Source organism: Paramesorhizobium salinisoli (assembly GCF_003335045.1).
In the GTDB taxonomy this organism is placed as follows: domain Bacteria; phylum Pseudomonadota; class Alphaproteobacteria; order Rhizobiales; family Rhizobiaceae; genus Paramesorhizobium; species Paramesorhizobium salinisoli.
Genome location: NZ_QOZG01000008.1, coordinates 56,070 through 111,369, shown reverse-complemented (window position 1 = coordinate 111,369; position 55,300 = coordinate 56,070). Strand labels below are relative to the sequence as shown.

Genomic DNA, 55,300 nt, shown 5'->3' with positions numbered 1-55,300 from the left:
GGCTCATGTCCTTCTCGGTGAACGCCTTGTAGAGGATCGGGAAGAGCGTCAGCGCATCCGCCTTGGCGTCGCCTTCAAGCTTCAGCGCATCGGCAAGTTTCAGCGAATCGGCTTCCGTCACGCCCGTCTCCGGGTCGATGGCAAGCGTCACGATCTTCTCAGGGGTTTCCTCGGCAACCGCCTCGATATCCATGCCGCCCTCGGTCGAAACGACGAAGGCCGGACGGCCGACGGTACGGTCGATCAGGATCGAGAGATAGAGCTCACGCTCGATATCCGCGCCGTCCTCGATATAGAGCCGGTTCACCTGCTTGCCGGCGGGGCCGGTCTGCTTGGTGACAAGCGTGTTGCCCAGCATCTCCTTGACGTTGGCGATCACCTCGTCAACGGATTTCGCCAGCCTTACGCCGCCCTTAGCATCCGGCCCGAGTTCTTTGAACTTACCCTTGCCGCGACCGCCGGCATGGATCTGGCTCTTGACCACGTAGAGCGGCCCGGGGAGCGTCTTCGTCCACTCTTCCGCTTGCTCGACGGAATAGACGGCAACGCCATTGGCAATCGGCACCCCGTAGGTGTGAAGCAGGCGTTTGCCCTGATATTCGTGAATATTCATGCGGATGTCCTTTTCGGATGTTCCAATCCGCTAGCAGCGGAACGTTTCCAAATGATGGAGAAAGACGACCGATCGCGACGCAACCCATCACGATCGCCATCACGATCGGTTGAAAATCCCTATTTGAGGTTCGGCGCGATGCCGATGCAGGCTTCGCAAAGCCCGGCGACGGAAGCCACCGACTTGTCGAATTCCTTCTGCTCGTTCTTGTCGAGGTCGATCTCGATGATGCGCTCCACGCCATTGGCGCCGATCACCACGGGAACGCCGACATACATGCCCTTGACGCCGTACTGGCCGGAAAGATGGGCTGCGACCGGAAGTACGCGCTTCTTGTCCTTGAGATAGGCTTCGGCCATCTGGATGGCCGAAGCAGCCGGCGCATAGAAGGCCGATCCGGTCTTCAGCAGGCCAACGATCTCCGCGCCGCCGTCACGGGTGCGCTGGATGATCTTGTCGAGCTTGTCTTGGCTGGTCCAGCCCATCTTGACGAGATCGGGGAGCGGAATGCCGGCAACCGTCGAATAACGCGGCAGCGGCACCATGGAATCGCCATGGCCGCCGAGCACAAAGGCCGTCACATCCTCGACCGACACGTCGAATTCCTCCGCGAGGAAATAGCGGAAACGCGCCGAATCGAGCACGCCGGCCATGCCGACCACCTTGTTTTCGGGAAGGCCGGAGAATTTCTGCAGCGCCCAGACCATTGCGTCGAGCGGATTGGTGATGCAAATGACGAATGCGTCGGCGGCATATTTCTTAATGCCCGCGCCCACCTGCTCCATGACTTTCAGATTGATGCCGAGCAGATCGTCGCGGCTCATGCCAGGCTTGCGCGGCACGCCGGCAGTGACGATGACGACATCGGCGCCTTCGATGGCGGCATAGTCATTCGCGCCGACGAACTTAGCGTCGAAACCGTCGACCGGAGACGACTCGGCGATATCCAGACCCTTGCCTTGCGGAGTACCTTCGGCGATATCGAAAAGAACGACGTCCCCGAGTTCCTTGAGACCGGCCAGATGGGCGAGCGTTCCGCCGATCATGCCAGCGCCGATGAGGGCAATCTTGTTGCGTGCCATGCTGGTTTTCTTCCCTGAACTTTGGTGCCAAGAAACGCGTAAAGCCATCCGGCGACACCCGGAAACGCCCCAGCGCTGCCAAGGTCGATAGGCCCGTTTGAAAAAGAACTCAACCGATTCTTTTCTGCCCAATCTTTTCAATCGTTTAGATTCATAAATTCTTACGTAAACGTCAATTGAATTTGGCAAAACGTTGGCTGCGTGAAAAGAACAGGGCCTTCACGCGCCTGAGATGCTTTAGCCTGGGACGCCTTGAATTGCCCGAGGATCGCCGCTCGCAACCGCTTCCAGATACTCGGTACTCTGCATCTCGAACAGTCGTGAAGCGGTCCGTTCAAACTCGAAGGCTTCCGTCCCTGACGATGCGAGATAGAGCTTGTCCGGCGTGGTCTCCGCCGAAACAACGAGCCTGGCATGATGGTCGTAGAGCGTGTCGATCAGCAGGATGAAGCGTTTGGCCTCGTTACGGCGCGCATAATCCAGTACCGGAACATCGTCGATGAAGATGACATGATAGCGCCGGACGATCGCCATGTAATTGGAAGCGCCCAAAGGTTTGGAGCAAAGGTCGCCGAAGGAGAAACGGGCGGCGGAGCCGGCCGCCCGAGGCACCGCAACCTTGTGCCCCTTGACGACGAGAATATCGGTTCGTTCCTCGGCCCCGTCCTTGGCGGCGTCCCAAGCGACGTCCATCTGCCGGCGCGCCGCGTCGCCGAGCGGCGTCACATAGACCGGTTGCCGGTTCAGCTTTTCCAGCCGGTAATCCGTGCGGGAATCGAGACAGATCACATCGACATGGCGTTTCAGAATATCGATGAAGGGCAGGAAAAGCTGGCGGTTGAGCCCGTCGCGGTAAAGATTGTCCGGCTGGACGTTCGACGTCGCCACCAGCACCACGCCACGCTCGAAAAGCGCGCTGAACAGCCTGGACAGGATCATCGCATCGGTGATGTCTGTGACCGTGAACTCATCGAAGCAGAGGACCCATGCCGCTTCCGCCAGCGCATCGGCGACTGGCGGGATGGGATCTTCCTGCTTCGTCTCGCCGCGTTTGAAAGCCTGGCGATGCGCGTGGATGCGCTCATGCACGTCGGCCATGAAATCGTTGAAATGCGCCCGACGTTTGCGCTTGACCGGCGCCAGCGCATAAAACAAGTCCATGAGCATGGTCTTGCCACGCCCGACCTCGCCATAGATGTAAAGGCCTTTCACCGGCTCCCGGTTCGCCGTCTTGCGCCCGAACAGCCACCCCAACGCGCTTCCCTTCTTGGAAAGCCGCTTTTGCCCCAGTTCCTCGATCAGCCGATCCAGCCGGTCGGCAAGCGCACGTTGGGCCGCATCGGGATCAACCTCACCGGCCGCCCCCATCGCGTCATAGCGTTCGCGCACGGAAGGAAATGCCTTCAGCTTCTGGTCAAAAGACATTTCCGTCCGATTCCACCGGTTTTGCCAGGTCCGCTTTGAAACTTAGCGTGAAAGGCTGACCGACTGTCCGGTCGAGGTCTGACCGTCGAAACGGCCCTGGCCGGATGAATAGAGCTGCGCCACAGTTCCGCCGGACGCATCATAGAACACCAACTGCTTGCCGTTGACGGCCCAGGAAGCAAGATTTGCCAGTTCGCCCGGGCAGCGCAGCGGGCCGGCGCGATAGCCCTGGCCGAATTTCGTCTGCGGTGTCGCGACCTTGCAGTTCTGGCCGGCTACGGAAGCCGTCCAAACGCCGGCAACACTGCCAGCCGTGACATCAGGCGCGGTGGCCGGCGGAACATTCGCCATCTGCGTGCCGGCGCCGATCTCGCCGGGACCGACACCATTCTGCGCGCCTGCGGGCGGAGCCGGGAATTGCGATGCATTGGGCGCAGGCAGGTTGCTCTGCTGCACATGGCCTGCAGGGGCAGCCCGCAGTGGAGGCGGCGCCGAAGGAGAAGGCGAAACCGTATCCAGATTGCCGAGTCGGGCGCTCTGGCACCCCGCGGCAAGGATAGCTACCATTGCCAGGCTCATCAGACCGGTTTTCGAAATTCCCATAACCATTCTCCATCTGCACAGGCCGGCCTCGTATTCCCGGCGCGGCTCCTGGTCAATATGCCCGTGATAAAATGGCGATGTGGGCAAAATTGCAACCGCGTACCCGATTTTTCGTCGCAATAGCCGGCCTCCGGCGACGATCTGGACAAAAAAGTCCGACCACTGGGACAAGGATGTCACACTTCTATGACGGATAGCCGACCACCCTTCCCGGATGGCCGCCGCGGAACCGGAAGACACACCACCCGTTAAAGCAAAACCAGCGAAAGTGCGGAGCGGTTTCCCCGCTGCATGAAATCCGCCACCGCTGGGAACCGGAACAATCACCCAAAGGCCAACCGGGAACAGCAACATGATCAAATGGATTTTCATTCTCCTCATCGTCGCGGCCATCGCCAGCCTCCTCGGCTTTCGCGGTGTCGCCGGCGTCGCCGCGACCGGCGCCAAGCTTTTGATCTTCGTCGTGCTGATCGTGCTGCTTCTCGCGCTGATTTTCGGCGGTATCGTCATAGCCTGAGGCGTCCGGGCGGCAGCTTCGTAGACGCGCAAACCCGGGCTTGAAACCAAACTCTGGCAATTCGCCGCCAATTCCGCCATATAAGCCCCTATCGTTGAACATCAGACCTAACGATTGTAGGGCCATGGGCGAGCAGACAGCTTTTGCCAAGATGAATGGGCTCGGCAACGAGATCATCGTTGCCGATATGCGTGGACGGAGCGATCGCGTCGCACCGGCGGCGGCGATTGCGCTTGCGCACGACCCGGCGACGAGGTTCGACCAACTCATGGCGATCCACGATCCGAAGACGCTGGATACCGACTATTATGTCGAGATCATCAATTGTGACGGCACGCAGGCTCAGGCCTGCGGCAATGGCATGCGCTGTGTCGTCCAGGCCCTGGCGGCCGAAACCGGCCGCAACAGTTTCACTTTCGAAACGCTGGCTGGCATCCTCACGGCGGAAGAACATGCCGGCGGGCTGATCTCCGTCGATATGGGCAAGCCACGCTTCGGCTGGCAGGAAATCCCGCTGGCGGAGGAATTTCACGATACGCGCCGTATTGAGCTTCAGGTAGGCCCTATCGACGATCCCGTGCTGCACTCGCCTTCGGCGGCCTCGATGGGCAATCCGCATGCGATCTTCTGGGTCGACCGCGATGTCTGGTCTTATGAGCTCGAAAAATTCGGCCCGCTTCTGGAAAATCATCCGATCTTTCCTGAGCGCGCCAATATTTCCATTGCCCAGATCACGGCAAGCGACGCATTGACCCTGCGCACGTGGGAGCGCAGCGCTGGATTGACGCTCGCCTGCGGGTCGGCGGCCTGCGCCGCCGCAGTCAGTGCTGCCCGCACGGACCGCACGGGCCGCAACGTCACTGTCACCGTTCCCGGCGGACCGCTCCTGATCGAGTGGCGCGAGGATGATCATGTCCTCATGACCGGGCCGGCGGAATGGGAATTCGCAGGCAGCTTCGATCCCGCCACGGGCGCATGGATGCGCGATGCCGATGCTGCGCCATTGAACGCGATAGGCAAGCGAGGCGTGGCATAATGGCGGTCGAGATCGTCACCTTCGGCTGCCGCCTGAACACCTATGAATCCGAAGTGATGAAGCGGGAAGCCGACGCCGCCGGTCTCGGCCAGATCGAAAGCGGCGCGATCATCTTCAATACCTGTGCCGTCACCACCGAAGCGGTCCGTCAGGCGCGTCAGGCGATCCGCAAGGCGCGCCGCGAAAACCCGGATGCCCGCATCATCGTCACCGGTTGCGCCGCTCAGACCGGCCCCGACGAATTCGCCGCCATGGACGAGGTCGACCTCGTGCTCGGCAATGAGGAGAAGCTGCGCTCCAACTCATATCGGATGCTGCCTGATTTCGGCGTCAACCAGTTCGAGAAGGTCCGCGTCAACGACATTATGGAAGTCCGCGAAACCGCCAACCACATGGTCGACGCCATAGAGGGCCGCGCCCGCGCCTTCGTGCAGGTGCAGAACGGCTGCGATCATCGCTGCACATTCTGCATCATCCCCTATGGCCGCGGTAATTCGCGTTCCGTACCCATGGGCGCGGTAGTCGAGCAGGTAAAGCGCCTCGTCGGCAATGGCTACGCGGAAGTGGTGCTGACCGGCGTCGATATGACCAGCTATGGCCCCGACCTGCCGGGCAGCCCGCGGCTCGGCAAGCTGGTGAAGACCATCCTGGCGCAAGTGCCTGATCTTCAGCGCCTGCGCCTTTCCTCGATCGATTCCATCGAGGCCGACGACGACCTTATGGAGGCTTTGGCTAGTGAAAAGCGCCTGATGCCGCATCTGCACCTGTCGCTGCAGTCGGGCGACAACATGATCCTGAAGCGCATGAAGCGTCGGCACCTGCGCGACGATTCGATCCATTTCTGTGAGACAGTCCGCCAGATCAGGCCGGATATCGTTTTTGGCGCCGACATTATCGCCGGCTTCCCCACCGAAACGGAAGAAATGTTCGCGAATTCGCTAAAAATCGTCGAGGAATGCGGGCTGACGCATCTCCATGTCTTCCCGTTCAGCCCACGCGCGGGTACGCCCGCCGCGCGAATGCCGCAGGTGGCGCGGCAGACGGTCAAGCAACGCGCCGCCCGGCTGCGGGCGGAAGGCGACCGCACCTATGCGGCGCATCTCGCGAAGCTCGACGGCACGATGCAGAAGCTTCTTGTCGAGCGCGAGGGCATTGGCCGCACCGAGGGCTTTACACTCGCAGCTCTTGATGGCGGCGAACCGGGCACGATCGTCGAACGGCTGATCGCAGGGCATGACGGCGACAAGCTGATCGCCGCCCCGGCCGACCGGCAAGCGGCTTAACAGGTTCGAAATAAATGGCTCTGGAATTCATCAAGAAGATTTTTACCTTCGGCAAGAAGGAGGTCGAGGAAGCGCCTGTTGACAGCGCGCCCGAGGACTGGGACGCGGCTGCGGCCCCTGCCCCCAAACCGGCAGAAGCAACGGTAGAATCAACGGCAGAAACAGCGCCCGAGGCAGCATCGGCGGAAGCGCCCGCGATCGAAGCCGAACCTCAGCCCTCCCATGCGGAACTGCGCATTGAACGCGGGGAAATAGCCGAGGAACCGATCGTCGAGCCGGAAAGCGAGCCGGAGATCAAGATTGGGGAACAGGCTGAAGAACCCGCGGTGACGGATCACCACCGGCCGGAACCTGTTGCCGAGGAAGCGCCGGCAATCGAAGAAGCCATTGCTGAACCAGAACCCGCGCCCGGATCATTGACGCACGAGCCGGAAAAAGCCCCGGTCGCGGAAGTCGAGATCACCATCGACGCTCCGCCTGCCGTCGAGCCCCCCGTCGTGGTCCGACCGGAAGCGGAAGCGGAACCGCAAGCGCCTGACAGCGTCGAACCGGCGCCCGCTCCGCAACCCGCACCACCAAAGCCGAAAAAGGTGGCGGTGGGAAAATCCGTCGAGGCACGCGAGGAGAAAGCCCCGTCCCCTGCCGAACCGGAAAAGAAGGCGACATGGTTTGAACGCCTGCGTCATGGCCTTTCGCGCTCCTCTCAGCAGCTTGGCGATTCCATCGGTGGCATCTTCACCAAGCGCAAGCTCGATGAAGGCACGCTTCAGGATCTCGAGGACGTGCTGATCCAGGCCGATCTCGGACTGGAAACGGCGACGCGCATTACCGACGCGCTGGCTTCCGGACGCTACGGCAAGGACATCGCCACCGACGAAGTGCGCGCTATCATGAGCTCGGAGATCGAAAAGGTGCTGGCGCCCGTGGCAAAGCCGCTGGAGCTCGACCTCTCGCATAAGCCGCACGTCATTCTCGTCGTGGGGGTCAATGGCACCGGCAAGACCACGACCATCGGCAAGCTCGCGGCAAAGCTCACTGCCGGGGGCCTCAAGGTAATGCTCGCAGCCGGCGACACCTTCCGCGCCGCCGCCATTGAGCAGTTGCACATCTGGGGTGAGCGTACCGGCGCGCCGGTCGTCTCGTCGAAGCTAGGCGCGGATGCGGCGGGGCTCGCCTATGACGCTTGGGAAAAAGCCAAGGAAGCGGGAAGCGATGTGCTCATCATCGATACCGCCGGTCGCCTGCAGAACAAGTCCGAATTGATGGACGAACTGGCGAAGATCGTTCGCGTCCTCGGCAAGAATGACCCGGAAGCGCCGCATACCGTTCTTCAGACCCTCGACGCGACCACCGGGCAAAATGCCCTGAACCAGGTCGAGATCTTCAGGAATATCGCGGGCGTCAACGGCCTCGTCATGACCAAGCTCGACGGCACGGCGCGCGGCGGCATCCTCGTCGCCATCTCCGCCAAGCACAAGCTGCCGGTCTATTTCATCGGCGTCGGTGAGCAGGTCGACGATCTCGAACCCTTCACCGCGAAGGATTTCGCCCGCGCAATCGCAGGAGTGGCATGAATGGAACACCCGATCTTCGAACGCGATCCTTCCGATCCGGCAACCCGGGCGGATCCGATCCGCAGGCAACTGCCGCCCCTCCTCAAGCTGGTATTGGAACTGGGGCCCCTGCTGGTCTTCTTTTTCGCCAATGCACGCGGCGAATGGCTGTTGGAGCGCGTTCCCGCATTGACCATCATCGGCGGGCCAATCTTCGTGGCGACCGCGCTTTTCATGGCCGCGACGGTCCTGGCGCTCAGTGTTTCATGGGCGATGACACGCACTCTCCCCATCATGCCGCTCGTCTCCGGCGTCGTCGTCCTCGCTTTCGGCACGCTGACGCTTTGGCTGCACAACGATACCTTCATCAAGATGAAGCCGACTATCGTCAATGCGCTGTTTGGCGGGGTGCTCCTCGGCGGGCTCGCCTTCGGTAAGTCGCTTCTGGGTTATGTCTTCGACCAGGCCTTTAAGCTCGATGCCGAGGGCTGGCGCAAGCTGACGCTGCGCTGGGGACTGTTCTTCCTTGTGCTCGCCATCCTCAATGAAGTGGTCTGGCGCAATTTCTCCACCGACACATGGGTCGCCTTCAAGGTCTGGGGCATCATGCCGATCACCGTCGCCTTCACCCTCTTTCAGATGCCACTGATCATGAAGCATTCGCTCGAAACGGCCGAGGAAAAAAGTAGCGATTCTCAGGAACCACAACCCTGAATTGTGCAGCCATTGCAGAATTCGTCCATAATCTTTCCATTATCGCAGCGAAGTGCTGCCGTTTTCACCTGCGATATCCCTGATTATCACGTGATTTTCGGGGAATCTGAGGGATATGAAAACAGCGCTTATCATCATGACGGTCATGGGCTGCGACTGCGATGCCAAGCAGTGCGAATATATCCGCACGGCGGATGCCGGCTGGACCAGCATGCGGGATTGTGAAAGGGACCTGTCGCGGGAAATCAAAAGCCGCAAGGATATGAGCTATCCGCTGATCACCGCCGCCTGCGGGCCGGCCGCCCGGTCGAACGGACATCTCCTGGCGTCGGTCAGCCCGAAGATCACGATTCCTGCGCATATTGGTGACAGGCCCATAGCTGCAGATATGGCAATCGGCGTCCCGGTCGAACCCAGGGTAATCCTGGCGAAACGTACCCGCTTCGGCTACCAGACCGTGACCGATACTGTCGACAGGGCCGTCATGGGCACCGTTTCGGTTGCCAGCCGCGCGGCGGACTGGGTCAGGCAATACGCCCTGCTTGGAGACTGAATGGGCCCCGATGGTCTCCTGTCGCAAAACTGTTTCTTGCAGAAGCAGTCTTCACGCGCTCTAAATAAAGCGGCGCGGCCATACCCAATTCCTTTGCAGAAGCCGGGCTACTGCGTAATTCCTTAAAACGAATTCGAAGTATGCAGCATAAAATGTTTGCGCTCTTGCGCGTCCAGGAGGATGCGCGGCGCTCCGGATGACTGGAACTTGGAATGGTACGATCAATGCCCCCGATGCCTCGCCTTGAAATTGAGCAGTTCCCCTGTCGCAGCGATAATTATGGCGTTCTGATCCATGATCCCGAGAGCGGGCTCACCGCGTCCATCGATGCGCCGGAAGAAGCGCCGATCCGGATGGCGTTGAAACGGCGCGGCTGGACGCTGGATTTCATCTTCACCACGCACCATCACCCCGATCATGTCGAAGCCAATCTCTCGGTCAAGCAGAAATTCGGCGTGACAATCATAGGGCCGGAAGCCGAAAAGGCGATGATCCCCGGCATCGACCGCACCGTTTCGGACGGAGATCGCTTCGATTTCGGCCGGTTCGAGGTCCAGGTGATCTCCACACCGGGCCATACGGCGGGCGAGATTTCCTATTATCTTCCGCAGGCTAAGGTGGCGTTCACCGGCGACACGCTGTTCGCGCTCGGCTGTGGCCGGTTGTTCGAGGGAACGCCGGCAACCATGTTCCGCTCCCTGTCGCGGCTCCTGGAACTGCCGGGTGATACGGCGGTCTATTGCGGCCATGAATATAGCGAAAGCAATGCCCGTTTCGCCCTGACGATCGATCCGGAAAACCCCGCGCTGAAAGAACGCGCCAAGGAAATCATCCGCCTGCGCGAGGCGGGCAGGCCGACGCTGCCGACCAGTATCGCGCTGGAAATGGCCACCAACCCCTTCCTGCGCTGGCACGACCCGCGCATCCGCGTGCGGTTGGGGATGCAAGGCGCCCGCGACGAAGAGGTCTTCGCCGAGATCCGCAAGCGCAAGGACCATTTCTGATGACGCTGACGCCCGAAACGATCCGCAAGGAACTGGCGATGCAGCCGCACCCTGAGGGCGGCTGGTATGTGGAAACATTCCGCGATAACGAGACTTCAAATGGCCGAAAGATAGGTGAAAGAGGCCATTCCACCGCGATCTATTTCCTGCTCGAGGCGGGAGAGGTCTCTGCCTGGCATCGCGTCAGGGACGCGGCCGAAGTCTGGCACTGGCATGGCGGCAGCCCTCTCGAACTGAAACTCTCCGACGGCAGCACCAGCCGCACCGTCCGCCTTGGCCTCGATCTCCAGAATGGCCAACGGCCACAGGGCGTGGTCCCCGCCGGCTGGTGGCAGACGGCCAAGAGCCTCGGCGCATGGACGCTCGTCGGCTGCACCGTCGCCCCGGGCTTCGATTTCGCACAATTCGAAATGGCCGAACCGGGCGCGTTGCCGGAATAAGTCCGGCCTTTATTTGCGGCGGGCTCTGCATTATGGGAATCGGATCAACCGGGAAAACGCAAATGCTCCGCCTGATTTTCAAAGCCGCCCTGATCTGCTGGCCCGCCTTCGCGCTGCTGACAGCCGCCCCCGCCGCCGCGCAGGCCATGCCCGAAACGCAGGCCGAAGTGAATGCCTATCCTCTTACCGACGATTTCCTCACCCGCATGGAAGCGATCCAGGCAGAGCTCCAGGCGCTCAACCTGTCCAGCCAGGACGATGAATCAGCTCCTGAAGGCGCGATAACACTGGATTCCCTGACCACCGGCGTTGAAGCCAAACCGGCTGTCATGGCCGTGTTGGCCAAGCACCAGGTGAAGCCGCGTGGCTATATCGTCGGCTATTTCGCACTGATGAGCAGCCTTGCCGCCGCCGAAGCCGAGAACGAACCGCAACTGATCGACGAGTTGGGAAACATCAACCCGGAGCACGTTGCTTTCGGCCGGGACAACAAGACACGAATCCAGCAATTGATCGGTGAATAAGCGCATGATCCCGAAAAGTGGCAGGCTTTTCGGGATCATGCCGCAAGAACAAATCCTATACCGGTTCCGGAACTCGGTCGCGCCGCTTCGAAAGGATCATGTCCTTGGCCGCCAGCACGGCTCCAAACGTGATCAAAAGGCACGCGGCGAAGATGCGAAAGCTCGGTTCCGCCGATCCCGCAAGGATCAGCACCAGCGTCGATAAAAGCGGAGCCGCATAGCTCGCCGCGCCCAGCACCTGGATATTGCCGCGTTTGACGCCGAAATCCCAGGCATAGAAGGCAGCGCCGACCGGGAGAAGCCCCAAGCCCAGCACCGCAAGCCATTGCATGGCTGTTTCCGGCCACACGGTCTCCTCAAGCGCCAGATGGCAGATGAGCGACAGAATGGCGGTAACGGCGCAAAACCCGGTGACCGCATCGGTCGGCACGGCGGCAAAGCGGCGCGACATCAGCGAGTAGGCCGACCACGTCAAGGCGCAGAGGCCGGCCATGGCATAGCCGAACAGATATTTCGCCTCGAAGCCGACACCGCCCCCCTTGGTGACGACTAGCGCGGTTCCGGCAAGGCCGAACAGCGTTCCGACGATGTGATACCAGGCAAGCCTTTCACCCGGCATCAGCGCCGAACCAACCACGATCAGAAGCGGCCAGAGATAGGCGATCAGGCTCGCTTCGACGGCCGGGGCATGGCGAAGCGCCGTGAAATACAGGAAATGATAACCGAACAGGCCGAGCGTGCCCAGAAGCCAGACGGCGGGCGCCTGCTTTAGATGGCGCGCAGCACCTGGCCGCCACAACCACGAAATAAGCCCGAGGCTCGTCCCGATCGCGAAAGTCATGGCGGTGAGCTGGAATGGCGGCACCTTGCCGGATGCCGCGGTGAACAGCGCCAGCAGCGCCCACATAACGACGGCGGAAAAGCCGATCAGCGTCGCCAGTCTCACCATCTCCGCGCCTCCCGGCGGGAGAAGCCCGCCCTTTTAGTTGACCTTCTCGAACCGTGTTGCGAAAATCGACACGGTGCCGATCTGCGTGCCTATACTGGCAGCGACCGGGGCATAGATACCGGAATTGCCGAGAGAAGCAAATGCGATACTGATCTTGCTTTTTTTCTTCAGGTATTCGATCGCTTTCTTGCCCTTTTGATAGCCTGAGATCGGCACGAACTTGACCGAACAGGTGACCGCCGCTCCCTTGAAGCCCTTGGTGGTGAAAGGCTTTGTGCCCGTATAGGACAATTGAAGATCGGCACGGGTCTGCCCATCGAAAATATGCAGCGTGCGCCCGCAGACCGACTGCGGGCCGGAAGCCTGGATCATCAGACCACTAAGAGGATCGGCCACAGATTTCAGGTCGTTCGGCCCTGCTTCCACCCAGGGAGCGCGTTTCTTGATCGGCGGCGTGTTCTCCACCGCCGAGACCGAGCCGCCGGAAAAGCTGATAGCGGTTCGCTTGTTCTTTTTGCCGTCCTTGTATTTCACCTCATAGGAGGTAGGCAGGGCGCCCGCGCTTGATGCGGAACCAGTCACATGGATCGTCCCGTCGGTCTGGTCGAAGATCCTTGCCAGTCCCGAACTCGCCAGCGTTCCTGAAAGATCGTAGTTTCCGCCGTCGACATTCGTCTGGAAGCCTGAATGCGCGATACTCAACCCGAAGACCGAAACGTCATATTCTGTCTTGTAGATATCAGCCGCGAAGGCCGATGCCGCGACAAAAGCCGAAGCCAGACCGCTCACAACAGCCGTCGCGCCCACACGGCGCAGAATACCCATCGACAACGCCATCTTTTCCTCGCTGCATGGCCCAACGGTATTGCTGCAAGACCATCTTCCAGGCCGCATGTTTGCCCCGGTTTGTTCACCAATAGAACAAAATAGGCAAAGTTATGTTATGGAAAGACAGATGGGAGCCGCTTCAGGGCTAGGAAAAGGCGAAATCGGCCCCATCAGGGCCTGCAACGCGAAAGCAGCCCGGATACAGCTTGACGCGGGCGGCTCATGTCACTATAGAAACGCGACTTTCCCATAAGGCCGCCGTCCGAAAAATGCGCGCCCGCAGCCCCGCATCGTTGTTATGCGTTCATGCGAGAGAGTTTATCGGACACCGGGCCGGGGCCTGATAACAGAATTTGAAGGTGAGACCAATGTCCCGCGCTTGTGAATTGACCGGCAAATCGGTCCAGTACGGCAACAATGTCAGCCACGCGAACAATAAGACGCGTCGCCGCTTCCTGCCCAATCTTTGCGATGTCACGCTGATGTCCGAAGCGCTGGGCCAGAGCTATCGTCTGCGTGTTTCCGCCAACGCCCTGCGTTCGGTCGAGCACCGTGGCGGCCTCGACGCCTTCCTCGTCAAGGCGGACGAGAAGGAATTGTCGCAGCGCGCCCGCCTGCTGAAGCGCCAGATCGCCAAGAAGCGCGCTGAAGCAGTCGTCGCCGCCTGATCGCGTGGAGCGCCACGCGTCCCATTGGACGTGCAAAGCGCTCCCACGCTTTGAAATAGCGACAGATCGAGCCGGGCCGGCTTTCGTCGGCCCTTTTTTGCTGGTTCCATTACCCAGGATAAAAAAATGAAGGCTTTGCGCCCTCTCCTTCCTGCTATCCTTGCCATGTGCGCGATCGTCGCCGCATCGAATGTGCTTGTGCAGCATCCATTCGACCATTTCGGCTTGAACGACATACTGACATGGGGCGCGTTCACCTATCCCATCGCCTTCCTAGTCAATGACCTGACCAACCGCCGCTTCGGCCCGGCCGCCGCACGCAAGGTGGTCTATGCTGGGTTCGTCCTCGGTGTCACCATGTCGATCTGGCTTGCGACACCGCGCATCGCCATTGCCTCGGGCAGTGCCTTCCTGATCGCCCAGCTGATGGACATAACGGTCTTCGACCGCCTACGCCGCCAGGAATGGTGGAAAGCGCCTTTCGCCGGCGCCATGTTTGGTTCGGTGCTCGATACGATGTTGTTCTTCTCCATCGCATTTGCCGCAAAGTTCGCGTGGATCGACGCGATGACCGGCATGCCGGATTCATCGCTCGCGCATCTGGTTCCATTTTTCGGCGTCGAAATTCCGCTTTGGGCGTCTCTCGCTTTCGGCGATTTCCTGGTCAAGACCTTCATGGGCACCATTATGCTGGTTCCCTACGGAATGGTCCTCGCCATCTTCGCGCCGGCGATCTATTCGGCTAGCCGGAATTCGAGATAGAGATTGCGCTGCCAGAGCGAATAATTATCGTCCGAAATAAGGGAAATGACTGAACGGCCTTCGCTGTCCGTCCACGCGTCAATCCCTTCCATATTGTCGATCTGGTAGCCCATATCTGCCCCAAGCATGACCGCGCCATCGACCGTCCCGCCAGGGCGGATCGTTTCGCTCGCTATGCGACGGATGCGCAATGCGACGCCGGACAGGAGCGCATAGTGCCGCTCCAGAATAAGCAGGTCACCGTCAGGCAGGAAAACCGCATCGCTGATATCGAAATCATCAGTCCTGCGGACATAAAAGATGCCCCGACGCGGCCCGGTCAGCACCGCCGCGAAAATATCGCCATTCCGGTTCAGGCTTCTTTCGGTGAGAACGACGCGCGTCTCGCCAAGGGGACCCGATGCGGGCGAAATCGCGACTGCTTCCAGACTGGCGTTCTTGCGCAATTCTTCTTTCGGGAGCGGCAGCGGCAGGGCTTCCGGCAACGACTTGAAATCCCGCGTGTCGAGCCGATATTCGAGCAACCGGTGCGCACGCTCAAACCCGACCGTCACCCGATCTCCGGAGATCGCCATACCCTCGGCATCCGCATCCCATTTGCGCTCGAAAGGCTTGCCCGAAGAATCGAGGAGCGGCGCCATGCGGAAATCCCCAAAGCCCACGGGCCGGCCATTTCCGTCCCGCTCGATACGCCCCGCATACCAGTAACCGGTATCGGTCACGCCGAGGAAATTCCGTCCGGCATCGAGAAAACGGATCGCCGACATCCCGCCGAATTCGCGATTCGCAGCCGTCAACTCAAGCCCGCCCACGAATTCCAGCGCACCGAAGCGCCGTTCCGACGAACCGATGTGAAACTGCGCGATGGGCCGCGCTATGACCTTGAAACGCTCGATGCGGTCTTCAGTGAGCCCAGGCGATGGCCAGGAGATTACTAGGACAAGGAACCACGCTTTCGCAATTCGGGGAAACCGCGAAAGGTCGGAGAACCCATTCAACGGCGCGCGGTGCGGCGCATGCCTTGCGCGCTCTTGAAAGCGGCCCGCCCATGCTCGTCGAAGAGGGAGGCAAGCTGTTCGGTCATGGCGCCGGCAAGCTCCTCCGCGTCCACGATCGTGACGGCGCGGCGATAATAGCGCGTCACGTCATGGCCGATGCCGATGGCGATCAGCTCGACCGGCGAACGCGTCTCGATCTCTTCGATCACCGCCCGCAGATGGCGCTCCAGGTAATTGCCGGGATTGACCGAAAGTGTCGAATCGTCCACCGGCGCTCCATCGGAGATCATCATCAGGATCTTGCGCTGTTCCGGCCGGCCAACCAGCCGCTGATGCGCCCAGATCAGCGCCTCGCCGTCGATATTTTCCTTCAGCAGGCCTTCCCGCATCATCAGGCCAAGATTGCGGCGCGCCCGCCGCCAGGGCGCATCGGCGCTCTTGTAGATGATGTGGCGCAAATCGTTGAGGCGGCCGGGATTGGCGGTCTTTCCGCGGTTAAGCCACGCCTCGCGCGCCTGCCCACCCTTCCACGCCCGCGTCGTGAAACCGAGAATCTCGACCTTGACGCCGCAGCGTTCCAGCGTACGGGCGAGAATATCCGCGCATGTCGCGGCGACCGTGATAGGCCGGCCCCGCATCGAGCCGGAATTATCGAGGAGAAGCGTCACCACCGTATCGCGGAAATCCGTGTCGCGCTCCTGCTTGTAGGAAAGCGGCTGCGTCGGATCGATGACGACGCGCACCAGCCGGGCCGGATCGAGATAACCCTCCTCCAGGTCAAAGTCCCAGGAGCGGTTCTGCTGCGCCATCAGCCGGCGCTGCAGCCGGTTGGCGAGACGTCCCACGACGCCTTGAAGATTGGCGAGCTGCTTGTCGAGGAAGGAGCGCAGGCGCTCGAGCTCCGCTTCATCGCAAAGCTCGGTAGCATCGACCGTCTCGTCGAACTCCTGAGTGAAGATCTTGTAGTCGATCTCATTGGCGAAATTGGCGAAGGGCTGGTTCGGACGGCGCGCCTCACCCGGCGTCTCCGCGTCGACATCATCGTCGCCGTCCATGTCGTCGGAAAACGTATCCGCCGCCTCCATGTCGCCCTGCTCGCCGTCTTCGCTCGAGCTGTCGGCATCGTCGCTATCCGCAGCGTCCGAGCCGTCCTGTTCTTCAGAGCCGCCTTCTTCGCTATCCTCGGGCTTGGGCGTCTCCTCGCTGTCTTCGTCCTGATCGGTCGGTTCCTGCTGTTGCGCCAGCTCCTCCGCCATCTCCATCGAAGCCAGCATGTCGCGTACGACCCGCGCAAAGGCCTGCTGGTCCTCCAGCTTGTCGCCCAAATTCGAAATATCGGCGCCAGCCTTGGCCTCGATCCACTCGCGCCAAAGCTCGACGACATTGCCGGCTTCCTCAGGCACGCGGCGCCCGGTGAGCTTTTCGCGCACCACCAGCGCCACAGCCTCCTCGATCGGGGCATCTTCTTTGGCGGTGATCGCGGGAAAATTGGCCCGGCTGTATTTATCGGCGAGCATCGAAGCGAGATTGTCGCCGACGCCGGCCATCGCACGCGCACCGATGGCCTCGACGCGAGCCTGCTCGACCGCATCGAAGATGGCACGGGCCTGTTTTCCCTCAGGCGCGAGCGTCGCATGGATGCGTGCATTGTGGCAGGCGCGGCGCAGGGCCATGGAATCACCTAAGCCACGCGTCACCGCCACGTCGTGAGCGGTCGGGCGTTTCGGTAGGTCAGGCAGGCGCGCGCGATTTCCCGTCAGCGCCGGGCGATCGTTGCTGAAGCCGACCTCAAGCTCGTTCGAGCCGGCGATCGCCCGCATGCAGGCAGTCACGGACCGCTTGAACGGTTCCGCGTCCACCGGCCCTTTTGGCCGTTCGCGTGTGTTGTCGCCCCGACCCGCCATGCCGCAAGCCCTATGCGAGAACCGTGTTGACCGCGGATTCCGGCAATTCCTTGCCGAACGCGCGCTGATAGAACTCCGCTACCGTCGAACGCTCCAACTCATCGCACTTGTTGAGGAAGGTCAGCCGGAAGGCGAAGCCGACATCCTTGAAGATCTCGGCATTTTCCGCCCAGGTGATCACCGTGCGCGGGCTCATGACGGTGGAGAGATCGCCATTGATGAAGGCCGAGCGCGTCATGTCGGCGATCCGGACCATCTTCGAGACGATCTCGCGTCCCTCAGGGTTCTGGTAGTGCTTGGCCTTGGCCAAAACGATGGCGACTTCATTGTCGTGCGGCAGGTAGTTGAGCGTGGTGACGATCGACCAGCGATCCATCTGCGCCTGGTTGATCTGCTGCGTGCCGTGATAGAGCCCGGTCGTATCGCCGAGACCGACCGTGTTGGCGGTCGCGAACAGACGGAAGGCCGGGTGCGGACGGATAACGCGGCTCTGGTCGAGCAGCGTCAGGCGGCCAGACGATTCCAGCACGCGCTGGATCACGAACATCACATCGGGACGACCGGCGTCATATTCGTCGAAGACCAGCGCGACATTGTGCTGGTACGCCCAGGGCAGGATGCCATCCCTGAATTCGGTGATCTGCATCCCATCCTTGACGACGATGGCGTCCTTGCCGACAAGATCGATCCGGCTGACATGGCTGTCGAGGTTGACGCGCACGCATGGCCAGTTGAGGCGAGCGGCGACCTGCTCGATATGGGTGGATTTGCCGGTACCGTGATAGCCCGAGACCATCACCCGCCGATTGAAGGCGAAGCCCGCGAGAATGGCCAGTGTCGTCGGCCTGTCGAAAATGTAATCCGGATCGATTTCCGGCACATAGGCATCGCCCCCGGCATAGGCCGGCGCAGTCATGTCGGAATCGATCCCGAAGACGTCACGCACCGATACCGTTTTATCCGGCAGATTGGCGATATCCCGTTCAACCTTGTTCATCATGCCTCCAAGCGGGGGGAGGAAGCCCGCCGCAGATTCCAATGCAATCCAGATTTAATCCGGGACGCCCGTGAACCGGGCTCCCAATTCTTCAGATTGGCTTTAGCAAAAACCAGCCTGCTTGAGCAATTGATAAGCCTGGATCACATCGCGGAACCGATCTTCGGAACCCCGGTCTCCACCATTCGCATCGGGATGATGGAGCTTTACCAGTTCCTTATAGCGCGCCTTTATCTGATCGCCAGTCGAATTTACAGCAAGACCGAGGGTTTCGAGCGCTTTGGCTTCGAGCGCCTTGGGCTTTCGCGCCCGCGGCGTAGCCGCTGCACGCGCCTTCGCCTCCCCGAACAAACTGAACGGGTCGCGCACCTTGTTCTGATAGGCGGCGCGGCCCGAGCGCATCTGGGAAAATTCGGGCGCCGTCTTTGCCGAGGCGTTGACGCCGGCTGACCAGGTGGGACGGTGCCCCGTCAGGGCTTCCTTCTGGAAACGAGCGACTTCGCCGTCCGAGAGTCCCGAGAAATAGTTGAAGCTCTTGTTATAGAGACGCACATGGTCGATGCAGAAGTGAAAATATTCGCCTTCCTTCATGCGCCCGACAGGCGCACGGTGCGTTCCCGGCTCATCGCAGCCGTCCCATTGGCATTGCGGCGCGCGCGTCTGCGCCGCCTCCTCTTTCTCCGGGCGGATCCGTATGCGGTCGAAATATTTTGAATTCAGTTTCATCGAATCAGGATTATGGGAAGTTCGGCCAGCTAAACAAGAATTGACATTTCCCCCACGATGACCGTAACGCCTGAATCGCCAAAATAATCGCAATCATGCGCGAATTTGACCCAAGGCTCACGGTCTCATAGGTGGGGGTGGAGGCCACTATATGGGGGTAGGAGAAGCAAATGTCCATTCACGTAACAAAACAGACGACCATTGAGGCAAAACTGAGAAGCGCCTTCGCACCCGAAATGCTCGAGGTGATCAATGAAAGCCATCTCCACGCCGGCCATCATCATCACGGAAGCGATCACCACGACGCATTCGACGGTTCCGGTGAAACGCATTTTCGCGTGCGCATCGTCTCGAGCACCTTCACCGGCATGGATCGCGTCGCGCGCCATCGCGCCATCAACGCAGTTCTGAAAGACGAACTCGAAAGCGGCGTGCACGCGCTTGCGCTCGAACCCTCCGCCCCCGGCGAAGCCACCCGGAGATAGGTGTCAGCTTACAGACAGATTCACCGGCTTTCCGCCAGCGTCGAGCGGCACGATGCGCAGTCGCAGGATACGGTTTTTCTGGCGCTTTAGCACCGTAAAGCGTTTGCCATGGAAGGTGAAAGCCTGCTTCTCGTCGGGGATCGACTGGGCCTCATGAATGACGAGGCCGGCGATCGTCGTCGCTTCCTCATCGGGAAGATGCCAGTCGAGCGCGCGGTTGAGATCGCGGATCGGCAATGAACCGTCGACGATCAGCGACCCGTCCGGCTGCTGGCGAAGGCCCTGCATCTCGATATCGTGCTCATCGGCAATATCGCCCACGATCTCCTCGAGGATATCTTCGAGCGTCACCAGCCCCTGCACATCGCCATATTCATCTACGACGATGGCGATATGCGCCTTGCGCCGCAGGAATGCATTGAGTTGGTCCTGAAGTGTCGTCGTATCGGGCACGAACCAGGGCTTGCTCGCAAGCTTCACGATATCGATGCGCGAGAAATCATTGTCGACGTCATGAAGCGCCCGCAGCAGGTCCTTGGCATGGACGACACCGACGATATTGTCGGTATCGTCGCGCCACACCGGCATGCGGGTATGCGGGCTCGACAGGATTTCACGCACGACGGAATCCGCCGGATCATCCGCGTTGATCGAGCTCATCGCGGTGCGATGGATCATCACGTCGGACACTTCCAGTTCACGCAGGTCGAGTAGCCCGCCAAGCTGGTCGCGATCGGCCTTGATAACGGAACCCTCGCGGTGCAGCACCTCGACCGCGCCGCGCAACTCCTCATGCCCGGTCAACATCGACTGGCCGGATGCCAGGTTGATCCCGAAGACGCCAAGCATGGTTCGCACGATCCAGTTCACGCCGCTCGACAGCGGCCCGATCACCGCCACGATCAGCGCCACGAAAGGCGAGACAGTGATGGCGAAACGGTCGGGATTGGAAATCGCCCATGATTTCGGCAGGACCTCCGAGAAGATCACGAGGATGACCGTCATCGCCAGCGTCGCGTAGGCGACGCCGGCGTCGCCGAACAGGGTCAGGAAGATGGTCGTGGTGATCGATGATGCCAGGATGTTGACGAGGTTGTTGCCGATCAGCAGCGCTCCGATCAGCCTGTCGCGGCGCAGGATCAGCCGCTGAACGAGGCCCGCGCGAGGTTCGCCATTCTTTTCCAGCGTCATCATCCGCCCGCGCGATGCCGCCGTGAGCGCCGTCTCCGACCCCGAAAAGAAGCCGGATAGAAGAACGCAGAGCAGGATGATGCCGGACATGATCCAGAGTTCGAGCGTCATGGCGGTTACTTTCCCTTGAGGAAACCCAATACGGCGGAATAGGGCACGTCCGTGGCGATGAAGGCCTGGCCGATGCCATGCGTCAGGATGAAAGTCAGCGCGCCGCGTGAGACTTTCTTGTCCTGCACGATAAAGTCCATGAGTTTTTCAGCGGGCGGCAGCGTGCCGGGAATCTCGGATATGGAGACCGGCAGGCCGACAGCCTTCAGATGTGCCTCGACCCGGGCAGCGGCATCGGGGCTTGCAAGGTTCATGTGTGCCGAGAACTGGTGCGCCAGCACCATGCCGATGGAGACACCCTCGCCGTGCACCAGGCGGCTCGAATCATAGCCAGTGGCGGTTTCAAGCGCATGGCCGAATGTATGGCCGAGATTAAGCAATGCCCTGTCGCCGGTTTCACGCTCGTCACGCGCCACCACGGCGGCCTTGGCGCGGCAGGAGGTTGCGATCGCCTCCGTCCGCTCCGGCCCGCCGGCAAAGACTTGTCGCCAGTTCATCTCCAGCCAATTGAAGAAATCCGGCTGGTCGATCAGCCCGTATTTCGCCACTTCCGCATAGCCGGCGCGAAATTCCCGCGGACTCAGCGTGTCGAGCGCATCCGTATCGGCAAGCACGAGTTGCGGCTGATGGAAGACGCCGACGAGGTTCTTGCCATGCGCGGTGTTGATGCCGGTCTTGCCGCCGACGGAGGAATCGACCTGCGCCAGGAGCGATGTCGGCATCTGGATGAAGCCCATGCCGCGCCGCACGATCCCGGCGACGAAACCCGAGAGATCGCCGATGACGCCACCGCCGAGCGCGATGACCGCATCGCCGCGCTCGAGCCTTGCCGCAAGCACGGCATTGGTGACGGTTTCGAGCGTGGCAAAGCCTTTCGACTTTTCGCCGGGCGCGACGATGATCGCCGTCGCCGCGATAGAGGCCGCTTCGAGGCTGCGCATCAATCTGTCCAGGTGAGAGCCCGCGACATTCTCGTCGGTGATAATGGCGACCCGCACGCCTTCGAGACGCTTGGCGATCTCCTCGCCGGCCCGAGAGATCAGCCCTGCGCCGATCAGGATATCATAGGAGCGATTGCCCAGCGACACCGGGACGGTGGTGAATTCAGGCAAGTCAGCGGCGATGGTCATGAAGGAATGTTTCCTGTTACGGCTTGCCCGGATGTGTCTGTTTCGCACAGGCCGAGATAGCCTGAAAGCGCATCGAGCACCTCCTGCGCGATGACTTCCTTTTTTTCGTCACGAGACGTGACCGCCAGATCGGCCAAGGCGTAAATAGGATAGCGCTCGGCCATCAGCTTTTTCATGACGTCGCGCGGATTGGCATTCCTCAGAAGCGGACGGTTCTGCCGCCGCGACACGCGCTCCATCAGGAGATCGAGATCGGCCTTGAGCCAGACCGAAACTCCCAATGCGGCAATCGCTTCACGCGTCTGCGCATTCATATAGGCGCCGCCGCCTGTCGCCAGCACCATAGGACCGTCTTCGAGCATGCGCTGGATGACCCGGCGCTCCAGATCGCGAAATTCTGTCTCGCCATAGGCCTCGAACAACTCTGGAATCGACATGCGCGAGACGGCTTCAATCTCATTGTCGGCATCGAAGAACGGCAGGCCGAGAAGGCTGGCGATTTTCTTGCCCACGGTCGATTTTCCTGCGCCCATCAGTCCGACGATCACAAGCGGGCGCGAGCCGAGCCGCTCCCGGATTTCGGCCGCCATGCCTGCTGCTTCGCCCTGTTGCTGTGCGTGATCGTCCATTGTGCTCATGGCCAGCGTTTCCACATGAAAACGTGCGGTTTGTAAAGAATGTCTATCACATATGGCGCGAATATCTTAACGGCCTCGACGCTGGCGACGTTTGCCGCTGCGATCCTTGCATTCACCTTATTGGGGCAGCATAAAAGAACAATGCCAACGCTGACGCGCCTTGTCTTATGTCTCGCGGCCATCGCCATGCTCGTCTATGGCGGGATGCTGGCGCTCGTCACGTTCGTTCATCCGGTCCCCGGCGAAATGACCATTCGCATTCCGCCGGAAAAACTTGATGCCGGGCTTCCGGCATCTCGGTCGCAAGCGGCCCTGCCCGTCGCGGGCGCCTCGACGACGGCTGCCGAATAATCATGCGGGCGGCAGCGATCATCGAGAATTTCCTCGAAATGATGAGCGCGGAGCGCGGAGCCGCGGAAAACACACTTTCCTCCTACCGCCGGGATCTGGAAGCCGCTGCGGAATTCATAGCCGCGCGGGGCTCCAACCTGCCGGATGCCGCATCGGAAGACATACGCGCCTATCTCGATGAAATGAACACGCTCGGCTTTGCCGCGACCTCCCAGGCGCGGCGGCTTTCCGCGCTGCGCCAGTTCTTCCGCTTCCTCTATGCGGAAGGAATGCGCCAAGACGATCCGACGGGAATTCTCGATGCGCCGAAGAAAGAGCGCTCCCTGCCGAAGATCATGAGCGAGCAGGCCGTCGGCCGCCTGCTCGACCGAGCGAAGCTGGAGGCGGAGGATTCGGCCATGGCCGGCACGGATCGGCTGCGGGCCATGCGCCTCCATGCCCTGCTCGAAACGCTCTATGCCACGGGCATGCGCGTCTCCGAGCTGGTTGGCCTTCCCGCCAGCGTCGCCCGCTCCGACCACCGTTTCCTTCTGGTGCGCGGCAAGGGCGCCAAGGACCGCATGGTCCCGCTATCGGCCAAGGCGCGCGAGGCGATGAGCCGTTATCTCGCCCTGCGCGACGCCCAACCGGAGAGCGATGACAATCCATGGCTGTTTCCGGCCTTTTCGGAAAGCGGCCATCTGGCGCGGCAGGTCTTTGCCCGCGAGTTGAAATCGCTCGCCGCCCGCGCCGGCATTTCCACGTCAGCCATCTCGCCGCATGTGCTGCGCCATGCCTTCGCCAGCCATCTCCTGCAAAATGGGGCCGATCTGCGGGCCGTCCAGCAATTGCTGGGCCATTCCGATATTTCCACCACGCAGATTTATACCCATGTGCTGGAGGAAAGGCTGCATCAACTCGTCAGCGAGCATCATCCGCTTGCCGATTGAGCGTCTGGCCGTTATGAGGAACGCGGCTTGCAGCAATGAAACGTTTTTTGACGCATTTGTTGTATAGCAACGCCGGCATAGAAGACCATGTAAGGGATAGCTGCCGAGGAATGTTCCTCATAAGACCCAGCACGTTTGGACTCCAGAGCGCACAAACAGTCAGGCCATATGTATAATTACCTCGATTTCGAAAAACCCGTCGCCGACCTCGAAGGTCAGATCCTCGAACTGAAGAAGCTGTCGCAGGAAAGCGGCGGCGTCGAGATGAGTGATGAGATCAGCCGTCTGGAAAGGCGCTCGGCCGACGCGTTGAAGGATCTCTATCGCAAGCTGACGCCCTGGCAGAAGGCCCAGATAGCCCGCCATCCCGACCGTCCGCATTGCCTTGATTACCTGAAAAGGCTTTTCACCGAATTTACTCCGCTCGCCGGCGACCGCAAATTTTCCGAGGATGAAGCCATTCAGGCTGGCTTTGCACGCTTCAAGGGCGAAGCCGTCGCCATTATTGGCCAGGAAAAGGGTGCCGACACCAAATCCCGCCTCAAGCACAATTTCGGCTCGGCGCGCCCCGAGGGCTATCGCAAGGCCGTCCGTATCATGGAACTGGCCGACCGCTTCGGACTGCCGGTGATCACCCTGGTCGATACGGCGGGTGCCTATCCCGGCGTCAGCGCCGAGGAGCGCGGACAGGCGGAGGCGATCGCCCGCTCGACTGCCGCTTCTCTCAACCTGCGCGTTCCCATGGTTTCCGTCATCATCGGCGAAGGCGGTTCCGGCGGCGCCATCGCGATCGCCACCGCCAACCGCGTCTATATGCTCGAGCACTCGATCTATTCGGTGATTTCGCCGGAGGGAGCCGCCTCGATCCTGTGGCGCGATTCCACCCGCGCCAGGGACGCCGCTACCGCGATGCGGATCACAGCGCAGGATCTCTATGAACTGAAGATCATCGACGGCATCATTCCCGAGCCGATGGGCGGCGCCCATCGCGGCAAGGAAGCGGCGATGGACGCCACCGGCGACACCATCGAGGCCGCGCTGAAGTCGATGGCCGGCATGGATGGGGATGCGCTGAAAAACGATCGGCGCAGCAAATATCTCGCCATAGGCCGCAATCTTTAAGCGCCGCGCGGCAGCCAGCTCCGGGCAGTCCTTGCTTTACCGGCCGTTAACCCTGTTTCGGACGGGGTGTCCTTATATTACTCATCTCGTGCTTCTGCCATAATAGGGCCGCTTCAGCAGGGGAGTTGACAAAAAACGGCGAGTGGTGACATCAGTGTTATCGCCCGCTGTCGCTGACGCAGTAAACATTTGTCAACGATACGGAAAGATTTTGCTGTTAGAGCAAATCCAGGAAAAGTGGGAACCGGTTTTCCCGGGATAAACAGAAGACCGCTCACAGGCTCGATTACGAATGAAGCTCAAGACCGCAATCCTTGCTTCTATCATGGCATCGGCTCTTCTGGCCGGGTGCCAGGGATCCTCCATCGACGATCTTTCGCCCAGGGCGGAAAAACAGCTGCCGCAGAAGATCGTCGCCAAGATGAAGGCGAAGGGGATGACCACCACCTCGCCGATCATGGTCCGCATCTTCAAAGAAGAAGGCGCTCTGGAAGTATGGAAGCGCAAGGACAACGGGCGCTACGATATGATCGCGTCCTATGGCATCTGCAAATGGTCGGGCAAGCTGGGTCCCAAATATATTGAGGGTGACCGTCAGGCGCCGGAAGGTTTCTATACCGTCCGCCCGGCTCAGATGAACCCGAAATCGAGCTACTATCTCTCGTTCAACATTGGTTTTCCCAACGCCTATGACCGCGTCAATGGCCGCACCGGCCAGCATCTGATGGTGCACGGCGCATGTTCCTCGTCCGGCTGCTATTCCATGACGGACGAGCAGGTGGCCGAGATTTATGCCTTCGCGCGCGATGCGTTCCGCGGCGGACAGACAGCGTTCCAGGTCCAGGCCTTCCCCTTCCGCATGACGGCAGCCAACATGGCGCGCTATCGCAACGACCCGAACTATCCCTTCTGGAAAATGCTGAAGGAGGGCTATGATCTGTTCGAGATCACCAAGGTTCCGCCAAAGGTCGATGTCTGCGAGAAGCGCTATGTCTTCAACAATACCGCCATAGGACCGGAGGGCATTGCTCCCAATGCCGCCTGCCCGGCCGTCGGCGAGCCCGACCCGTTGCGCATGTCCTATATGAGCTATCAGAAGACCTTCGAAACCGCTTTTTCGGCCGCTCAGAAAAAATCAAGCAAGCAGGCTCCCGCACCGTCGATCGCCGGACTGACCGAAGCCCAACTGGTATCGGCATGGAGCGCTGCGCGGGCCCGTGGCGAGAAGGTGTCGCGCGAACCGCCGTCCCTGACGCCTGCTTCGACCGAAAAGCCGAACGCGCTGGATATCGACCCGGTCATGACCGCCAAGACGGCAACACCGACTTCGTTTCAACCCGTCGCGCCAACCATGCAGGCCGCGCCGCAGCCGGCCACCGCTCCGGCCCCGCAAGAGGTTTCGACCGCATTGCCGGCAGCACCAGCTGCGACGCCGGTACCCCAACCCAATCCCGCATTGCAAGCCGCGAACGACGCTGTACCCAGCGGCGGCGATCCGGCCTCAGCCAATCCCGAGCCGGTAATGGCGCAGCCAGTTGAACCGGCGCCTGAAAAGAAAGCCTGGTGGAAAGTTCTCGGGCGGTAAGTAAGCCGCAGTTGAATCCATGCCTGAGAAACACCAATCCATCGAGATTTATGACCTGAAGGGGCTTAACTGCCCACTACCGGTCCTGAAAACGCGGCGAAAGCTGCAGGATGTGCCTCCCGGATCCTGCCTATGGGTCGAAACTAGCGATCCCCTGGCAGGGATAGACATACCGCATTTCTGCACGGAGAACGGCCACTCGCTGATCGAGATTGTCACCGTTGAAAACGGTCACCGCTTCCTGATCCGCAAAACCTGACAGTCATCTCACTCGAAAAACCGCAGTTTCTGGATCAGACACTGCCGGAACGGCCTGGAATCGCCAGCGGATTGTCGGTCAACGCCATGCGATCCGGCATGTCGATCTGGACATGGCCGAGAAACGCATCGAACAATTGCCTGACATAGTTTTCCGGCAAATCCTTCGTGATCATCACCAGCCGCGTCTCGCGCTTTCCCTCAGGCCAGGCGGGCAAACGCGCCGGCGGGTGAAATATCTGCTGGACGCCATGGATGACCAAAGGCCGGTCAGGATCCTCGGCGATCTCAATGATGCCCTTCACCCGCAATAGCTTTTCGCCATGGGTCGAGCGCAGGAGATCGATGAACATCTCGAAAGTCGAGAACGGAACGGGCTTGTCGTGCTTCAACGAAAAGGAACGGATCGAGGCATCGTGACGATTGACGTCGTGATGATGGTGATGATGATCCCCATGCCCGCCGTGATGATGATGGTGCCCTTCAGCTTCCCTCCGCTCGAAGGCTTCCGCATTGAGCCAGCGCTGGACATTCGTCGACTTCGTTTCCGGGTTGTAAACACCGCATTCGAACAGCGTCGCATAATCGGCGCGCCGATCGCCGACATCGATCACATCCGCCGCCGGATTGAGCCCTGAAAGCCGGAGCCTGAGATCACCGAGAGCGGCACGCGCTGCCGGCAGATCGGTTTTGGTGACGACGATCCGGTCGGCGACCGCCGCCTGCTTCACCGCTTCGATATGGGCATCGAGCGTCGCCATGCCGTTGACTGCGTCGATCGTCGTAATGACGCCGTCGACACGGAAGGCCTGCATCAGGACCGGGTGCCCCATGATCGCGTGCAGAACGGGAGCGGGATCGGCGAGCCCCGTCGTCTCGATTACGATCCGCTTCAGCCGCTTGATCTGTCCCGTTTGCAACCGGTCGACGAGACTGGCGAGCGTATCGACCAATTCGCCGCGCACGGTGCAGCACAGGCAGCCATCCGAAAGCTCGATGATGCCTTCGCTCGACTGCTCGACCAGCAGGTGATCGATGCCGACATCGCCGAACTCATTGATGATCACCGCCGTGTCGCTCAACGCCGGATCCTTCAGGAGCCGGTTCAAGAGCGTCGTCTTGCCAGAACCGAGAAAGCCGGTCAGCACCGAGACGGGAATGGGATGGGCAGGAAAATTCATCAGTTCACGGCAGTCAGCGTCGATGGAGAAGGACGATTGGGACGCGGCAGCGGAATCGGGATCTGCGAAACGGCCATCACCCCGGGCTTGCTGGCAGCTTTATTGCCGGCGATGACGGCAGGACCGGCAATGAGCCCGACCGGAACGGCCTTGGGCGCGTGCTGCATCGCATGGATATAGGGAGAATTGATCTTCAGCTTGCCCTCGACATCCCTGCCGTCCCAGCGGTCGGCCAGGGCCTGCTGGTTGCAGAGCGCCGCGCGCATATCGGTTGCCTGCGCCAGGTTGGCGCCATAGGGGGTCAGCGTTGCCAGGGTAGGCGCGGCGGCGGCATTCGTCCTGAAGCCGTCAGTGATGAGTTGTGCGGCCTTGACCGCCCGCGTCTCCTGGCGGGGTTCCCCAAGGACAACCGCCAGGATCGTGCGGCCATTGCGGGTGGCGGAGGCAGCCAGATTGAAACCGGAGGCACAGACGAAGCCGGTTTTCATGCCGTCGGCGCCGTCGAACCGGCCAAGCAGTATGTTGTAATTCGCCTGGATTTTCTTGCCTTTGCCGGGATCGATCGCCTCGGTCCCGAAATAATGGGCATATTGCGGGTATTCGCGGCGCAGTTGGGTCGCCAGCACCGCCAGATCCCGCGCGGTCGAATAATTGTTGGGATCATGCAGCCCGTTCGGGTTGGTGAAATGCGAGCCAAACATGCCAAGGCGCTGCGCCTCGGCATTCATCCGCTGGACAAAGTCCGCTTCTGTGCCGCCGATCGCTTCGCCGACGGCTACAGCCACATCATTGGCCGACTTGACCAGCATGATCTTGAGCGCCGAGTCCAGCGTCATCACAGAACCGGGCTTGTAACCCATCTTGCTCGGTGGCTCCTTGGACGCATTGAGCGTCATGCGTACCGGTGAATCCAGCGTCACCTGGCCGCTGGTCAGCGCCCGGAAGGTCACATAGGCAGTCATCATCTTGGTAAGCGACGCCGGATACCAGCGGGCGAAAGCATCTTCATGGGAGAGGACCTTGCCGGTTCCGACATCGACCGTGATGGATGGGGCGGCAAATGCAGGGGCGACCCCCGCCCCAGCAAACATTCCCCCGAACACCACGGTCATCATCCAGATTGTCAGAAGTCTCGACATTTCTCTCGCACTTTCGAAATTCAAAACCATTTGGCCGGTTCCCGCCTATTTTGGACGGGAACGGAGTGAATAAGCCTCAATCCGAGGGCTCCGGTTTACTCGCACCCGCCTTGCTTCGGATAAAGACACGAGGTGGACAGGGCTTCACGTCGAACAGCAATGGCCTTATCTATCCCATGTGGCATAGAAAAGGCAAAGTGCCATTGCCGCACTTCACCGAAACGTCATATCCTTGATACCTACATTTTCTCGATATCCATAACATGCCGGAGCCCGAAATGCCCTTGTTGAACCGTGCCGTCGAAATGCAGGAGGAGGTGTCGGGATGGCGCCGCCATCTCCATCAGAACCCGGAACTGCTTTACGACGTCCATGAGACCGCGCGTTTCGTCGCCGAGAAGCTGCGGGCATTCGGCTGCGACGTTGTGGAAACAGGCATAGGCCGCACCGGCGTGGTCGGCATCATCCACGGCAGATACGCTGACGGGACGACCATCGGCTTGCGGGCGGATATGGATGCCCTGCCGATCACCGAAACGTCCGACAAGCCATGGAAGTCACAGACCAGAGGCCGCGCCCATGCCTGCGGCCATGACGGCCATACCGCCATGCTGCTCGGCGCTGCGCAATATCTCTGCGAAACGCGCAATTTCGGCGGTTCGGTTGCAGTGATCTTCCAGCCGGCCGAGGAAGGTGGCGCCGGCGGCCTCGCCATGGTGAAGGACGGCATGATGGACCGCTTCAACATTTCCGAAGTCTACGGCATGCACAATATGCCGGGTATTCCGGTCGGCGCATTCGCCATTCGCAAGGGCCCGATCATGGCCGCGACCGACGAATTCACCATCCATATTAAGGGCAAGGGGGGACATGCGGCGCAGCCGCATCGCACAATCGATCCGATCGTCGCGGGCTCGCAACTGGTCACCTTCCTGCAAAGCATCGTTTCGCGCGGTGCCGATCCACTCGACGCGCTGGTCGTTTCCGTCACCAAGTTCCACGCCGGCGAAGCCTATAATGTCATCCCCGAAACGGCAGAACTGGCTGGCACGGTGCGTACGCTCAACGGCGAAATGCGCGATTTCGCCGAAAACCGGCTGCGCAGCCAGGCGGCAGCCATTGCCGCCGGTATGGGCGCGCAGATCGACGTGCACTATCATCGCAATTATCCCGTGACCTTCAACCATGACGGCGAGACCGACTTCGCCGCCGGCATCGCACGCAAAGTGGCGGGTGAAGCCAGGGTCGACACTTCGATCCCGCCGATGATGGGCGGTGAGGATTTCTCCTATATGCTGGAAGCCCGGCCCGGCGCCTTCATTTTCATGGGCAATGGCGACAGCGCCGGCCTGCATCACTCCGCCTATGATTTCAACGATGACGCCATCCCGCATGGCATCAGCTATTGGGTGACGCTGGCGGAAACAGCACTTGCCGCCTGACGTCTGTGCCGGGAAAACTCCCCATCCAGCGGCTTGCAGGCTTGGCTAACGCAGCGAAAAACAGTATGTGTCGCTCGTGTGGTCCCGTAGCTCAGTAGGATAGAGCATCAGATTCCTAATCTGAGGGTCACTGGTTCGAATCCAGTCGGGATCACCATTCGATCGCGGTCCGTCCCGGACACATCGGTTCCTCGTCCCAAACGGTCGACGAAGAAGCTGCGCCTCTGGTATTATTCGCAGCTTTGTATTATTTGCATGACAAAATCTCCTCGCTTGAAGATACTCCCAAAAATCGGGGGGAAGGATGAGCCGCAGCGTCCTTGATGACGCGTTGATTTCATTTACCCGCTTCAATAAGACGCTTTAGACGACGCTAAATAGGGAGATTTTCATGCGTTCGATTATACTGGCGCTTTTCGCCGCCACGGCTCTTGCAACACCGGCTGCAGCGCGCGACGTGACTGTAGCCGTAACGGCCATCGTCGAGCACCCCGCGCTCGATGCGACGCGTGACGGCGTCAAGGAAGCCTTGGCCGAAGCCGGTTTCAAGGAAGGCGAAAATCTCAAGTTCATCTATGAATCCGCGCAGGGCAATGCCGCCACCGCCGCGCAGATCGCCCGGCAGTTCATCGGCGACAATCCCGATGTGATCGTTCCAATCTCCACCCCCTCCGCCCAGGCCGTGGTCTCCGCAACGCGCGACATACCTGTCGTATTCACCGCCGTATCCGATCCGCTCGGCGCGCAGTTGGTGAAGGATTTGGAGAAGCCGGGCGGCAATGTCACCGGCCTTTCCGACATGTCGCCAGTGGCCGATCACGTCAAGCTGATCAAGGAAATCCTGCCCAATGCCAAGACCATCGGCTTTCTCTATAATTCCGGGGAAACCAATTCCGTCTCGCTTCTCGCCGCCTTGAAGGAAGCCGCCTCCGCAGCCGGCCTGTCGGTGGTTGAATCGACCGCCACCCGCTCCGCCGATGTACAGGGCGCTGCGCGTGCGCTCGTCGGACGCGCCGACATCATCTACGTTCCGACCGACAACACGATCGTTTCGGCACTGGAAGGCGCGGTTGCAGTCGCGGAGGAAAACAAGATCCCGCTTTTCACCGCTGACACCGATTCAGTCAATCGAGGCGCAATTGCCGCCCTCGGCTTCAACTATCATGATGTCGGCAAGCAGACCGGCGCCATTGTCGCCCGCGTTCTCAACGGAGAAAAGCCGGGCGACATCCCGGTCAAGATCGCAGCAGGTACCGATCTCGTCGTTAATCTCGTTGCCGCGAAGAAGATGGGCGTGGAACTGCCGCAGGCCCTCATCGATCGCGCCACCAAGGTTATCAAGTAAACGATACCTCTGGACATCTGCACGATAATTTTCCATTGAACACGGCGGCGGACTTCCGCCGCCGTGTTCATATCAGCGCCGTTCTCCATATCGGGACAACGCCCGTTGCACATGGTCTGCCCGCAGGCCGGTATTTGAAGGATCGTTCACAGTGAGCCAGATCGCCTTTTGGGGTGCGGTCGAGCTAGGTCTCGTCTTTTCCTTTGTCGCAATTGGCGTCTATCTCGCCTTTCGCGTGCTCGATTTTCCCGATCTCACCGTCGACGGGTCGTTCCCGCTCGGCGCGGCCGTCACCGCTGTTCTGATTATCGCAGGCATGAATGCCTGGCTGGCGGCAGGTATCGCCATGCTGGCCGGCGCCGCTGCCGGACTTGTCACGGCTACTTTGAACGTCCGCTTTCGCATCCTTAATCTCCTCGCATCGATCCTGACCATGATCGCGCTTTTCTCGGTCAATCTGCGGGTGATGGGCCGCCCGAACGTCGCCTTGATCAACCAGGACACCATGATCTCGCCCTTCTACGGGCATGGCCTTCCGGATTTTTACGTCCGCCCGCTGTTCGCGGCCGTCCTCGTCGCAGCCGCCGTCCTGCTGGTCTGGCGCTTTCTGGAGAGCGATATGGGCCTTGCCATGCGCGCGACCGGCGCCAATCCGCGCATGGCACGCGCCCAGGGCGTCAAGACAGACAGGCAAATATATCTCGGAATGGCACTTTCAAATGCCCTGGTTGCGTTGGGAGGATCGCTGTTCGCCCAGACCAACGGCTTTGCCGATGTCACCGCGGGCGTTGGCACCATCGTCGTCGGCCTGGCGGCGGTCATCATTGGCGAAACGCTGTTTCGCAGCCGCCTTTTGCTGGTCGCGCTGCTTGGCTGCGTCGGCGGATCAATCATTTACCGCATTGCCATCCAGTTTGCCCTGTCGAGCGATTTTCTCGGCCTCAAGGCGTCGGACCTCAATCTGGTTACAGCCGTCCTCGTCACCGTCGCGCTGATCTTGCCGCGCCTTCGCCGTGGAGGAGCCGCCGCATGATCGAGATATCGAACCTCGGCGTTATCTTCGGGCGCGGCACGCCGCTACAGAAACAAGCGCTGTCCGGCGTCAATTTGACCATCGATCAAGGAGCTTTCGTCACCGTCATCGGCTCGAACGGAGCCGGTAAATCGACGCTGCTTGGCGTTCTGGCCGGCGACATCTTGCCGACGGAAGGCAAGGTAATCATCAGCGGCAAGAATGTTACCCGCAAGCCGACGGCCGACCGGGCCGGACTTGTCGCGCGGGTATTCCAGGATCCGCTGACCGGCAGTTGCGGCGCGCTGACCATCGAAGAAAATCTGGCGCTCGCCGCAGCGCGCGGCAAGCGGCGCGGCCTGGCGCCGGCGCTGGGCAGCAACCGCCGCGCCTATTTTCATGAGCGCGTCGCCGCGCTCAATCTGGGGCTCGAAAATCGCATGCATGATCGCATGGATCTCCTCTCAGGCGGCCAGCGGCAGGCCCTCTCACTGGTCATGGCGACGCTTGCCGGCTCCGAGGTCCTGCTTCTCGACGAGCATACGGCGGCGCTCGACCCCGGAATGGCCGAATATGTCATGGAACTGACCCAGTCGCTGGTGAACGAAAACAAACTGACCACATTGATGGTGACCCATTCGATGCGCCAGGCGCTGGATTTCGGTACGCGCACTATCATGCTGCACGGTGGCAGCATCGTGCTCGACGTCACCGGCGATAACAGGAAGAACCTCGGCGTGGAGGATTTGATCGAGATGTTCCGCCGCGTCCGTGGCCAGAATTTGGACGATGATGCGCTTTTGATCGAGTGATCTGCAACGCCGGTCTTGTCCTGCAGATCGGGCGCTAAACGGTTCCATTCGGCCACGACTTGTTCTAAGCAAAGCCCATGGCGCAGAAGAAATCCCACGAAGTCGACGCTTTTCTCGGCGGGTCCGACAAATCATCGGTAATCGTGCTTGTCTATGGCCCCGACAAGGGGCTCGTCAGCGAACGCGCCGCCCGGTTCGCCAGATCGACAGGCCTGGCGCTTGACGATCCCTTTGCCGTCATCCGCCTTGAGGCGGACGCTATCGACTCCGATCCGGCGAGGCTCTCGGATGAAGCCCGGACCATTTCCATGTTCGGCGGCGAACGGTTGATATGGGTACGCAACGCCGCCGGCCAGAAGGGGCTGGCCGATGCCGTCAAGCTGTTGGTGGCAGAGCCGCCGACCGACACGCGGATTCTCATCGAAGCCGGTGACCTGAAGAAAGGCGCCGCATTGCGTACGATTGTCGAAGGCGGCTCCTTCGCCATGGCGCTGCCCTGCTATTCCGATGACTCGCGAGGAGTGGACGCGGTCATCGATGACGTTCTTTCACGCGAAAAGCTGCAGATCACGCTCGAGGCGCGGCAGATGCTGCGCGACAATCTCGGTGGTGACCGCCTAGCGACGCGTGGAGAACTGGAAAAGCTGTGCCTCTACGCCCATGGCCAGGAACGCATAACCGCCGATGACGTCCGCGAAGCCGTCGGCGATGTCAGCGCGCTCTCCTATGATGAGATCATCGATGCCATCCTGACCGGGGATATTGCGCGCTTTGGCACGGCCTTCGATCGCGTCGTCAAATCCGGTTCAGCGCCTTTTCTTATCCTGAATGCAGCCATGCGGCAGTTTCAACAGATACAGCTCCTGCGTCATGCCATCGAGCAGGAGCGCAAGCCGATAGCGGCGGCGGTTGCTTCGGCTAAGCCGCCGATCTTTTTCAGCCGTCGCAAACTCGTGGAAAACGCCCTCGGCCGCTGGACCGGCGAAAGCCTTGCCCGCGTCATGGAGCGCCTGCAAAAAACGATCCTGGAAAGCCGCCAGAATGCGGCGCTGGCAATTCCGATCATTCGGCAGACATTGCTTGCCTTCACTGTGGAAGCGGCTCGCGCAGGCCGAAACAGATAATCATCTGTTTCGGAATCAAATCTCCAGTAACTAATTGAATTTCATGACGAAATTAGCTTTGCAGTCGACGGCAGACTTCATCGAGCTGCTCCAGCGAAGCATAGCGGATGCGCACCTCGCCGCCCTTTTCGCGATGATTGATTTCCACCTTCATTCCGGTAACGTCGGATAGAAGCTTTTCAAGCGCCTTCGTATCGGCGTCCTTTTCGACAGATGGGGCCTTTTCCTTGCGATCAGCCCCGCCCTTCCCTTCGGACTGGGTCAACGCTTCCGCCTGCCGTACCGAAAGCCCTTCACGCACGATCCGCTCGGCGAGCACCGCGGGATTTTCCGCTGTCACCAGACAACGGGCATGGCCTGCGGATAGCGCGCCGTCGGTGATCATCTCCTGGACGTTGTCGGGTAGCTTCAGGAGCCGCAGCGTATTGGCGACATGGCTGCGGCTTTTACCGATGACCTGAGCCAGATCGGCCTGCGTATAGTCATGTTCCTCGATGAGTTGCTGATATCCTGCAGCCTCTTCGACTGGATTGAGATCGGCCCGCTGGACGTTCTCGATAATGGCCAGTTCCAACGCGACCCGGTCATCCACATCGCGCATGATGATAGGAAGAACCGTCAGGCCGGCGCGCTGGGCGGCGCGCCAGCGACGCTCGCCGGCAATCAGTTCGTAACGATCGGGAACTCCAGGCGCGGGGCGAACGACGACGGGCTGCACCACGCCATGCTCGCGAATCGATTGCGCCAAATCCTCAAGTTCAAGATCCTTGAAGGCTCGACGCGGATTGCGCGGATTGCGGCTGATGAATTCGATGGGAACATGACGTTCGAGCGGGATCGGCGCTTGTCTGCCTTCCGCCGGACGGTCCATCTCGCCAATCAAAGCCGCCAGTCCCCGGCCAAGGCGCTTTTTGGAAGGATCATCGTTCATCTGCAGCAACTTTCACTATTGTTTCGTATTCGAATCGAATTAGGCGGCGCGCAACCGTCGTTCACGCTGTATGACTTCCGAGGCAAGCTGAAGATAAGCCTGACTGCCGGCGCACTTTAGATCGTAGAGGATCGCTGGCTTTCCGTGCGACGGCGCCTCCGAAACTCGGACATTGCGGGGAATGACCGTCCGATAGACCTTTTCTCCCATAAAGGACCTCACATCATCGACCACCTGCGCCGCCAGATTGTTGCGGCTGTCAAACATGGTCAAGACGATGCCCTGAATCGACAGATCAGGGTTAAGCGAGTTTCTTACCTGCTCGACAGTCTCCAGAAGCTGGCTGAGCCCTTCCAGGGCGAAGAATTCACACTGCAACGGCACCAGCACGGAATCGGCGGCCGCCATCGCATTGAGCGTCAGGAGGTTGAGCGACGGCGGACAATCGACCAAAATATAAGTGTAGCGCTCTGAAACTTGCGAATCGAAACGCAACGCATTGCGCAGGCGGCGCGTTCGGTCCGGCGCCTGCGCTATTTCCATCTCTATCCCGAGAAGATCGAGGGTTGACGGGACGATATAGAGATTGGGCACATCCGTTGCCACGGCAGCTTCCTGTACGGACGCCGCCTGCGTAAGAACATCATAGGAGGAATGCGCACGGTTGCGCCGGTCGATACCGAGACCGGTGCTGGCGTTGCCCTGTGGATCCAGATCGACGATCAGCACCATCTCGCCGATCGCCGCCAGCGCTGTAGCCAGATTGATGGCGGTCGTCGTCTTGCCGACGCCGCCTTTCTGGTTGGCAATCGTTATGATACGAGTCTTGTTTGTCATCGCTGTCGCCTCGGCTCCTGCTTATGCCATCGGGATTTGGCGCGAAATGCGATCGCTCTGCCTGATATTCCTCAAATTGCTAATTTGAAGAATAACCGACTCTTCCCCGACAGCACTTGGATGTTCTACCAGATCGTATGTCCACTCGTCATGGCTTTCATCGATTTCACGGCGATAATCCCGCCCTTTTTGAAATAGCGCGGTGGCGCCTGATGTCAGCCAAGGTTCGGTCAGCGATAATAAAACGTTCAGAGGCGCCAATGCCCTGGCGGTAACGACATCAGGCGTCTTTATCTGCCCCCAAATCGTCTCGATCCGTTGCGCATGCACCCTGCCCGGGGCTTTAGCCTGGGCAATTGCTGTTCGCAAGAATGCTGCTTTTTTGCCGTTGCTTTCCACGAGGTCGATCGATGAGTCCGCCCGCTCCTTGAGAAGAATCGCCAGAACAACGCCCGGAAATCCGCCGCCGGAACCGAGATCGAGCCATTTACGGGCCTGGGGAGCCAGAGAAAACAGCTGTACACTATCAAGAATATGACGCTCCCACAGGCCTGGAAGAGTCGAGGGAGAAGCAAGATTGATGGCGGATGACCATTTCCGAAACAGAACTTCAAAGGTCTCAAGCGTTTCGACTGTTTCACGTGAAACAACCGGAACGAGATTCCGCAGTTGCAGATAACGTTTTTCGATCACGCGACATCCTGCCCGTGTGCTTCGCGTCCATGTCCCACAGTATCCTCTACGCCACGCCGCGTCCCATGACGCCGTATCTGTGTTATGATCAAGGCCAAAGCGGCCGGCGTCATGCCATCAATCCGCTGCGTTTCGGCGACAGATTTCGGCCGTCGCTGCGTAAGTTTCTGCTTCAGCTCATTGGATAATCCGGCAACTGACCCAAATTCAATATCGTCCGGTATCAGCAGACGTTCCTCTCGCTCCATGATAGCAATGTCCGATTGCTGCCGGTCAAGATATACCGAGTACTGCGCCTCGACCTCCAGCGCCTCCCGAGTAGCAGGATCGAAAGACTGCAACTCCGGCCAGATCGCAGCAAGTCTCTCGAGATCAATGCCGGGATAGGCCAGTAGATCGTAAGCTGATCGGCGGACGCCGTCCTTGTTCAGTTGAAACCCATATTTATCAGCCATGTTCGGCGAGATCGACAATTGCTGCACCTGGCGCCGCGCTGTGTCCAGCTTGCCCTCCCGTTCTGCATAGCGGGTTCTTCGCAAACCACCGAGAATCCCGAGCCTGTCGGCCAATGGCGTCAGCCTCTGGTCCGCATTGTCAGCCCGAAGTGAAAGCCGGAATTCCGCCCGCGACGTGAACATACGATATGGCTCACTGACGCCACGCGATGTCAGATCATCGACCATCACTCCGAGATAGGCTTCCGTTCGATGGAGTATAGTGAGTTCCGCTCCGCTTGCTCGACGCGCAGCATTCAATCCGGCTAACAACCCCTGCGCAGCCGCCTCTTCATAACCGGTCGTGCCGTTGATCTGCCCGGCAAAGAACAGACCACGAATCTTTCGGGTTTCCAGGCTGCGCTCCAGTTCGCGCGGATCGATAAAATCATACTCGATCGCATAGCCGGGTTGCAGCATCACCGCATGCTCCAATCCGGGAATGGTCGCTAGCAGCTTTAACTGAACATCTTCAGGCAACGAAGTCGAAATGCCGTTCGGATAAACTGTTTGGTCGTCGAGCCCTTCCGGTTCCAGGAAAATCTGGTGTCCGTCGCGGTCTCCGAATTTGACGATCTTATCTTCAACAGAAGGACAGTAGCGCGGTCCGATCCCTTCGATGGAACCGGAATACATCGCCGAACGGTGCAGATTCTCGCGTATGATCGCGTGGGTGACCGGCGTGGTTCGCGTAATGCCGCAATCGATCTGCGGTGTGGCAATGCGGTCGGTCATCAAGGAAAATGGCACCGGCACATCGTCCGGCTTCTGCATATCAAGGCCATTCCAATCGATTGTACGGCCATCAAGACGCGGCGGCGTACCCGTCTTGAGGCGACCGAGTGTGAAGCCTTGCGCCTTCAGCGTGTCCGATAGCCCAAGCGCTGGTTGCTCACCCATCCGTCCGGCGGGGATTTTCTTCTCGCCTATATGAATAAGCCCGCGCAGGAACGTGCCTGACGTTAAAACCACAGCGCCAGCGTTGAAAACCCGCCCATCTGTTAGTTTAACGCCGACGACCGATTGCTCCTCAATCACCAGATCATCGACGCCGCCTTCAATGATAACGAGATTCTCCTGCGCGCGTATCGCATCCTGCATCGCCAAGCGATAGAGTTTGCGGTCGGCTTGTGTCCGGGGGCCACGCACCGCCGGACCCTTGCGTCGATTGAGAAGACGGAATTGAATGCCCGCCGCATCAGCCACGCGCCCCATAAGGCCGTCAAGCGCATCAATCTCGCGGACCAGATGCCCCTTTCCCAACCCGCCGATCGCTGGATTGCACGACATGACACCGATGGTATCAAAACGATGCGTGACCAGCGCCGTGAGCGCGCCGAAGCGAGCTGACGCAGCGGCGGCTTCGCAACCGGCATGTCCACCACCGATAATGATGACATCGAATTTCTGTATCATATGCTCACTCTCTGGGAGAGCTCTGGTCATGCGCGCTTCGTGGAGTCAAGTCAAGTCCGGAGATTCCACAGATGTTTCACGTGAAACAAATACGTGGCTCAGTCAGTGCATGAAGCCGGATGTTTCACGTGAATCATTTCCCGATGCAGAATTGTGAAAAGATTACGTCGAGAATATCCTCCACATTGACATCGCCGGTGATTCGACCGAGAAACTGCGAAGCTCGACGCAGATTCTCCGCCCTAAGCTCCAGAGGCAGGTCCTCCTGTGTGAGGGCCTCGTTGATTTCACCCACGGTAGCCTCAAGCAAGTCCATATGCCTGCGACGTGTCGGAACGACATTGCCGATGCGGCCTGCCTTGTCCTCGGCGAATCGAGTGATCGCTGCAACCAGCTCATCCATGCCTTGGCCAGTGCGCGCTGAAATCAAATATCTCCATCCATCCTGATCGTGCGGTTCTGCCAGATCTTTCTTGTTTCCGACTCGCCACATCTCTCCATCAAAGTCCGGCAATGGAACGGATTCCGGCGAGCGCATATCCTCAAGAAGCAACACCAGGTCGGCGGAGTTGGCGCGAGCGCGAGCGCGCTCGATGCCCATCCGCTCCACAATTCCCTCCGCCTCCCGCAGTCCGGCCGTGTCGGCTAGAAAAACTGGAATCCCGCCGAGATCCAGCTTCACCTCTATCAGGTCGCGTGTCGTTCCGGCCTCTTCGGATATAATTGCGACATCGCGCCCGGCGAGCATGTTCAACAGGCTGGATTTCCCCGCATTGGGCGCCCCTATAATAGCTACATGCAACCCGTCGCGAAACACTGCCGCCCTTCTCCCGTCTGCCAGATGTCTGCTGATCTGGTCCGAAAGGAGCTTCATCGCCTCCCAGACCTTGGTGGAAACTGATCCGGGTACATCCGATTCATCAGCGAAATCCAGCTCTGCCTCGATCAAGGCCCGCCCCTGAATGAGCTCCCGACGCCAATCCATGTAGAGGTCGCGCTGTGCGCCGGATGCAACCTGCAATGCCAGCCGCCTCTGTCCCTCAGTCTCCGCCGAAACGAGATCAGCCAGGCCCTCAGCAATCGTCAAATCCATCTTGCCGTTGGCAAAGGCGCGGCGGGTAAACTCACCGGGTTCAGCCATCCGACAATGTTCGAAACTAGAAAGTTCGCGCAGAAACCGGTCAATGACGGCTATTCCGCCATGAAGATGAAATTCCGCGCAATCTTCGCCCGTAAAGCTGTGCGGTCCCGGAAAAAACAGGAGAAGCCCTTGGTCCAGCAGTTCGCCCTCCTGGGAGCGGAACTGGCGGTAGGCAGCCCGTCTCGGCTCCGGAAGCGTCGTGGAAATTGTTTCGACTACGAATCGAACTTGCGCTCCCGATAAACGAACGACAGCCACGCCCGAGGGCAGCCGTCCGCTCGACAAGGCAAAGATAGTATCCGGGAACCCTATTTGCGGTATCATCATTATCCTTCCAGGTGCAGATCGGAAGTTCAGATCCGACATGCGGGGTGATTACCCTCTCGCCATCGCGAAAGAAAGGCTGTTCACAAAATGCCCCTTCCTACCAAGAACCGGCTGGGCGACCAGTCCAGCGCCTATCTGCGTCAGCACGCCGATAACCCGGTCCTTTGGCGGCCATGGGGCCGTGACGCGCTTGACGAACCAAACGGGAGAGACGACCCATTCTCCTCTCTGTCGGCTATGCTGCTTGTCACTGGTGTCACGTCATGGCGCATGAATGCTTTGAGGATCAGGAGGTTGCCGAAGTCATGAACCGCCTTTTCGTCAATGTGAAGGTCGATCGTGAGGAAAGGCCCGATATAGACCAGATCTACATGGCGGCGCTGACCGCCATGGGCGAGCAGGGCGGTTGGCCGCTGACTATGTTTCTGACGCCCCAAGGACTGCCATTCTGGGGTGGAACATATTCTCCGAAGCACCCGCGATACGGGCGGCCTGGCTTTATCGATATTCTGCATTCCATCCACCGCGTCTGGGACCAGGATAAGGAACGTATTAACCATAACGTCGCAGCGATTTCGAATCATATAGAAGCCCGCCTTGCAGGCACAGCCGCCCCGTCCATGCTGGACATGTCAGCAGCCGACGCATTTGCCGATCAGGTCTATTCGATGATGGACAGGGTAAATGGAGGGCTGCGCGGCGCGCCAAAGTTTCCCAACGCCCCATTCATGGACGCATTGTGGCTATCCTGGCTGCGGGGGTGGTACCCCGGATCACCGGGATGCTTTCATCCTCAGCCTGGAGATCATGCTGCAGGGCCGGATCTATGATCATCTTGGCGGTGGTTTGGCCCGGTACAGCGTCGATGATCGCTGGTTGGTGCCGCATTTCGAGAAGATGCTTTACGATAATGCGCAGATGATCCGCCACGCCAGCTGGGCCTACGCCTCCAACGGCAATCCATTGTTCCATATCCGAATCGAAGAGACGGTAGATTGGCTGATGCGGGTAATGCGCCTGCCAAACGGCACCTTCGCCTCACGCCTTGATGCCGACAGCGAGGGAGAAGAAGGCAAGTTCTACGTCTGGTCCGCCAGTGAGATCGACAAACTTCTGCCTGACACATCGCTCTTTAACGCGCGATATGATGTGACACCGCAGGGAAATTGGGAGGGAAAGACGATCCTCAACCGGCTACGGTCACGTCAGTTTGCCGGCTCCGACGAAGAGCCGTCCCTGGCAGCGGACAGGCAGAGGCTTCTTGCTGCCCGTGAAAACCGTATCAGGCCCGGGCGCGATGATAAGGCGCTTACCGACTGGAACGGGCTTCTCATCCGATCATTGGCAGAAGCCGCACGGGTTTTCGCGCGCACGGATTGGGCCGAAATCGCAGAGAAGGCCTATCGTTCCATAGCCGAATCGATGCGGGAAGGCCGTCTTCCACACTCGGTTATGGGGCAATCCAAGCTATTCCCAGCTCTCTCGAGCGATTATGCGGCAATGATCAACGCCGCCATATCGCTCTACCAGATAGCACAGGACAAATCTATCTCGATGACGCCAGGCATTTCCTCGCGCAACTCGATCGCTGGCATATAGCCGAGGACGGTGGCTACAATCTCTCAGCCAATGATGCTGATGATGTCATCTTGCGAATTCGTGGCGACCAGGACGAAGCCATTCCGAGCGCGACAAGCCAGATCATGGAGGCTTTGGCCCGGCTGGCAACCGCCACAGGTGAACCACAAATGCAGGAACGCGCGGTCGCGGTCGCAGAACATGCTCTCGGTCGCATCCGCAATCTCGCCTATGGGCAGGCTGGCATCCTCAACGCAGCAAGCGTGGTTATAGATCCCTGGAAGCTAGTTATCATTGCACCCAATGATCATCAGCTCGTTGCGGAAGCGAATCGAACTCCGGATTCCCGCCGTATCGACCTAGTTATCCCGATCGATGGCAATCCCGCCGATGCCACCATGCCGCAGGCTATCCAGATGGATATGACAAAGCCCGCGGCCTATCTCTGCCGCGGGCTCGCCTGTCTGCCACCTGTGGAAACCGCTGAGGAATTGCACGCCCTTCTGACCGAAAGGCTGTAGTCAGACGCGAGGAGTCGAAGACTTCTCGGGCTCGACTGGTCCAGGCGCGGTTCCGCCCGGATCCAATATTCGTCAGGTATTCATGGAATCGAAGAACTCGCCATTGTTCTTCGTCTGCTTGAGCTTGTCGATCAGGAACTCGATCGCATCGGTGGTTCCCATCGGTGCCAGGATACGGCGAAGCACGAAAATCTTCTGCAGGTCTTGGCGCGGGACGAGAAGATCCTCCTTGCGGGTACCGGATTTGAGGATGTCCATCGACGGAAAGATGCGCTTGTCCGCCACCTTGCGGTCCAGCACGATTTCCGAGTTGCCGGTTCCCTTGAATTCTTCGAAGATCACTTCGTCCATGCGGCTGCCGGTATCGATCAGCGCGGTCGCGATGATAGTCAGCGAGCCGCCCTCCTCGATATTGCGGGCTGCGCCGAAGAAGCGCTTCGGCCGCTGCAGCGCATTGGCATCGACACCGCCGGTCAGAACCTTGCCGGATGACGGGACCACGGTGTTATAGGCGCGACCGAGACGTGTGATGGAATCGAGCAGGATGACAACGTCACGGCCATGTTCGACCAGCCGTTTGGCCTTCTCGATGACCATTTCCGCCACGGCGACGTGGCGCGACGCGGGTTCGTCGAATGTCGAGGAAACCACTTCGCCCTTCACCGAACGCTGCATGTCCGTCACTTCTTCGGGCCGCTCGTCGATCAGAAGAACGATCAAGTAGCATTCCGGATGGTTCGCCGTGATTGAATGGGCGATGTTCTGGAGAAGAACGGTCTTACCCGTGCGCGGCGGCGCGACGATCAGGCCACGCTGTCCCTTGCCGAGCGGAGCGACGAGATCGATGACACGAGCGGAAAGATCCTTGGTCGTCGGATTTTCGAGCTCCATCTTGAACCGCTCGTCCGGGTAGAGCGGTGTCAGATTGTCGAAATGGATCTTGTGGCGGATTTTTTCCGGATCTTCGAAGTTGATGGTGTTGACCTTGAGGAGCGCGAAATAACGTTCGCCCTCCTTCGGTCCACGGATCGGGCCCTCGACTGTATCGCCGGTTTTCAGGGAAAAACGACGAATCTGCGAGGGAGAGATATAGATATCGTCGGGACCTGGCAGATAATTGGCGTTGGCGGAGCGCAGGAAGCCGAAACCGTCCTGCAGCACTTCGACCACGCCTTCGCCGATGATTTCGACTTCCTGGGCAGCCAGCTTCTTCAGGATTGCGAACATCAGCTCCTGCTTGCGCATGACACTGGCGTTCTCGACTTCCAGCGTTTCCGCCAAAGCCAGCAGATCCACGGGCGTTTTACTCTTCAATTCTTGTAGTTTCATTTCCTGCATGTGTGCGGAATCTCATTAGCTTGGGAAGGGAAAAAGGCAGTTGTTCGGAAGGATGGCCATGGAGTCCGTGGCCGGCATCGACAGTCTGCATTTCCTGAGGGAGGAGAAATTACACATAACGTCTCACAGGCCGCAGGACAAGTGCCAAACTGGGGCCGAGAGCGGAAAAATCGTGAAAGTCGACGTCAGAAAGGCTTCACGATCACCATGATGACGATAATCACCATCAAAACGGTTGGTATTTCATTGACCATGCGCCAATGTCGCGCCGATTTCACGTTTTGGTCGGCGGCAAAAAGCCGGACCGCCTTCGAGAAATAGCCGTGCACCGCCGAGAGCAGAACGACCGCCGCCAGCTTGACATGCAGCCATCCGCCGGAAAATCCGAATATCTTCCAAGCCAGCCACAGCCCCATGATCCACGTGACCGCCATGGCGGGGTTGATGATGAAACGCAAGAGCCGCTGTTCCATCACCTTGAAGGTCTCGGATTGCACCGAACCGGGCTCGGCAGCGCAATGATAGACAAAAAGCCGCGGCAGATAGAGCATCCCTGCCATCCATGAAATCACCGCGATGACGTGGATAGCCTTGATCCAGGGATAGGCCACACTCGGATTCACGTGAAACATCAGCAACAGCCCGCCAATGACCACCGCGATTGCCACGACGGCGCGCAACGCGGCTTTTCCACCTGACGCAGCGGAATTTCTGGCCGGTTGGGTGCTCATCCCTCGCCTCCCGCATCCCGAACCCGCGCAATCATGCGCTCGACATGTTCGATCGGCGCGTTGGGCGTGATGCCGTGGCCGAGATTGAAGATCAGCGGTCCGTTGCCCAACGTCTCGAGGATCGCATCGACCCCTTCATCGAGCGCTGCGCCGCCGGCAACGACACGTAGAGGATCGAGATTGCCCTGCACCGCGCCATGCTCCTGCAGCTTTGCGGCAAAAGACAGGGGTACCGACCAGTCGAGCCCGAGCACGTTGACGCCGGTTTTCTCGCGATAATGCGCATAAAGCGCGCCCGCCCCCTTGGGAAAGCCGATGATCAACGCGTTCGGGTGCACGGCACGCACTTTTTCGACGATCCGCGCCACCGGCTTCACGCAAAACCGCTCGAAGCAGATCTCATCGAGAACGCCGGACCAGGAATCGAAGATCTGCACGGCATCGGCGCCGGCATCCAATTGCTGGATCAGATAATCTGCCGAGACATCGGCAAGATCGTCGATGAGTTTCTGGAAGGCATCGGGATGGCGATAGGCGAACAATCGGGCCGGCGCCTGGTCCGGCGTGCCATGTCCGGCAATCATATAGGTCGCCACGGTCCAGGGAGCTCCACAGAAGCCAAGCAGGGTCGTTTCAGCGGGCAGGGCCGAGCGCAACAGCCGAACCGTCTCGTAGACCGGCTCCAGGCGTTTTGCGACGCCCTCCGTCTCCAGCCAGAATATCTCGTCCGCATCGATCGGTGTCATCATCGGGCCACGGCCCTCCTCGAAGCGAAGATCGCGGCCCAGCGCGTGCGGCACCACGAGAATGTCCGAGAAAAGAATCGCCGCGTCGAAGCCAAAGCGACGAATGGGCTGCAAGGTCACTTCAACGGCGAGATCTGGAGAATAACAAAGTTCGAGGAAGCTTCCCGCCTTTTGCCTGGCCTCGCGATATTCAGGCAGATACCTGCCGGCCTGCCGCATCATCCAGATGGGTGGCGGAAAGACCGTCTCGCCGCGGATTGCCATCAATACCTTGCGTTCCATTTTTCCGTCCCGTGCTGGCGCACCATTTCGAAAACCGATTCGTGTTTCCTGAAAGCGCGATACGCCGGTCCAATATTCCCTGCATCTTCGTCGGCGTCCAGGACGCCTGGCGCTGCTCTATCCCCAGCCTCTTTCAATAAAGAAATTTAGAAATTTTGGATTCTTCTGATTCTTAGAGTCTGTTTGTTCCGGGGATTAACATATGCCGGCTGTTTTCCCACAGCGAGATGCGGTTTCGCCTGCTCAGGGGATAATTCGCCGATCAAATGGGAAAAAGCAATGATAAGTCCAATCGATAAGGAAAAACAGACGCTTGAGGTATGGAAGATTTTTGCTAAGCTGTGGAGAACCGGCGAGGACATTATGGAAACAGGAAAGTCCAAGTGGTCTTCCACATGTCCTCCGGGCAATTTCGCACAGCACCGCCCATTGTGGATGACTTGCCAAGTTTGCCCATCGCTGTCATCCCTGTGCCCTGACAGATGCGACTTACGCACAGCCATCAACAGGGACGATAAAAACCTGTGACCAGAGCGCTTTCATACTTCCATCTTCATCTGATTTCGGATGCGACCGGAGAGACTCTCCTGGCCGCCGGTCGCGCAGCCGCGGCGCAATACGCCAATGCGCGGGCGATCGAGCATATTTACCCGCTGATTCGCACGGAAAAACAGTTGCGCAAGGTGCTCGACGATATCGATGCGGAACCGGGCATCGTTCTCTATACCATCGTCGATCAGAAGCTTGCGGCGATCATAGACGCATCCTGCGCCGCTATGGGCGTACCGTCCGTCTCGGTACTCGAACCGGTGCTGACAACGTTTCAATCCTATCTCGGCGCCCCGGCGCACCGCCGCGCCAGTGCGCAGCACGTGCTCAACGCCGATTATTTCCGCCGTATCGATGCGCTGAATTTCACGATGGAGCATGATGACGGGCAACTTCCGCTCGATATGAATGAAGCCGATGTGATCCTGATCGGCATATCGCGTACGTCGAAGACGCCGACGAGCATTTATCTCGCCAATCGCGGCGTGAAGACCGCCAATATCCCCATCGTACTCGGCATCCCTATTCCCGAAGCATTGTTCACGGCGACAAGGCCGCTGATCGTGGGCCTGGTCGCCACGGCGGAGCGCATCTCGCAGATCCGGCAGAACAGGATTTTGGGCAACGCGCCCGGATATGATGTCGAGCACTATACGGACCGCGCCAATATCGCGGAGGAGCTTGCCTATGCCCGCAACATATGCGCGCGCCATGGGTGGCCGATTATCGATGTCACGCGCCGCTCGATCGAAGAAACAGCCGCCGCCATTCTTGCCCTGCGCCCGCGTAGCCGGTAACCAGGAGCGTGATCCCGAAAAGTGGTCCGGTTTCGAAAAAGATGACGCATAAAAAGTAGTTTTGATCCATTTCCACCCAGGATTTGAGGATCCATCATGACGACACAGATCATTCTGGCATCGAAAAGTCCTTTTCGCGCTGCCCTGTTGAAAAACGCCGGGATACCCTTCTCGGCGGAGGCGGCGGAAATCGACGAGCGCGTGGTTGAAGCAACGTTGCACGATACCGGCTCCACGCCGGAGGAAGTCGCGCTGGTCCTGGCCGAGGCAAAGGCGCTCGATGTCGCCAGCCGCCACCCCGATGCCTTGGTCATCGGCTGTGACCAGACATTGTCGCTGGACGACGAAATATTCCACAAGCCGGCCGACATGGATGCCGCGCGCCGCCATCTCCTGAAATTGTCGGGAAAAACCCACAATCTCAACAGCGCAGTGGTTCTGGTGCGCGCCGGCGAAACAATCTGGCGGCACGTCGGGGTGGCGCAGATGACGATGCGCGCGCTCGATCCGGCCTTTATCGGCCGGCATCTCGCGAGCGTTGGAGACATCGCCCTTTCGAGCGTCGGCGCCTATCAGGTTGAAGGTGAAGGCCTGCAACTCTTCGATAAAATCGACGGCGACTATTTCACCATTGTCGGATTGCCGATGCTGCCGCTCCTCGCCGAATTGCGCAAGCTGGGAGCGATCGATGGCTGAACCCGCCAGAGCCTTCGTCACCGGCTTCCCCATCAGGCATTCGCGGTCGCCGCTCATCCACGGCTTCTGGCTGAAAGCGTATGGGCTGGAAGGCTCCTATGAAGCTATCGAGACCGCGCCCGAAGCGTTTCCGGCATTCCTCTTCTCGCTGAGGGACAAGTTCTATGCCGGCGGCAATGTCACGATTCCACACAAGGAAACGGCTTTCGCGCTTTGTGAGAGGCATGATAGCGCGGCGGAGGCCATCGGCGCGGTCAATACGCTCTGGTTCGAGCACGACCGGCTCCATGGCGGCAACACGGACGCCTATGGCTTTGCCGCCAATCTCGATGAATACGCCAAAGACTGGGACGACACTGATACGGCACTGGTGCTCGGCGCCGGCGGCGCCAGCCGCGCCATCGTCCACGCCCTGAAAAGCCGCGGCATCGGCCATATCCATATCGCCAACCGGACGCTGGCGCGTGCCCGGGATGTTGCCGATCATTTTGGCTCGGGCGTTTCGGCGCATGACTGGAGCGAAGCGCAGAATTTCGTTGCTGCATCGGGCGTCATCATCAACACGACGCCGCTTGGCATGGAAGGCCATGGCGGACGGGAACTCGCGCTCGATCTGTCGAAAGCCGATCCGGAAACGATCGTCACGGATATCGTCTACGTCCCGCTCGAAACCCCTTTTCTCCGGCTTGCCGGCGATGCCGGCCTCAAGACGGTCGACGGTCTCGGCATGCTCCTGCATCAGGCCGTGCCCGGTTTCGAACACTGGTTCGGTGTGCGGCCCAACGTGACGCAGGAATTGCGCGCCCATATCCTCGCCGACATGGCTAAGCCACACCAGAGCCAGCAAGAGACATCAAAGTGATTATCCTCGGCCTGACCGGTTCCATAGGCATGGGAAAAACGACGACCGCGCAGATGTTCGCGGATGCCGGCATTCCCGTTTATAGTGCGGACGAAGCCGTGCATCGGCTTTATTCCGGCCGTGCCGTTCCCCTGATCGAGGCCGCCTTCCCCGGTACGACGCGGGAACACGCGGTCGACAGGCAAAAGCTTTCGGCCGCTGTCCTGGGCCAGCCTGATGCAATGAAGAAGCTTGAGGCGATCGTGCATCCGCTCGTTCGCCAGGAAGAACAAGCCTTTCTTGAGAACGCTGGAAAGGCCGGGGCGGATATCGCGGTCCTAGACATTCCGCTTCTCCTGGAGACGGGCGGTGAGGAGCGTGTCGACAGGATCGTCGTCGTTTCCGCTCCGCCCGAGGTGCAGCGGCAGCGCGTCCTAGCGCGGGAAGGCATGAACTCGGCAAAGTTCGACGCCATTCTTGCCAGCCAGATGGCCGATGCCGAAAAACGCATGCGTGCGGATTTCATCGTGGATACCGGCAGCGGATTGGCCGCCGCGCGCCATCAGGTGGCTGCGATTATCCGCCAATTAAGGGAAGAGGCCGCTGGATAAGCCGACATGCCGCTTGCGCGCGGCCCCATGTCGGGTGATTCTGCGGCGATTCTGGAAGCACTGATTCTTTGGGAAAGGCCTGATCATGCGGGAGATCGTCTTCGATACGGAAACGACCGGTCTTGACCGGCTCCAGGACCGTGTCATCGAGATCGGTGGCGTCGAGCTCGTCAACCGCTTTCCAACGGGCCGGACCTTTCATATGTTCATCAATCCGCAAGGCCGCGCCGTTCATCCGGAAGCCCTCGCGATCCACGGCATCAGCAACGAACAACTGCAGGACAAGCCGACCTTCTCCGAAATCGTCAATGATTTTCTGGATTTTTTCGATGGGGCCAAGCTGATCGCCCATAACGCCACCTTCGATATGGGCTTCATCAATGCCGAACTCGACCGCATCGGCCAACCGCCCATAGCGGCAGAGCGCGTCGTGGATACGCTGGCGCTCGCCCGGCGCCGGCACCCCATGGGCCCCAATTCGCTCGACGCGCTTTGCCGGCGCTACGGCATAGACAACAGCCACCGCACGCTGCACGGCGCGCTCCTCGATTCGGAGATATTGGCGGAAGTCTATATCGAGCTGATCGGTGGAAAGCAGGCCGCACTCGGCCTGACCATCGACAGCGATTCCCGTGGCGCCAGGGGGGGCGCGGCCAGGGAAGACACCATTGTCATCATAGGGGCACGGCCAGAGCCGCTGCCTTCCCGCCTGTCACCGATGCAGCAAATGGCGCACGCCGCGCTGGTCGAGAAAATAGGCTCAAAGGCGATCTGGGCGAAATTCGCCGAAGTCACCGAACAGAGCCAATAAAAAGCCCGGCAGTGCCGGGCTTTTACAGATTGGATCAACGGAAATATTCCGCCGGGTTGACCGGCTATCAGCTCTTCACGGCCGCCTTGGCCTGTTCTTCAGCCATGCGCTGCTGGAACATCTGTGCAAAATCGATCGGATCGATCATCAGCGGCGGGAAGCCGCCATTGCGGGTCGCCTCGGCAATGATCTGACGGGCAAACGGGAAAAGCAGCCGCGGGCATTCAATGAAGAGCAGCGGCAGCATATGCTCCTGCGGCACGCCCTGAATGCGGAAGACGCCGCCATAGACGAGCTCGACATTGAACAGAACGTCCTTGCCCTCGCCCGCCTGTGCGGTGAGCGTCAGCACGACATCGAAGTCGCCTTCGGCGATCGGATTGGCGCCGACATTGACATTGATGTTGATCGAGGGAGCCTTGTCGCGCGGACGCAGCGAAAGCGGTGCGCCGGGGCTTTCAAAGGAGAGATCCTTCACATACTGCGCCAGGATGTTCAACGACGGCTCCATGCTCGCGCCATTGCCATTCTTTGCTTCGCCAGCCGTCGCTGTTGTTTCGCTTGGCGTCTTTGCCATCGTCAGGAGACCTCTCTTTAGGAATGACCGTCACGGCCTGGAAGTGGATTGGGTTGGCTAGCATGTGCTGCCCGGCGAGGCAAGAAGTCGCGGGCGTGTATTTTTAGCGCGTTACAACCTTTGGTTTATTCCTGGTTGCGGTCCCCGCGCCACGGCGAGTTGGGATCCGGCTTGCGCGAATAATCCTCCGGATCGAGGTCGATGACCCGGTCACCCTCGCGTCTACCCGCCGGGTTGCCTGAAGTCCGATCGCTCGGATTTTTCCCCGCATCATAGCCGCGCCCGTACCTGACCGGACCTCTGCCGCCCATCGTGACGATGACGCCGCTGCGCGAAAGATGGCGCCACACGAGTTCGCGGAGTGGCGGGATGAAAAGCAGAAGCCCACAGATATCGCTGAAAAAGCCGGGGATGATCAGAAGGATCGCTGCCAGCACCAGCATTGCGCCATGCACCAGTTCGCGGTCGGGAATCCGTCCCGCCGCCGCTTCCGCCCTGATCCTCTGCAGCAGGCTGAAGCCCTGGATGCGCAGAAGAGCGAACCCGAGCATGGCGCTGAGCACCACCAGAGCAAGGGTTGCAAGCACACCGATATGGCTGCCGACGATTACAAAACCCGCGATTTCCACGAACGGCATTGCCAGAAGGAGAAGCGGAGTGAGAGAAGATGGCACGCGATCCGACCTTTCGGTTGAAAAAATACAATTCTTGAAGGCTAATCCTTCTTTATCCATTAGATATGAACTGGCGATCGGCATTTGAATGATTCAACGTGCCGGACTATATGTTTTTCAAGCTTCGTTGCAATTTCGATGATGGGCCGCAAGCGCGCCGGTTCACATCCCATGATTGGCTCATGATTGGCAGACGGTATGGAATTCTTTGATTTCGGGACGATATTCTTCTTCGTGGCGGCGGTGGTCATCTTCCTCCAGCTACGCAATGTTCTTGGCCGCCGCACCGGCAGCGAGCGTCCCCCTTTCGATCCCTATGCCGCCCGCAGCAAGGACGCCCCGAAACCGGCCGCCAACGGTGACAATGTCGTCGCCCTGCCGCGCCGGCCCGACGCGGCGGAAAAGGACTTCGGCAGCATCGATGCGGTTTCGCCGGCGGGGACACCGCTCAATGAGGGCTTGCGCGCAATTCGCGCCGCCGATCCGGCTTTCGACCCGGCGGGTTTTGTCGATGGCGCCAAGATGGCCTATGAGATGATCGTCATGTCCTTTGCCGATGGTGACCGCAAAGCCTTGAAAACTCTTCTTTCCAAGGACGTCTATGACGGGTTTGTCTCGGCCATTACCGAACGCGAAGCCCGCGGCGAAAAGGTCAATTCCTCCTTCGTCGGGATAGACAAGGCCGATATCGTCGGCGCCGAAATGAAGGGCAGCGAGGCGCATGTCACGGTCCGCATCGTCAGTCAGCTGATCTCGGCCACGCTCGACAAGGACGGCAAGGTCATCGACGGTGACCCGGATACCGTGGCCGAAATCAAGGATGTCTGGACGTTCGCGCGCGACACCCGCTCCCGCGATCCCAATTGGAGGCTTGTGGCCACGGAAGCCGAGGATTGATCCTGCCAAGCGGATGAACAGACCCTGTAGAGAACTGGAGCGGGATGACCGGCGATGCTGTCCAGCCTTTTCAGGCCATTAGACTACGCGGACTGTCCCGGTTGGCATGAAGACGATCACTTGGGCGCTTTCGCTGCGTTCCGCCGTTCGGCCTTCCGCGTTCTGGAGAAGCCTTATCGCAGCGGCAGCCTTGGCATTGCGTTCGAATCACTGACGCCGATTTTCGCTGTCGCGCGTGAAAGACCAGCCGTTACTGCGCGCGATTTCTTCGAAAAGAATTTCCGTCCCTGCCTTTTGCAGGACGAAAGTGGTGAAAAAGGATTTGTAACCGGTTTTTACGAGCCAGAAATCGCCGCATCGCCTGTAAAAACCGGTCGATTTCGCGTGCCTTTTTATCGAAAACCCGACGATCTCCTTGAGATTGATGATCTAAGCCGCCCCCCTCATATCGCGCCGTCCTTCGTCTTTGCCCGTGAGAGCCAGGACGGTCTGACGGAATATCACGACCGCCGCGCCATCGAAAGCGGAGCCGTTGATGGGCGGGCCCTCGAAATAGCCTATGTCGAGGACCCGGTCGATGCCTTCTTCGCCCATGTGCAGGGCGCCGCACGGCTGAACATGCCGGATGGCACCATGAGACGCATCACCTATGCCGCCAAATCAGGCCATCCCTTTACCGGTCCGGGGCGGACATTGATTGAAGCAGGTGAATTGCGCGAGCGTGATGTGACCATGCAGTCGATACGCGCATGGTTCGCCAGGAATCCGCACCGCATCCACGAAATCCTCTGGCAAAATCGGTCTTATATCTTCTTTCGCGAAGCGCCTGTCGAGGATGCGGAACTCGGCCCGATCGCTGCCGCCAAGGTTCCGCTGACGCCGGGGCGTTCCATCGCCGTCGATCGCATTCTCCATACCTTCGGCACGCCCGTTTTTATCGATGCGCCGGATTTGCGGGCTTTCGATCCTGACAGGGCTACCGGCTTTCGCCGCCTGATGATCGCTCAGGATACCGGTTCGGCTATCACAGGCCCCGCCCGAGGGGATCTCTTCGCCGGTTCCGGCGCTGCTGCTGGCGAAATCGCCGGTGTGATCCGCAACAGGGCTGATTTCTATGTGCTGGTGCCACGCACGCTGATAGAGGGGTGAATCATGAAGCCCCCCAAACCTAAAATCCTCAAAGACAAATCACCGAAAAGCGCTTCGGACCTTCCGGGCCTCCCCGAGCGGGATCCGCTCCGGCCGGAAGACCGCATTCTCTGGGAGACCGTCGCCCGCACAGCCCGCAAGCTGAAGCCGCAGCGCAGGAAGCCGCCAAAGGAGCCGAACGATTTCCATCTCTGGCAGGCGGAAATCGGCGGGCATCAGTCGGCCCCGCCGGAGAAAGCCGAAAAAACGGCTCCGGCATCCGGTGCCGAACCGAAACAGGTCACAAAGCCTCGCGAGCCCTACCCGCTTCATCCGCTCGACAGGCCCACGCATCGAAAGATTGCCAAAGGCAGGCTGGATATCGAGGCGCGGGTCGATCTGCACGGCATGACGCAGCATGAGGCGCATAATTTTCTCTACGGTTTTCTCCTGAATGCGCGGGCGCGCGGCCTGCGCCATGTGCTGGTGATCACCGGCAAGGGATCGTCATCGCGCAGCGAGGGCATACTGCGCCAGGCGGTGCCGCACTGGTTTTCGACGCCGGCTTTTCGCATTCTGGTCAGCGCCTATGAGGATGCCGCGCGGCATCATGGGGGGCATGGCGCGCTTTACGTCCGTCTCCGGCGTACGGTGATGGGAGATTTGAAGGAGCCATGACGCTGCCATGACGCCATTTGGAAAGCGCCTGCGCGAACTGCGCGAGGAGCGCAACGTCTCGCAAAAAGACATGGCCGCGGAAATCGGCGTTTCCGCAGCCTATCTCTCTGCGCTCGAACATGGCAGGCGCGGCCAGCCAACCTGGGATCTTCTGCAGCGGATCATCACCTATTTCAACATCATATGGGATGATGCCGAGGAGTTGCAGCAACTGGCGACGATTTCCCATCCGCGCGTGGTGATCGATACCGCCGGCCTCCCGCCGGAAGCCACCGAACTCGCCAATATCATCGCTTCGGGCATCCGGATGATCGATCGCGAGACGATCCTCTCCCTGACCGAGCAGGTCAAGGCGGCCAAGAAGCGCCGGAAGACCATCCGTTCCTAGAGCAATTCCAGGAAAAGTGCGAAGCAGTTTTCCCGGGAAAAGCAGGAACTGCTTTTCCCATCGGAATTGCTCCAAACAATAGCTTAGAGTGGTTCCGCTCTAGAATAATGCCTTCAATTCATCGAGCTTGGAATTCACCAGCCAGCCGTAATAGTTTTCCTGTGGCAAAGCCGGCGCCTCGCCCGCCACCCTGCGTCGGGCATTTTCCCTAGCAAGGTCGCGGGCGCGGCTGTCAGCGCCGCCGGTGTTGTAAAGCGTGGCGGTGATGCCGGGATTGCCTGATATGTCGAAATCGGCGATCTCCCGGTAAGCATCGATTGCGTGCTTCAATGTGGCCGCGACATAGGGCAGCGTCAGGTCAGGATCCATGATCGTCTTGTAGACGATGTTCCCGCTGTCGGCATCGAGCTTCGGCAGGCCTGAAATACGGTTGACCATATCCGACATCTGCAATGCCGTCAGCGGATTGATCTGACCGAGGCCGAAGGTCTGTCCGGCATAGAAGGGTTGGAAAAAGACCGCGCTGAAGCGATTGTCGGGATAGGCATTGCCGTCGACGGTCTTGCCCCTGAACTTGGCGTTCC

The 55,300-nt window shown here is 59.7% G+C and carries 59 protein-coding genes, 1 tRNA gene and 1 pseudogene (2 of these 61 only partly in view); 35 read left to right on the top strand and 26 right to left on the bottom strand.

Features of this window, described 5'->3' with window-relative positions; translation table 11 throughout:
- The 4 genes from sucC to DUT91_RS18455 form a co-directional block, all read right to left on the bottom strand.
- Positions 1-613, bottom strand: the 5' portion of a protein-coding gene (gene sucC / locus DUT91_RS18470; protein WP_114441975.1) for an ADP-forming succinate--CoA ligase subunit beta. It extends 584 nt beyond the left edge of the window; only the first 613 of its 1,197 coding nucleotides appear in the window; it begins with the start codon at positions 611-613; its stop codon lies beyond the left edge, outside the window.
- A gap of 119 nt (positions 614-732) precedes the next feature.
- The gene (gene mdh, locus DUT91_RS18465) at positions 733-1,695 is read right to left on the bottom strand and encodes a malate dehydrogenase (protein ID WP_114441974.1); all 963 of its coding nucleotides are present in this window, start codon (positions 1,693-1,695) and stop codon (positions 733-735) included.
- Between the two features lie 237 nt (positions 1,696-1,932).
- The gene (zapE, locus tag DUT91_RS18460; protein ID WP_114441973.1) at positions 1,933-3,120 is read right to left on the bottom strand and encodes a cell division protein ZapE; all 1,188 of its coding nucleotides are present in this window, start codon (positions 3,118-3,120) and stop codon (positions 1,933-1,935) included.
- A 42-nt stretch (positions 3,121-3,162) separates the two neighbouring features.
- Complete coding sequence (locus tag DUT91_RS18455) at positions 3,163-3,723, bottom strand: protease inhibitor Inh/omp19 family protein (RefSeq protein ID WP_114441972.1); 561 nt, start codon at positions 3,721-3,723, stop codon at positions 3,163-3,165.
- A 352-nt stretch (positions 3,724-4,075) separates the two neighbouring features.
- Between DUT91_RS18455 and DUT91_RS18450 the strand changes: the two genes are divergently transcribed.
- The 9 genes from DUT91_RS18450 (at position 4,076) to DUT91_RS26705 (ending at position 11,347) form a co-directional block, all read left to right on the top strand.
- Positions 4,076-4,240, top strand: a complete 165-nt coding sequence (locus DUT91_RS18450; protein WP_114441971.1) for a DUF1328 family protein — start codon at positions 4,076-4,078, stop codon at positions 4,238-4,240.
- A gap of 124 nt (positions 4,241-4,364) precedes the next feature.
- Positions 4,365-5,276 carry a diaminopimelate epimerase gene (gene dapF / locus DUT91_RS18445; protein ID WP_114441970.1) on the top strand — a complete coding sequence of 304 codons (912 nt, stop codon included), beginning with the start codon at positions 4,365-4,367 and terminating at the stop codon, positions 5,274-5,276.
- Positions 5,276-6,559, top strand: coding sequence for a tRNA (N(6)-L-threonylcarbamoyladenosine(37)-C(2))-methylthiotransferase MtaB (mtaB, locus tag DUT91_RS18440; protein ID WP_114441969.1), 1,284 nt, complete (start codon positions 5,276-5,278; stop codon positions 6,557-6,559). Before dapF ends, mtaB begins: the two co-directional genes overlap by 1 nt.
- Positions 6,560-6,573: 14 nt before the next feature.
- Positions 6,574-8,133 carry a signal recognition particle-docking protein FtsY gene (gene ftsY / locus DUT91_RS18435; protein ID WP_114441968.1) on the top strand — a complete coding sequence of 520 codons (1,560 nt, stop codon included), beginning with the start codon at positions 6,574-6,576 and terminating at the stop codon, positions 8,131-8,133.
- Entirely contained in the window at positions 8,134-8,826 is a 693-nt protein-coding gene (locus DUT91_RS18430; protein ID WP_114441967.1) for a septation protein A, read from the top strand.
- Between the two features lie 115 nt (positions 8,827-8,941).
- Positions 8,942-9,379 (top strand): hypothetical protein, encoded by a 438-nt coding sequence (locus DUT91_RS18425; protein ID WP_114441966.1) that lies wholly within the window; start codon positions 8,942-8,944, stop codon positions 9,377-9,379.
- 233 nt (positions 9,380-9,612) lie between these two features.
- Positions 9,613-10,383, top strand: a complete 771-nt coding sequence (gene gloB / locus DUT91_RS18420; RefSeq protein ID WP_114441965.1) for a hydroxyacylglutathione hydrolase — start codon at positions 9,613-9,615, stop codon at positions 10,381-10,383.
- On the top strand, positions 10,383-10,823 hold the full coding sequence (locus DUT91_RS18415; protein ID WP_114441964.1) for a cupin domain-containing protein: 441 nt from the start codon (positions 10,383-10,385) through the stop codon (positions 10,821-10,823). The genes gloB and DUT91_RS18415 overlap by 1 nt, the downstream gene beginning before the upstream one ends.
- A gap of 62 nt (positions 10,824-10,885) precedes the next feature.
- Entirely contained in the window at positions 10,886-11,347 is a 462-nt protein-coding gene (locus tag DUT91_RS26705; protein ID WP_245419788.1) for a hypothetical protein, read from the top strand.
- A gap of 55 nt (positions 11,348-11,402) precedes the next feature.
- Here DUT91_RS26705 and yddG read toward each other — a convergent pair whose 3' ends face one another.
- Both yddG and DUT91_RS18400 read right to left on the bottom strand, forming a co-directional pair.
- A complete protein-coding gene (gene yddG / locus DUT91_RS18405; protein ID WP_425373818.1) occupies positions 11,403-12,293 on the bottom strand; it encodes an aromatic amino acid exporter YddG in 891 nt (296 codons plus the stop codon).
- A 36-nt stretch (positions 12,294-12,329) separates the two neighbouring features.
- Positions 12,330-13,121, bottom strand: coding sequence for a DUF3108 domain-containing protein (locus tag DUT91_RS18400; RefSeq protein WP_245419800.1), 792 nt, complete (start codon positions 13,119-13,121; stop codon positions 12,330-12,332).
- Between the two features lie 371 nt (positions 13,122-13,492).
- Between DUT91_RS18400 and rpmB the strand changes: the two genes are divergently transcribed.
- Positions 13,493-13,792 carry a 50S ribosomal protein L28 gene (gene rpmB, locus DUT91_RS18395; protein WP_114441961.1) on the top strand — a complete coding sequence of 100 codons (300 nt, stop codon included), beginning with the start codon at positions 13,493-13,495 and terminating at the stop codon, positions 13,790-13,792.
- Between the two features lie 126 nt (positions 13,793-13,918).
- On the top strand, positions 13,919-14,554 hold the full coding sequence (locus tag DUT91_RS18390; protein WP_114441960.1) for a queuosine precursor transporter: 636 nt from the start codon (positions 13,919-13,921) through the stop codon (positions 14,552-14,554).
- Here the strand turns inward: DUT91_RS18390 and DUT91_RS18385 are convergent.
- From DUT91_RS18385 to DUT91_RS18370, 4 genes are all read right to left on the bottom strand, one after another.
- Positions 14,527-15,351: an esterase-like activity of phytase family protein gene (locus tag DUT91_RS18385; protein ID WP_147272212.1), complete on the bottom strand. Its 825-nt coding sequence runs from the start codon at positions 15,349-15,351 to the stop codon at positions 14,527-14,529. The genes DUT91_RS18390 and DUT91_RS18385 overlap by 28 nt on opposite strands.
- Positions 15,352-15,548: 197 nt before the next feature.
- On the bottom strand, positions 15,549-17,456 hold the full coding sequence (gene cobT, locus DUT91_RS18380) for a cobaltochelatase subunit CobT (protein WP_114441958.1): 1,908 nt from the start codon (positions 17,454-17,456) through the stop codon (positions 15,549-15,551).
- Between the two features lie 10 nt (positions 17,457-17,466).
- Positions 17,467-18,453 (bottom strand): cobaltochelatase subunit CobS, encoded by a 987-nt coding sequence (cobS, locus tag DUT91_RS18375; protein ID WP_114442096.1) that lies wholly within the window; start codon positions 18,451-18,453, stop codon positions 17,467-17,469.
- A 102-nt stretch (positions 18,454-18,555) separates the two neighbouring features.
- Entirely contained in the window at positions 18,556-19,179 is a 624-nt protein-coding gene (locus DUT91_RS18370; protein WP_114441957.1) for a J domain-containing protein, read from the bottom strand.
- Between the two features lie 170 nt (positions 19,180-19,349).
- Here DUT91_RS18370 and DUT91_RS18365 point away from each other — a divergent pair, with 170 nt between their 5' ends.
- Complete coding sequence (locus DUT91_RS18365) at positions 19,350-19,664, top strand: BolA family protein (protein ID WP_114441956.1); 315 nt, start codon at positions 19,350-19,352, stop codon at positions 19,662-19,664.
- Between the two features lie 3 nt (positions 19,665-19,667).
- On the opposite strand, the gene DUT91_RS18360 is transcribed toward DUT91_RS18365, so the two are convergent.
- From DUT91_RS18360 to DUT91_RS18350, 3 genes are read right to left on the bottom strand one after another with little or no spacing between them, the layout of a single operon-like run.
- Positions 19,668-20,966, bottom strand: a complete 1,299-nt coding sequence (locus tag DUT91_RS18360) for an HlyC/CorC family transporter (RefSeq protein WP_114441955.1) — start codon at positions 20,964-20,966, stop codon at positions 19,668-19,670.
- A 5-nt stretch (positions 20,967-20,971) separates the two neighbouring features.
- The gene (gene aroB / locus DUT91_RS18355) at positions 20,972-22,096 is read right to left on the bottom strand and encodes a 3-dehydroquinate synthase (RefSeq protein WP_114441954.1); all 1,125 of its coding nucleotides are present in this window, start codon (positions 22,094-22,096) and stop codon (positions 20,972-20,974) included.
- On the bottom strand, positions 22,093-22,734 hold the full coding sequence (locus DUT91_RS18350; protein ID WP_114441953.1) for a shikimate kinase: 642 nt from the start codon (positions 22,732-22,734) through the stop codon (positions 22,093-22,095). Before DUT91_RS18350 ends, aroB begins: the two co-directional genes overlap by 4 nt.
- 141 nt (positions 22,735-22,875) lie before the next feature.
- Here DUT91_RS18350 and DUT91_RS18345 point away from each other — a divergent pair, with 141 nt between their 5' ends.
- The 5 genes from DUT91_RS18345 (at position 22,876) to DUT91_RS18325 (ending at position 26,980) form a co-directional block, all read left to right on the top strand.
- The gene (locus DUT91_RS18345; protein ID WP_245419787.1) at positions 22,876-23,085 is read left to right on the top strand and encodes a histidine kinase; all 210 of its coding nucleotides are present in this window, start codon (positions 22,876-22,878) and stop codon (positions 23,083-23,085) included.
- Between the two features lie 2 nt (positions 23,086-23,087).
- On the top strand, positions 23,088-24,014 hold the full coding sequence (gene xerD, locus DUT91_RS18340; protein ID WP_114441952.1) for a site-specific tyrosine recombinase XerD: 927 nt from the start codon (positions 23,088-23,090) through the stop codon (positions 24,012-24,014).
- Between the two features lie 168 nt (positions 24,015-24,182).
- The gene (locus tag DUT91_RS18335; RefSeq protein ID WP_114441951.1) at positions 24,183-25,136 is read left to right on the top strand and encodes an acetyl-CoA carboxylase carboxyltransferase subunit alpha; all 954 of its coding nucleotides are present in this window, start codon (positions 24,183-24,185) and stop codon (positions 25,134-25,136) included.
- 292 nt (positions 25,137-25,428) lie between these two features.
- Positions 25,429-26,721, top strand: coding sequence for a L,D-transpeptidase family protein (locus DUT91_RS18330; protein ID WP_114441950.1), 1,293 nt, complete (start codon positions 25,429-25,431; stop codon positions 26,719-26,721).
- 19 nt (positions 26,722-26,740) lie between these two features.
- Positions 26,741-26,980 (top strand): sulfurtransferase TusA family protein, encoded by a 240-nt coding sequence (locus DUT91_RS18325; RefSeq protein WP_114441949.1) that lies wholly within the window; start codon positions 26,741-26,743, stop codon positions 26,978-26,980.
- A 34-nt stretch (positions 26,981-27,014) separates the two neighbouring features.
- Here the strand turns inward: DUT91_RS18325 and DUT91_RS18320 are convergent, their stop codons facing one another.
- Both DUT91_RS18320 and DUT91_RS18315 read right to left on the bottom strand, forming a co-directional pair.
- Positions 27,015-28,160 carry a CobW family GTP-binding protein gene (locus DUT91_RS18320; RefSeq protein WP_114441948.1) on the bottom strand — a complete coding sequence of 382 codons (1,146 nt, stop codon included), beginning with the start codon at positions 28,158-28,160 and terminating at the stop codon, positions 27,015-27,017.
- Entirely contained in the window at positions 28,160-29,299 is a 1,140-nt protein-coding gene (locus DUT91_RS18315; RefSeq protein ID WP_114442095.1) for a D-alanyl-D-alanine carboxypeptidase family protein, read from the bottom strand. The genes DUT91_RS18320 and DUT91_RS18315 overlap by 1 nt, the downstream gene beginning before the upstream one ends.
- A 278-nt stretch (positions 29,300-29,577) precedes the next feature.
- Between DUT91_RS18315 and DUT91_RS18310 the strand changes: the two genes are divergently transcribed.
- The 6 genes from DUT91_RS18310 (at position 29,578) to holA (ending at position 35,034) form a co-directional block, all read left to right on the top strand.
- Positions 29,578-30,741 carry a M20 aminoacylase family protein gene (locus DUT91_RS18310; RefSeq protein WP_114442094.1) on the top strand — a complete coding sequence of 388 codons (1,164 nt, stop codon included), beginning with the start codon at positions 29,578-29,580 and terminating at the stop codon, positions 30,739-30,741.
- Positions 30,742-30,821: 80 nt separating this feature from the next.
- Positions 30,822-30,898: transfer RNA gene (locus tag DUT91_RS18305), tRNA-Arg, on the top strand.
- Between the two features lie 234 nt (positions 30,899-31,132).
- Positions 31,133-32,086 (top strand): ABC transporter substrate-binding protein, encoded by a 954-nt coding sequence (locus tag DUT91_RS18300; protein ID WP_114441947.1) that lies wholly within the window; start codon positions 31,133-31,135, stop codon positions 32,084-32,086.
- 151 nt (positions 32,087-32,237) lie between these two features.
- A complete protein-coding gene (locus tag DUT91_RS18295; RefSeq protein WP_114441946.1) occupies positions 32,238-33,119 on the top strand; it encodes an ABC transporter permease in 882 nt (293 codons plus the stop codon).
- Positions 33,116-33,910, top strand: coding sequence for an ABC transporter ATP-binding protein (locus tag DUT91_RS18290; RefSeq protein ID WP_114441945.1), 795 nt, complete (start codon positions 33,116-33,118; stop codon positions 33,908-33,910). The genes DUT91_RS18295 and DUT91_RS18290 overlap by 4 nt, the downstream gene beginning before the upstream one ends.
- A gap of 77 nt (positions 33,911-33,987) precedes the next feature.
- A complete protein-coding gene (holA, locus tag DUT91_RS18285) occupies positions 33,988-35,034 on the top strand; it encodes a DNA polymerase III subunit delta (protein ID WP_114441944.1) in 1,047 nt (348 codons plus the stop codon).
- 52 nt (positions 35,035-35,086) lie between these two features.
- Here holA and DUT91_RS18280 read toward each other — a convergent pair whose 3' ends face one another.
- The 5 genes from DUT91_RS18280 to mnmE form a co-directional block, all read right to left on the bottom strand.
- Entirely contained in the window at positions 35,087-35,965 is an 879-nt protein-coding gene (locus DUT91_RS18280; RefSeq protein ID WP_114441943.1) for a ParB/RepB/Spo0J family partition protein, read from the bottom strand.
- A gap of 39 nt (positions 35,966-36,004) precedes the next feature.
- Entirely contained in the window at positions 36,005-36,802 is a 798-nt protein-coding gene (locus DUT91_RS18275; protein WP_114441942.1) for a ParA family protein, read from the bottom strand.
- Positions 36,803-36,823: 21 nt separating this feature from the next.
- A complete protein-coding gene (rsmG, locus tag DUT91_RS18270; RefSeq protein WP_114441941.1) occupies positions 36,824-37,495 on the bottom strand; it encodes a 16S rRNA (guanine(527)-N(7))-methyltransferase RsmG in 672 nt (223 codons plus the stop codon).
- Positions 37,492-39,405: a tRNA uridine-5-carboxymethylaminomethyl(34) synthesis enzyme MnmG gene (mnmG, locus tag DUT91_RS18265; protein ID WP_114441940.1), complete on the bottom strand. Its 1,914-nt coding sequence runs from the start codon at positions 39,403-39,405 to the stop codon at positions 37,492-37,494. Before mnmG ends, rsmG begins: the two co-directional genes overlap by 4 nt.
- Before the next feature lie 133 nt (positions 39,406-39,538).
- Complete coding sequence (gene mnmE, locus DUT91_RS18260) at positions 39,539-40,870, bottom strand: tRNA uridine-5-carboxymethylaminomethyl(34) synthesis GTPase MnmE (RefSeq protein WP_114442093.1); 1,332 nt, start codon at positions 40,868-40,870, stop codon at positions 39,539-39,541.
- 90 nt (positions 40,871-40,960) lie between these two features.
- On the opposite strand from mnmE, the pseudogene DUT91_RS27490 reads away from it, so the two are divergent.
- The 3 genes and pseudogenes from DUT91_RS27490 (at position 40,961) to DUT91_RS27480 (ending at position 42,972) form a co-directional block, all read left to right on the top strand.
- A pseudogene (locus DUT91_RS27490) lies at positions 40,961-41,703 on the top strand (thioredoxin domain-containing protein).
- Complete coding sequence (locus DUT91_RS27485) at positions 41,681-42,472, top strand: thioredoxin domain-containing protein (protein WP_425373815.1); 792 nt, start codon at positions 41,681-41,683, stop codon at positions 42,470-42,472. The pseudogene DUT91_RS27490 and the gene DUT91_RS27485 overlap by 23 nt, the downstream one beginning before the upstream one ends.
- A 50-nt stretch (positions 42,473-42,522) precedes the next feature.
- Positions 42,523-42,972, top strand: a complete 450-nt coding sequence (locus DUT91_RS27480) for a YyaL domain-containing protein (RefSeq protein ID WP_425373814.1) — start codon at positions 42,523-42,525, stop codon at positions 42,970-42,972.
- Positions 42,973-43,044: 72 nt separating this feature from the next.
- On the opposite strand, the gene rho is transcribed toward DUT91_RS27480, so the two are convergent.
- The 3 genes from rho to hemE all read right to left on the bottom strand — a co-directional run bounded on the left by rho (position 43,045) and on the right by hemE (position 46,069).
- On the bottom strand, positions 43,045-44,310 hold the full coding sequence (gene rho, locus DUT91_RS18250) for a transcription termination factor Rho (protein ID WP_114441939.1): 1,266 nt from the start codon (positions 44,308-44,310) through the stop codon (positions 43,045-43,047).
- Positions 44,311-44,495: 185 nt separating this feature from the next.
- Positions 44,496-44,942, bottom strand: a complete 447-nt coding sequence (hemJ, locus tag DUT91_RS18245) for a protoporphyrinogen oxidase HemJ (protein ID WP_425373817.1) — start codon at positions 44,940-44,942, stop codon at positions 44,496-44,498.
- A gap of 95 nt (positions 44,943-45,037) precedes the next feature.
- Positions 45,038-46,069 (bottom strand): uroporphyrinogen decarboxylase, encoded by a 1,032-nt coding sequence (gene hemE / locus DUT91_RS18240; protein ID WP_114441937.1) that lies wholly within the window; start codon positions 46,067-46,069, stop codon positions 45,038-45,040.
- Positions 46,070-46,593: 524 nt separating this feature from the next.
- Here hemE and DUT91_RS18230 point away from each other — a divergent pair.
- The 5 genes from DUT91_RS18230 to dnaQ all read left to right on the top strand — a co-directional run bounded on the left by DUT91_RS18230 (position 46,594) and on the right by dnaQ (position 50,374).
- Positions 46,594-47,415, top strand: coding sequence for a pyruvate, water dikinase regulatory protein (locus tag DUT91_RS18230; RefSeq protein ID WP_114441935.1), 822 nt, complete (start codon positions 46,594-46,596; stop codon positions 47,413-47,415).
- A 96-nt stretch (positions 47,416-47,511) separates the two neighbouring features.
- Positions 47,512-48,111 carry a Maf-like protein gene (locus DUT91_RS18225; protein WP_114441934.1) on the top strand — a complete coding sequence of 200 codons (600 nt, stop codon included), beginning with the start codon at positions 47,512-47,514 and terminating at the stop codon, positions 48,109-48,111.
- Positions 48,104-48,973: a shikimate dehydrogenase gene (locus DUT91_RS18220; RefSeq protein WP_114441933.1), complete on the top strand. Its 870-nt coding sequence runs from the start codon at positions 48,104-48,106 to the stop codon at positions 48,971-48,973. Before DUT91_RS18225 ends, DUT91_RS18220 begins: the two co-directional genes overlap by 8 nt.
- Entirely contained in the window at positions 48,970-49,563 is a 594-nt protein-coding gene (coaE, locus tag DUT91_RS18215) for a dephospho-CoA kinase (RefSeq protein ID WP_114441932.1), read from the top strand. Before DUT91_RS18220 ends, coaE begins: the two co-directional genes overlap by 4 nt.
- 85 nt (positions 49,564-49,648) lie before the next feature.
- Positions 49,649-50,374, top strand: coding sequence for a DNA polymerase III subunit epsilon (gene dnaQ, locus DUT91_RS18210; protein WP_114441931.1), 726 nt, complete (start codon positions 49,649-49,651; stop codon positions 50,372-50,374).
- A 67-nt stretch (positions 50,375-50,441) separates the two neighbouring features.
- Here the strand turns inward: dnaQ and secB are convergent, their stop codons facing one another.
- Together secB and DUT91_RS18200 are read right to left on the bottom strand one after the other, a co-directional pair.
- The gene (secB, locus tag DUT91_RS18205; protein WP_114441930.1) at positions 50,442-50,951 is read right to left on the bottom strand and encodes a protein-export chaperone SecB; all 510 of its coding nucleotides are present in this window, start codon (positions 50,949-50,951) and stop codon (positions 50,442-50,444) included.
- Between the two features lie 125 nt (positions 50,952-51,076).
- Positions 51,077-51,625: an FxsA family protein gene (locus tag DUT91_RS18200; RefSeq protein ID WP_114442092.1), complete on the bottom strand. Its 549-nt coding sequence runs from the start codon at positions 51,623-51,625 to the stop codon at positions 51,077-51,079.
- A 198-nt stretch (positions 51,626-51,823) separates the two neighbouring features.
- On the opposite strand from DUT91_RS18200, the gene DUT91_RS18195 reads away from it, so the two are divergent.
- From DUT91_RS18195 to DUT91_RS18180, 4 genes are read left to right on the top strand one after another with little or no spacing between them, the layout of a single operon-like run.
- Complete coding sequence (locus DUT91_RS18195) at positions 51,824-52,522, top strand: Tim44/TimA family putative adaptor protein (protein WP_114441929.1); 699 nt, start codon at positions 51,824-51,826, stop codon at positions 52,520-52,522.
- Positions 52,523-52,576: 54 nt separating this feature from the next.
- Positions 52,577-53,671, top strand: a complete 1,095-nt coding sequence (gene mltA, locus DUT91_RS18190) for a murein transglycosylase A (protein WP_114441928.1) — start codon at positions 52,577-52,579, stop codon at positions 53,669-53,671.
- 3 nt (positions 53,672-53,674) lie between these two features.
- A complete protein-coding gene (locus tag DUT91_RS18185) occupies positions 53,675-54,328 on the top strand; it encodes a Smr/MutS family protein (RefSeq protein ID WP_114441927.1) in 654 nt (217 codons plus the stop codon).
- A 7-nt stretch (positions 54,329-54,335) separates the two neighbouring features.
- Positions 54,336-54,716: a helix-turn-helix domain-containing protein gene (locus DUT91_RS18180; protein WP_114441926.1), complete on the top strand. Its 381-nt coding sequence runs from the start codon at positions 54,336-54,338 to the stop codon at positions 54,714-54,716.
- Positions 54,717-54,815: 99 nt separating this feature from the next.
- Here DUT91_RS18180 and DUT91_RS18175 read toward each other — a convergent pair whose 3' ends face one another.
- On the bottom strand, positions 54,816-55,300 hold the 3' portion of the coding sequence (locus DUT91_RS18175) for a DUF1402 family protein (RefSeq protein ID WP_114441925.1). The gene runs 496 nt beyond the window's last position; only the last 485 of its 981 coding nucleotides appear in the window; its start codon lies off the right edge, out of view; its stop codon occupies positions 54,816-54,818.

Bases quoted from the DNA above. Each gene is read 5' to 3' on its own strand.
- zapE (WP_114441973.1), bottom strand. From the start codon at position 3,120: ATGTCTTTTGACCAGAAGCTGAAGGCATTTCCTTCCGTGCGCGAACGC.
- DUT91_RS18300 (WP_114441947.1), top strand. From the start codon at position 31,133: ATGCGTTCGATTATACTGGCGCTTTTCGCCGCCACGGCTCTTGCAACA.
- DUT91_RS18325 (WP_114441949.1), top strand. From the start codon at position 26,741: ATGCCTGAGAAACACCAATCCATCGAGATTTATGACCTGAAGGGGCTT.
- aroB (WP_114441954.1), bottom strand. From the start codon at position 22,096: ATGACCATCGCCGCTGACTTGCCTGAATTCACCACCGTCCCGGTGTCG.
- mltA (WP_114441928.1), top strand. From the start codon at position 52,577: ATGCTGTCCAGCCTTTTCAGGCCATTAGACTACGCGGACTGTCCCGGT.
- DUT91_RS18345 (WP_245419787.1), top strand. From the start codon at position 22,876: ATGCCAACGCTGACGCGCCTTGTCTTATGTCTCGCGGCCATCGCCATG.
- DUT91_RS18450 (WP_114441971.1), top strand. From the start codon at position 4,076: ATGATCAAATGGATTTTCATTCTCCTCATCGTCGCGGCCATCGCCAGC.
- hemJ (WP_425373817.1), bottom strand. From the start codon at position 44,942: ATGTTTCACGTGAATCCGAGTGTGGCCTATCCCTGGATCAAGGCTATC.
- DUT91_RS18280 (WP_114441943.1), bottom strand. From the start codon at position 35,965: ATGAACGATGATCCTTCCAAAAAGCGCCTTGGCCGGGGACTGGCGGCT.
- DUT91_RS18320 (WP_114441948.1), bottom strand. From the start codon at position 28,160: ATGAATTTTCCTGCCCATCCCATTCCCGTCTCGGTGCTGACCGGCTTT.
- secB (WP_114441930.1), bottom strand. From the start codon at position 50,951: ATGGCAAAGACGCCAAGCGAAACAACAGCGACGGCTGGCGAAGCAAAG.
- cobS (WP_114442096.1), bottom strand. From the start codon at position 18,453: ATGAACAAGGTTGAACGGGATATCGCCAATCTGCCGGATAAAACGGTA.
- DUT91_RS18370 (WP_114441957.1), bottom strand. From the start codon at position 19,179: ATGAAACTGAATTCAAAATATTTCGACCGCATACGGATCCGCCCGGAG.
- DUT91_RS18275 (WP_114441942.1), bottom strand. From the start codon at position 36,802: ATGACAAACAAGACTCGTATCATAACGATTGCCAACCAGAAAGGCGGC.
- DUT91_RS18360 (WP_114441955.1), bottom strand. From the start codon at position 20,966: ATGACGCTCGAACTCTGGATCATGTCCGGCATCATCCTGCTCTGCGTT.
- dnaQ (WP_114441931.1), top strand. From the start codon at position 49,649: ATGCGGGAGATCGTCTTCGATACGGAAACGACCGGTCTTGACCGGCTC.
- DUT91_RS26705 (WP_245419788.1), top strand. From the start codon at position 10,886: ATGCTCCGCCTGATTTTCAAAGCCGCCCTGATCTGCTGGCCCGCCTTC.
- DUT91_RS18335 (WP_114441951.1), top strand. From the start codon at position 24,183: ATGTATAATTACCTCGATTTCGAAAAACCCGTCGCCGACCTCGAAGGT.
- DUT91_RS18315 (WP_114442095.1), bottom strand. From the start codon at position 29,299: ATGTCGAGACTTCTGACAATCTGGATGATGACCGTGGTGTTCGGGGGA.
- DUT91_RS18400 (WP_245419800.1), bottom strand. From the start codon at position 13,121: ATGGGTATTCTGCGCCGTGTGGGCGCGACGGCTGTTGTGAGCGGTCTG.
- mdh (WP_114441974.1), bottom strand. From the start codon at position 1,695: ATGGCACGCAACAAGATTGCCCTCATCGGCGCTGGCATGATCGGCGGA.
- DUT91_RS18415 (WP_114441964.1), top strand. From the start codon at position 10,383: ATGACGCTGACGCCCGAAACGATCCGCAAGGAACTGGCGATGCAGCCG.
- mtaB (WP_114441969.1), top strand. From the start codon at position 5,276: ATGGCGGTCGAGATCGTCACCTTCGGCTGCCGCCTGAACACCTATGAA.
- cobT (WP_114441958.1), bottom strand. From the start codon at position 17,456: ATGGCGGGTCGGGGCGACAACACACGCGAACGGCCAAAAGGGCCGGTG.
- DUT91_RS18180 (WP_114441926.1), top strand. From the start codon at position 54,336: ATGACGCCATTTGGAAAGCGCCTGCGCGAACTGCGCGAGGAGCGCAAC.
- DUT91_RS27485 (WP_425373815.1), top strand. From the start codon at position 41,681: ATGCTGCAGGGCCGGATCTATGATCATCTTGGCGGTGGTTTGGCCCGG.
- holA (WP_114441944.1), top strand. From the start codon at position 33,988: ATGGCGCAGAAGAAATCCCACGAAGTCGACGCTTTTCTCGGCGGGTCC.
- DUT91_RS18185 (WP_114441927.1), top strand. From the start codon at position 53,675: ATGAAGCCCCCCAAACCTAAAATCCTCAAAGACAAATCACCGAAAAGC.
- dapF (WP_114441970.1), top strand. From the start codon at position 4,365: ATGGGCGAGCAGACAGCTTTTGCCAAGATGAATGGGCTCGGCAACGAG.
- ftsY (WP_114441968.1), top strand. From the start codon at position 6,574: ATGGCTCTGGAATTCATCAAGAAGATTTTTACCTTCGGCAAGAAGGAG.
- DUT91_RS18425 (WP_114441966.1), top strand. From the start codon at position 8,942: ATGAAAACAGCGCTTATCATCATGACGGTCATGGGCTGCGACTGCGAT.
- hemE (WP_114441937.1), bottom strand. From the start codon at position 46,069: ATGGAACGCAAGGTATTGATGGCAATCCGCGGCGAGACGGTCTTTCCG.
- DUT91_RS18310 (WP_114442094.1), top strand. From the start codon at position 29,578: ATGCCCTTGTTGAACCGTGCCGTCGAAATGCAGGAGGAGGTGTCGGGA.
- DUT91_RS18390 (WP_114441960.1), top strand. From the start codon at position 13,919: ATGAAGGCTTTGCGCCCTCTCCTTCCTGCTATCCTTGCCATGTGCGCG.
- DUT91_RS18365 (WP_114441956.1), top strand. From the start codon at position 19,350: ATGTCCATTCACGTAACAAAACAGACGACCATTGAGGCAAAACTGAGA.
- gloB (WP_114441965.1), top strand. From the start codon at position 9,613: ATGCCTCGCCTTGAAATTGAGCAGTTCCCCTGTCGCAGCGATAATTAT.
- DUT91_RS18330 (WP_114441950.1), top strand. From the start codon at position 25,429: ATGAAGCTCAAGACCGCAATCCTTGCTTCTATCATGGCATCGGCTCTT.
- mnmE (WP_114442093.1), bottom strand. From the start codon at position 40,870: ATGATACCGCAAATAGGGTTCCCGGATACTATCTTTGCCTTGTCGAGC.
- DUT91_RS18195 (WP_114441929.1), top strand. From the start codon at position 51,824: ATGGAATTCTTTGATTTCGGGACGATATTCTTCTTCGTGGCGGCGGTG.
- DUT91_RS18225 (WP_114441934.1), top strand. From the start codon at position 47,512: ATGACGACACAGATCATTCTGGCATCGAAAAGTCCTTTTCGCGCTGCC.
- DUT91_RS18430 (WP_114441967.1), top strand. From the start codon at position 8,134: ATGGAACACCCGATCTTCGAACGCGATCCTTCCGATCCGGCAACCCGG.
- DUT91_RS18350 (WP_114441953.1), bottom strand. From the start codon at position 22,734: ATGAGCACAATGGACGATCACGCACAGCAACAGGGCGAAGCAGCAGGC.
- DUT91_RS18455 (WP_114441972.1), bottom strand. From the start codon at position 3,723: ATGGGAATTTCGAAAACCGGTCTGATGAGCCTGGCAATGGTAGCTATC.
- rpmB (WP_114441961.1), top strand. From the start codon at position 13,493: ATGTCCCGCGCTTGTGAATTGACCGGCAAATCGGTCCAGTACGGCAAC.
- xerD (WP_114441952.1), top strand. From the start codon at position 23,088: ATGCGGGCGGCAGCGATCATCGAGAATTTCCTCGAAATGATGAGCGCG.
- rho (WP_114441939.1), bottom strand. From the start codon at position 44,310: ATGCAGGAAATGAAACTACAAGAATTGAAGAGTAAAACGCCCGTGGAT.
- DUT91_RS18220 (WP_114441933.1), top strand. From the start codon at position 48,104: ATGGCTGAACCCGCCAGAGCCTTCGTCACCGGCTTCCCCATCAGGCAT.
- mnmG (WP_114441940.1), bottom strand. From the start codon at position 39,405: ATGATACAGAAATTCGATGTCATCATTATCGGTGGTGGACATGCCGGT.
- DUT91_RS18290 (WP_114441945.1), top strand. From the start codon at position 33,116: ATGATCGAGATATCGAACCTCGGCGTTATCTTCGGGCGCGGCACGCCG.